General features: G+C 43.1%; 46 protein-coding genes and 1 riboswitch (1 of these 47 running past the window's edge). Of the genes, 22 read left to right on the forward strand and 24 right to left on the reverse strand.

The window, feature by feature from the left end:
- Positions 1-124 precede the first annotated feature (124 nt).
- The 4 genes from pflA to AACT19_RS18805 form a co-directional block, all read right to left on the reverse strand.
- Positions 125-865 carry a pyruvate formate lyase 1-activating protein gene (gene pflA, locus AACT19_RS18790; protein WP_004736528.1) on the reverse strand — a complete coding sequence of 247 codons (741 nt, stop codon included), beginning with the start codon at positions 863-865 and terminating at the stop codon, positions 125-127.
- 164 nt (positions 866-1029) lie between these two features.
- On the reverse strand, positions 1030-2031 hold the full coding sequence (locus AACT19_RS18795) for a lipid A deacylase LpxR family protein (RefSeq protein WP_076648107.1): 1002 nt from the start codon (positions 2029-2031) through the stop codon (positions 1030-1032).
- 200 nt (positions 2032-2231) lie between these two features.
- Positions 2232-4508 (reverse strand): formate C-acetyltransferase, encoded by a 2277-nt coding sequence (gene pflB / locus AACT19_RS18800; protein WP_004736530.1) that lies wholly within the window; start codon positions 4506-4508, stop codon positions 2232-2234.
- Positions 4509-4815: 307 nt separating this feature from the next.
- Positions 4816-6357 (reverse strand): DUF3360 family protein, encoded by a 1542-nt coding sequence (locus AACT19_RS18805; protein WP_004736531.1) that lies wholly within the window; start codon positions 6355-6357, stop codon positions 4816-4818.
- A 790-nt stretch (positions 6358-7147) separates the two neighbouring features.
- Between AACT19_RS18805 and AACT19_RS18810 the strand changes: the two genes are divergently transcribed.
- The 5 genes from AACT19_RS18810 to AACT19_RS18830 all read left to right on the forward strand — a co-directional run bounded on the left by AACT19_RS18810 (position 7148) and on the right by AACT19_RS18830 (position 13401).
- Positions 7148-7918: an ABC transporter ATP-binding protein gene (locus AACT19_RS18810; RefSeq protein ID WP_004736532.1), complete on the forward strand. Its 771-nt coding sequence runs from the start codon at positions 7148-7150 to the stop codon at positions 7916-7918.
- Between the two features lie 136 nt (positions 7919-8054).
- On the forward strand, positions 8055-8825 hold the full coding sequence (locus AACT19_RS18815) for an ABC transporter substrate-binding protein (RefSeq protein WP_076648110.1): 771 nt from the start codon (positions 8055-8057) through the stop codon (positions 8823-8825).
- 79 nt (positions 8826-8904) lie between these two features.
- Positions 8905-9645, forward strand: a complete 741-nt coding sequence (locus AACT19_RS18820) for an ABC transporter permease (protein ID WP_004736534.1) — start codon at positions 8905-8907, stop codon at positions 9643-9645.
- 2 nt (positions 9646-9647) lie between these two features.
- Positions 9648-10325: an ABC transporter permease gene (locus AACT19_RS18825; RefSeq protein WP_004736535.1), complete on the forward strand. Its 678-nt coding sequence runs from the start codon at positions 9648-9650 to the stop codon at positions 10323-10325.
- A gap of 223 nt (positions 10326-10548) precedes the next feature.
- Positions 10549-13401: an ImpA family metalloprotease gene (locus AACT19_RS18830; protein WP_076648113.1), complete on the forward strand. Its 2853-nt coding sequence runs from the start codon at positions 10549-10551 to the stop codon at positions 13399-13401.
- 123 nt (positions 13402-13524) lie between these two features.
- On the opposite strand, the gene xthA is transcribed toward AACT19_RS18830, so the two are convergent.
- The 3 genes from xthA to emrD all read right to left on the reverse strand — a co-directional run bounded on the left by xthA (position 13525) and on the right by emrD (position 18149).
- A complete protein-coding gene (gene xthA, locus AACT19_RS18835) occupies positions 13525-14331 on the reverse strand; it encodes an exodeoxyribonuclease III (protein WP_076648116.1) in 807 nt (268 codons plus the stop codon).
- A gap of 171 nt (positions 14332-14502) precedes the next feature.
- Positions 14503-16593, reverse strand: a complete 2091-nt coding sequence (locus tag AACT19_RS18840; protein WP_076648119.1) for a S9 family peptidase — start codon at positions 16591-16593, stop codon at positions 14503-14505.
- Between the two features lie 350 nt (positions 16594-16943).
- Positions 16944-18149, reverse strand: a complete 1206-nt coding sequence (gene emrD, locus AACT19_RS18845; RefSeq protein WP_076648122.1) for a multidrug efflux MFS transporter EmrD — start codon at positions 18147-18149, stop codon at positions 16944-16946.
- Between the two features lie 499 nt (positions 18150-18648).
- Between emrD and AACT19_RS18850 the strand changes: the two genes are divergently transcribed.
- Entirely contained in the window at positions 18649-20766 is a 2118-nt protein-coding gene (locus tag AACT19_RS18850) for a methyl-accepting chemotaxis protein (RefSeq protein WP_017078152.1), read from the forward strand.
- A gap of 159 nt (positions 20767-20925) precedes the next feature.
- Here AACT19_RS18850 and AACT19_RS18855 read toward each other — a convergent pair whose 3' ends face one another.
- The 5 genes from AACT19_RS18855 to dinG all read right to left on the reverse strand — a co-directional run bounded on the left by AACT19_RS18855 (position 20926) and on the right by dinG (position 25831).
- A complete protein-coding gene (locus AACT19_RS18855; protein WP_076648125.1) occupies positions 20926-22059 on the reverse strand; it encodes a ribosomal protein uL16 3-hydroxylase in 1134 nt (377 codons plus the stop codon).
- 57 nt (positions 22060-22116) lie between these two features.
- The gene (gene rsmS, locus AACT19_RS18860) at positions 22117-22287 is read right to left on the reverse strand and encodes a pleiotropic regulatory protein RsmS (protein ID WP_004736541.1); all 171 of its coding nucleotides are present in this window, start codon (positions 22285-22287) and stop codon (positions 22117-22119) included.
- Positions 22277-22825, reverse strand: coding sequence for a primosomal replication protein (locus AACT19_RS18865; RefSeq protein WP_029222036.1), 549 nt, complete (start codon positions 22823-22825; stop codon positions 22277-22279). The genes rsmS and AACT19_RS18865 overlap by 11 nt, the downstream gene beginning before the upstream one ends.
- 22 nt (positions 22826-22847) lie before the next feature.
- Entirely contained in the window at positions 22848-23627 is a 780-nt protein-coding gene (locus tag AACT19_RS18870) for a sulfite exporter TauE/SafE family protein (protein WP_004736543.1), read from the reverse strand.
- Between the two features lie 128 nt (positions 23628-23755).
- Positions 23756-25831 (reverse strand): ATP-dependent DNA helicase DinG, encoded by a 2076-nt coding sequence (dinG, locus tag AACT19_RS18875; RefSeq protein WP_076648128.1) that lies wholly within the window; start codon positions 25829-25831, stop codon positions 23756-23758.
- A 512-nt stretch (positions 25832-26343) separates the two neighbouring features.
- Between dinG and AACT19_RS18880 the strand changes: the two genes are divergently transcribed.
- Both AACT19_RS18880 and AACT19_RS18885 read left to right on the forward strand, forming a co-directional pair.
- Entirely contained in the window at positions 26344-27333 is a 990-nt protein-coding gene (locus AACT19_RS18880) for a porin (protein ID WP_076648130.1), read from the forward strand.
- A gap of 93 nt (positions 27334-27426) precedes the next feature.
- Positions 27427-28089 (forward strand): DUF2057 domain-containing protein, encoded by a 663-nt coding sequence (locus tag AACT19_RS18885; RefSeq protein ID WP_083717896.1) that lies wholly within the window; start codon positions 27427-27429, stop codon positions 28087-28089.
- A 63-nt stretch (positions 28090-28152) separates the two neighbouring features.
- Here the strand turns inward: AACT19_RS18885 and AACT19_RS18890 are convergent, their stop codons facing one another.
- Entirely contained in the window at positions 28153-28881 is a 729-nt protein-coding gene (locus tag AACT19_RS18890; RefSeq protein WP_076648136.1) for a pseudouridine synthase, read from the reverse strand.
- Positions 28882-29202: 321 nt separating this feature from the next.
- Here AACT19_RS18890 and AACT19_RS18895 point away from each other — a divergent pair, with 321 nt between their 5' ends.
- The gene (locus AACT19_RS18895; protein ID WP_076648139.1) at positions 29203-31428 is read left to right on the forward strand and encodes an NADP-dependent isocitrate dehydrogenase; all 2226 of its coding nucleotides are present in this window, start codon (positions 29203-29205) and stop codon (positions 31426-31428) included.
- 360 nt (positions 31429-31788) lie between these two features.
- Here the strand turns inward: AACT19_RS18895 and cspD are convergent, their stop codons facing one another.
- Complete coding sequence (cspD, locus tag AACT19_RS18900) at positions 31789-32010, reverse strand: cold shock domain-containing protein CspD (protein ID WP_004736548.1); 222 nt, start codon at positions 32008-32010, stop codon at positions 31789-31791.
- 586 nt (positions 32011-32596) lie between these two features.
- Here cspD and clpS point away from each other — a divergent pair.
- Together clpS and clpA are read left to right on the forward strand one after the other, a co-directional pair.
- Complete coding sequence (gene clpS / locus AACT19_RS18905; protein ID WP_004736549.1) at positions 32597-32917, forward strand: ATP-dependent Clp protease adapter ClpS; 321 nt, start codon at positions 32597-32599, stop codon at positions 32915-32917.
- A gap of 39 nt (positions 32918-32956) precedes the next feature.
- Complete coding sequence (gene clpA / locus AACT19_RS18910; protein ID WP_004736550.1) at positions 32957-35230, forward strand: ATP-dependent Clp protease ATP-binding subunit ClpA; 2274 nt, start codon at positions 32957-32959, stop codon at positions 35228-35230.
- Positions 35231-35618: 388 nt separating this feature from the next.
- Here clpA and infA read toward each other — a convergent pair whose 3' ends face one another.
- The 3 genes from infA to aat form a co-directional block, all read right to left on the reverse strand.
- Positions 35619-35837, reverse strand: a complete 219-nt coding sequence (gene infA, locus AACT19_RS18915) for a translation initiation factor IF-1 (RefSeq protein ID WP_001040192.1) — start codon at positions 35835-35837, stop codon at positions 35619-35621.
- Positions 35838-35918: 81 nt separating this feature from the next.
- Positions 35919-36617, reverse strand: coding sequence for an arginyltransferase (locus tag AACT19_RS18920; protein WP_004736551.1), 699 nt, complete (start codon positions 36615-36617; stop codon positions 35919-35921).
- On the reverse strand, positions 36614-37327 hold the full coding sequence (gene aat, locus AACT19_RS18925) for a leucyl/phenylalanyl-tRNA--protein transferase (RefSeq protein ID WP_017078161.1): 714 nt from the start codon (positions 37325-37327) through the stop codon (positions 36614-36616). Before aat ends, AACT19_RS18920 begins: the two co-directional genes overlap by 4 nt.
- A 53-nt stretch (positions 37328-37380) precedes the next feature.
- Between aat and AACT19_RS18930 the strand changes: the two genes are divergently transcribed.
- Entirely contained in the window at positions 37381-37836 is a 456-nt protein-coding gene (locus tag AACT19_RS18930) for an outer membrane lipoprotein (RefSeq protein ID WP_004736438.1), read from the forward strand.
- A gap of 162 nt (positions 37837-37998) precedes the next feature.
- A complete protein-coding gene (gene aroA, locus AACT19_RS18935) occupies positions 37999-39279 on the forward strand; it encodes a 3-phosphoshikimate 1-carboxyvinyltransferase (protein WP_017078162.1) in 1281 nt (426 codons plus the stop codon).
- A 62-nt stretch (positions 39280-39341) separates the two neighbouring features.
- On the opposite strand, the gene AACT19_RS18940 is transcribed toward aroA, so the two are convergent.
- Positions 39342-39587, reverse strand: coding sequence for a YciN family protein (locus tag AACT19_RS18940; protein WP_004736440.1), 246 nt, complete (start codon positions 39585-39587; stop codon positions 39342-39344).
- Between the two features lie 439 nt (positions 39588-40026).
- Here AACT19_RS18940 and topA point away from each other — a divergent pair, with 439 nt between their 5' ends.
- The 4 genes from topA (at position 40027) to AACT19_RS18960 (ending at position 46938) form a co-directional block, all read left to right on the forward strand.
- Positions 40027-42657 carry a type I DNA topoisomerase gene (gene topA / locus AACT19_RS18945; RefSeq protein WP_017089558.1) on the forward strand — a complete coding sequence of 877 codons (2631 nt, stop codon included), beginning with the start codon at positions 40027-40029 and terminating at the stop codon, positions 42655-42657.
- Between the two features lie 524 nt (positions 42658-43181).
- On the forward strand, positions 43182-44411 hold the full coding sequence (glgC, locus tag AACT19_RS18950; protein ID WP_076648142.1) for a glucose-1-phosphate adenylyltransferase: 1230 nt from the start codon (positions 43182-43184) through the stop codon (positions 44409-44411).
- Positions 44401-45855 (forward strand): glycogen synthase GlgA, encoded by a 1455-nt coding sequence (glgA, locus tag AACT19_RS18955; protein ID WP_076648145.1) that lies wholly within the window; start codon positions 44401-44403, stop codon positions 45853-45855. Before glgC ends, glgA begins: the two co-directional genes overlap by 11 nt.
- A 285-nt stretch (positions 45856-46140) precedes the next feature.
- Positions 46141-46938 (forward strand): alpha/beta fold hydrolase, encoded by a 798-nt coding sequence (locus tag AACT19_RS18960; RefSeq protein ID WP_076648148.1) that lies wholly within the window; start codon positions 46141-46143, stop codon positions 46936-46938.
- A gap of 148 nt (positions 46939-47086) precedes the next feature.
- Here AACT19_RS18960 and AACT19_RS18965 read toward each other — a convergent pair whose 3' ends face one another.
- The 5 genes from AACT19_RS18965 to torD form a co-directional block, all read right to left on the reverse strand.
- On the reverse strand, positions 47087-47404 hold the full coding sequence (locus AACT19_RS18965) for a putative signal transducing protein (protein WP_017078165.1): 318 nt from the start codon (positions 47402-47404) through the stop codon (positions 47087-47089).
- An 86-nt stretch (positions 47405-47490) separates the two neighbouring features.
- Positions 47491-48171, reverse strand: a complete 681-nt coding sequence (locus AACT19_RS18970; protein ID WP_004736447.1) for a TVP38/TMEM64 family protein — start codon at positions 48169-48171, stop codon at positions 47491-47493.
- A gap of 134 nt (positions 48172-48305) precedes the next feature.
- Complete coding sequence (locus AACT19_RS18975) at positions 48306-48896, reverse strand: TfoX/Sxy family DNA transformation protein (protein WP_004736448.1); 591 nt, start codon at positions 48894-48896, stop codon at positions 48306-48308.
- Between the two features lie 127 nt (positions 48897-49023).
- A riboswitch (cyclic di-GMP riboswitch) is annotated at positions 49024-49109 on the reverse strand.
- Between the two features lie 170 nt (positions 49110-49279).
- Positions 49280-50284: an HTH-type transcriptional repressor PurR gene (purR, locus tag AACT19_RS18980; RefSeq protein ID WP_017085858.1), complete on the reverse strand. Its 1005-nt coding sequence runs from the start codon at positions 50282-50284 to the stop codon at positions 49280-49282.
- A 316-nt stretch (positions 50285-50600) separates the two neighbouring features.
- Positions 50601-51248 carry a molecular chaperone TorD gene (gene torD / locus AACT19_RS18985; RefSeq protein ID WP_004736450.1) on the reverse strand — a complete coding sequence of 216 codons (648 nt, stop codon included), beginning with the start codon at positions 51246-51248 and terminating at the stop codon, positions 50601-50603.
- Between the two features lie 285 nt (positions 51249-51533).
- Between torD and torR the strand changes: the two genes are divergently transcribed.
- Complete coding sequence (gene torR, locus AACT19_RS18990) at positions 51534-52247, forward strand: two-component system response regulator TorR (RefSeq protein ID WP_004736453.1); 714 nt, start codon at positions 51534-51536, stop codon at positions 52245-52247.
- A gap of 226 nt (positions 52248-52473) precedes the next feature.
- Here torR and elyC read toward each other — a convergent pair whose 3' ends face one another.
- Entirely contained in the window at positions 52474-53328 is an 855-nt protein-coding gene (elyC, locus tag AACT19_RS18995; RefSeq protein ID WP_029222038.1) for an envelope biogenesis factor ElyC, read from the reverse strand.
- A 115-nt stretch (positions 53329-53443) separates the two neighbouring features.
- Between elyC and cmoM the strand changes: the two genes are divergently transcribed.
- The 4 genes from cmoM to mukB all read left to right on the forward strand — a co-directional run.
- Positions 53444-54229 (forward strand): tRNA uridine 5-oxyacetic acid(34) methyltransferase CmoM, encoded by a 786-nt coding sequence (gene cmoM / locus AACT19_RS19000; protein WP_017085860.1) that lies wholly within the window; start codon positions 53444-53446, stop codon positions 54227-54229.
- A 125-nt stretch (positions 54230-54354) separates the two neighbouring features.
- The gene (gene mukF / locus AACT19_RS19005; RefSeq protein ID WP_017078171.1) at positions 54355-55692 is read left to right on the forward strand and encodes a chromosome partition protein MukF; all 1338 of its coding nucleotides are present in this window, start codon (positions 54355-54357) and stop codon (positions 55690-55692) included.
- On the forward strand, positions 55673-56479 hold the full coding sequence (gene mukE / locus AACT19_RS19010; RefSeq protein WP_076648151.1) for a chromosome partition protein MukE: 807 nt from the start codon (positions 55673-55675) through the stop codon (positions 56477-56479). Before mukF ends, mukE begins: the two co-directional genes overlap by 20 nt.
- Positions 56476-57671, forward strand: the start of a protein-coding gene (gene mukB, locus AACT19_RS19015; RefSeq protein ID WP_076648154.1) for a chromosome partition protein MukB. Its footprint extends 3265 nt past the window's final position; the window shows 1196 of its 4461 coding nt (coding positions 1-1196); the start codon lies at positions 56476-56478; its stop codon lies off the right edge, out of view. Before mukE ends, mukB begins: the two co-directional genes overlap by 4 nt.

The raw sequence follows: 57671 nt of genomic DNA on the forward strand, positions 1-57671 counted from the left end.
ATTTAATGGAATTGGTATAAAGAAAAGTGAAAGGATTATTTTAGCCATAAAAGAAAACGCCCCAATCGAAATTGAGGCGTTTAAATAGAGGTTGAGCACCGTCTTTATTCGAACTTTAGCAGTATTAGTACTTTACGTTTGAATGGTACTGGCTTAGAACAGCAACAATCTCGTCCATTTTCTCTTTGCTTGGCGGATTTGTACCTTCAAGAGGGTAGTCATAACCAAGCGCTTCCCATTTATGAGCACCAAGCTTGTGGTATGGAAGCAGTTCTATTTTCTCGATGTTATCCATGTCTTTAATGAATTCACCAAGAAGATGAGCATCTTCAGGCGTATCCGTGTAGCCAGGAACTATCACGTAACGAATCCACGTCTTCTTACCGATTTTGTGCAGGTAGCGTGCAAAATCCAGAGTACGTCTGTTTGATACGCCAATGAAATCGTGGTGTATCTCATCTCGCATATGTTTAAGATCCAGCATCACTAGATCAGAGGCTTCTAGTACTTCATCGACCACTTCAGTGTGCTTACGAATGTAGCCATTAGTATCAAGACAAGTGTGAATTCCTTCAGCTTGCGCCGCTTGGAAAAAGTCACGAACAAACTCAGGTTGTAGCATCGCTTCACCACCAGAACAGGTGATACCACCGCCCGATGCTTTCATGAAATGACGGTATGATTTTGCTTCGTTGATGATCTCTTCGACCGTTACTTCCTTTCCGTCATGAAGATCCCATGTATCGCGGTTATGGCAGTACATACAACGCATTAAGCAGCCTTGAAGAAACACAATGAAGCGGATACCAGGGCCATCGACAGTACCACAAGATTCGAATGAGTGAATGCGACCAGTTGTAGACATGAGCTATTCTCGTAGAGGAATTTATACCGTTTATTTTATTACAAAAACGGTACATAAAATAGGGTCAAATGGTAACGAGACCTTTAAAAATAAAGGCAATCACCGGTGAAGATGATTGCCTTTATTAAACTTGAAAAGTAAAGGACAAAAGCCCTTACTGGTGGCTAGAAGAAAGCAAACATTGTGATACCACCAGTGGTATAAACCGACTCTTTTGCTTCTTCGTAATCAGGGGTTTTTGCGGTTAGCGCGAAAGAGGCACCAACGTATTGGTTATACCATGCCACACCCAGCACAGCAGTAGCTTGAATGTTTTCTAAAGTTACATCGTAGATAGCGGGATCTTCATTGTTTTTGTTAGCGTATTCATCAACACCAGAACGATCGCCTTCGATAGTCAGATCGTTGAATCGGTAACGACCTTCAAGGCCTGCATAGGTAAACCAACCTGTGTTTGATGCGCCGATCATGCCCGGTTTGAATGGGTTTTCTGTGGTGATGTTAGCTGCACCAAAGTTACCGCCTAAGTCCGTACCCCAACGAAACATAAAACCAGTCGAGATATCACTTCTAAAGTTACCGACGTTGATTTCAGAAACGTTAGAGATCTCGAAGTCTGTATTTGCTAGTGCTTGATTACGCATTAAGTTGAAATGGCTTAGGTAACCAACGCTTCCCGCCCACTCATCATCAACTTGATATTCCCAACCCATCGGCTCATCTGATTTTGTGATCGAGTGAACCAGCTTTTGAGCATCTTCAGACAGTGCACGTTCGCCCGTAGTACCAAACGTGATATTAAAACGTTGGGCTTGCTGTGGGTTCAAGCTGATGTAGTTGAATTCGGTGTGAAGGTAACCTGCGTATGGGCGGTCATTAGCCGATGGCGTTTCTAACTCAATGTCAGAAGGCGTATACATCTTATGGCCAATGGTGATTTCCCATTTGTCTAGAGAGCTTGCGCCCCAGTAGGAAAGACTCAATGGTTTTACCCAATTATATGGCGTAATACTTGATGATGTGTAACCCAGAAATAAGCCGTTGGTATAGTCTTGGTCGACACCAAAAATACCATCATTGTCTAAAGCAAAAGTCAGCGTAGAACGCTCAGAGGCTAAAGATGAGAAAGAGAGAAGAATCAGGGGTAAACAACGCAGGTATTTCATGGAGCAGTTACTCTTAAATTATGAACAGAGATATTACCGTAATTTAAGTGAATTTGTGGAAAAAAAGTGAATGATTGGGTGCTTTCTTGCTCAACCTAACATTTTGGGAGGTAGGTGAGTTCAGTGCGATTTACAGCAGATATAAAAAAGCCCCGCACATTAGCGAGGCTAATAATATTTACCGTCTATTTAGCGTGAGCTTATAGAGACTCAGTAAATGTACGTGCGATTACGTCAGCTTGCTGCTCTGTAGTTAGAGAGTTGAAGCGTACAGCGTAACCAGAAACACGAATCGTTAACTGAGGGTATTTCTCAGGGTGCTTAACTGCGTCTTCAAGAGTTTCGCGGTTAAGAACGTTAACGTTAAGGTGTTGACCACCTTCAATGCCAGCTTCGTGGTGGAAGTAACCATCCATTAGGCCTGCAAGGTTAGCACGTTGGCTGTCTTGTTCTTTACCTAGCGCGTTTGGCACGATAGAGAAAGTGTAAGAGATACCATCTTGAGCATCAGCAAACGGTAGTTTACCTACAGACGTTAGTGAAGCTACAGCGCCTTTCTCATCTCGACCGTGCATTGGGTTAGCACCAGGAGCGAAAGGAGCGCCAGCACGACGACCGTCTGGAGTGTTACCTGTCTTCTTACCGTATACCACGTTAGACGTGATAGTAAGAACTGACTGTGTAGGGATTGAATCACGGTAAGTCTTAAGCTTACGGATCTTGTTCATGAACGTAGAAACTAGTTCACAAGCAATGTCATCTACACGAGAGTCGTTGTTACCGTATTTAGGGTAATCGCCTTCGATTTCGAAGTCAGTTGCGATGCCATCTTCGTCGCGGATTGGTTTAACAGTCGCGAATTTGATTGCAGACAGTGAGTCAGCAGCAACAGACAGACCAGCAATACCACAAGCCATAGTACGACGAACGTCACGGTCATGAAGAGCCATTAGAGACGCTTCGTAGCTGTACTTGTCGTGCATGAAGTGAATGCTGTTTAGAGCTGTCACGTATTGCTTAGCTAACCAATCCATGAATGTGTCTAGGCGACCCATTACGTCATCGTAGTTAAGTACTTCGTCAGTGATCTTGTCGCCAACTGGGCCAACTTGCATCTTAAGCTTCTCATCAACGCCGCCGTTGATTGCGTAAAGCATAGTTTTTGCAAGGTTAGCACGAGCGCCGAAGAACTGCATTTGCTTACCAACGATCATTGGTGATACACAACAAGCGATTGCGTAATCATCAGAACCAAGATCAGGACGCATTAGGTCATCATTTTCGTACTGGATAGAAGAAGTATCGATAGATACCTTCGCACAGAAACGTTTGAAGCCGTCAGGCAGTTGCTCAGACCAAAGAACCGTGATGTTTGGCTCTGGAGAAGGACCCATAGTGTATAGAGAGTTAAGGAAACGGAAGTTCGAACGCGTTACTAGCGTACGACCATCGACACCCATACCACCCATAGACTCTGTAGCCCAGATTGGGTCGCCAGAGAATAGCTCATCGTACTCAGGAGTACGTAGGAAACGAACCATACGCAGCTTCATTACGAAGTGGTCGATCATCTCTTGTGCTTGGTCTTCTGTGATTTTGCCAGCAGCGATATCACGCTCGATGTAGATGTCTAGGAAAGTCGAAGTACGACCTAGAGACATTGCAGCACCGTTTTGAGACTTAACAGCAGCTAGGTAGCCGAAGTAAGTCCACTGGATAGCTTCTTGAGCAGTTTGAGCTGGCTCAGAGATATCGAAACCGTATTTCTCAGCCATTTGCTTGATTTGACCTAGAGCACGATGTTGCTCAGAGATCTCTTCACGCAATTGCATTGTTGCAGAAAGATCTTCGCCGTTCTCGAAACGCTCTTGTAGAGATGCGAATTGAGCCGCTTTGTCTTTCATTAGGAAGTTGATACCGTATAGTGCAACACGACGGTAGTCACCAATGATACGACCACGGCCGTAAGCATCAGGAAGACCAGTCAGAACACCAGACTTACGACATTTTAGGATATCAGGAGTGTAGATATCGAAAACACCAGCATTGTGTGTTTTGCGGTATTCTGAGTAGATTTTTGAAACCATTGGGTCAAGAGTTTCACCGTATGCTTTACAAGAACCTTCAACCATACGTACACCACCGTTAGGGATGATTGCACGTTTTAGTGGCTTCTCAGTTTGTAGACCAACGATAGTCTCAAGATCTTTCTCAATGTAACCTGCATCGTGAGCAGTAATGGTAGAGATAACAGAAGTATCGAAATCTACAGGTGCTTTAGTTGCGTTTTCCTGTTTGATACCTTCCATTACCGAAGACCAAAGCTTGTTAGTTGCTTCAGTACCCTCAGAAACTAGGAAAGACTCGTCGCCTTCATACGGCGTGTAGTTCTTTTGAATGAAATCACGAACGTTTACTTCGCTTTGCCACTCACCTGCAGCAAAATCTTCCCAAGCTTTAGCAAATTGCTCTGCCATGACATACCTACCTTTTTAGTAGAAAAAATACGTACATTAACACTGTTGAGCCAGCGCCCCTCGTAAGGGTAGTACACTCTTATTAATAACAATATATATGAGCATATTCGCATCATATGGTTATATATATTGTCACTACCTTTTATATGTTGTCTTTACTCTATGTATTCAAGACTACGCTAAAAAATTTCTGTAAACCTTAAACTAAATCAATAAATGCCAAAAAAAGTTGAAAAAAAATGGGTGGCAGGGGTTGCCACCCAAACTTTTTTTTAATCCCAATACTACTTTTGTGTAGTTAGAACCATTATAGCCAAGCTTTTAGGCCATATTGACTTTCTAGCATACCAACTGCAAGCATTGCTACTAAACAGATAACTAAAACGCCAACTGGGATAACAATCTTGTCTACAAATGATAGACGCTTCGCACGCTCTTTATCACCAATTAGACCGTTATTATCTAGAAGCATAGTCAGTGCCCATGCTAATACTGGGTTAACAACCGCTGAGCCGAAGATACAGATACCCGCTGCTTGAGAATCTTTTGAATCCTTAACCATTTGCATACCCGCTTCAAGTAGAGGCAGAGATACACCTACAAGCAGCGCAACACGCATCACTGGTGGCCATACAGCTACGTCCATTGGGAAACCAAGAATCGCAACAATAATACACAGAGAACCAAGCAAGATTGCGCCGCCAGGAATTGGACGTTTCGCGATTGCTGCTGGGATCATGTAAGTACCCCAAGAAGATGTGATGTTACCACCACCAACTGCAGTACCCACCATTTGACGAACTGAACACATAGTCATTGTGTCATCAACATCCATCAGAACTTTTTCAGAACGTTTAGGGTAGTTCAGTTCTTGGAAGATACGGTGACCTAGGAAATCTGGCGACCACATTGCTACAGCAAGAATTGCGAATGGTAGAGAAGCAATGAAGTGTTCAACGTTTGGCAAGCCAAGCATCCAACCTTCAGAAGTAGAACCCCACCAGTAAACTGGGTTTAGGTTTGGAATGCCCATTTCAGTTTCGAATACGATATCGAAACCAGCACCTAGTGCTAATGCAATAGCAAGGCCTGTGAATGCACAAACTGGGATAGCCAACCAACGCTTGTTCACTTTTGCTAAGAAAGCGTAGATAGCAATCGTAATAGCAAGAACGATCAAACCAACGTAACCCATGCTGCCCGCTTCAACAGTAGAAGATTGAAGACCAACCGCCCATTCTTGAATCGAGTTAATTTGGCTCATGGTGCCTGTTAGGCCTAAGAAAATGAGCAAGCCGCCAGCGGTACCTTCGGAAGTCAGGTTAACCAGCTTGGAGCCGCCTTTTAGGAAACTTAGGATTAGACCGAAGACACCGATAAGGATTGCCAATGCAAGAGGGTGAGCACCAGCGAGAGCGATGGTACCAATAAGAGGAATCATTGGGCCGTGGTTACCGGCAAGGTTTGCTTTAGGGTTGAAGAAACCAGAAGCAAGAATACAGAACAGCAGTGCAGGAATCAGCATTTCTACACGAGCAACTTCGATTGCGAAGTCTTTACCTAGGTTTACGTGATCCCAAGCTTGAGTTAGGCCATCAGCCCAAGACATCATTACTGCTGAGTACATCGCGATGATACCGATGGTACCAGCAAGTGCAGGAACAAGGTCTTCAAGTTCAAAACGGAAATCACGGCCTGGAAGATTTAAACCGAAGCGGCGAGGCTTCATGATTTGAAGTTCGTGATCTAGATAATCTGAGCGGCTCTCAAATTCCGAAGAAGGGCGGTGTAGCTCTTTATAGCTTTTCTCTTCTACTTCAGAGTTCGCATTATTCACAACGTCTGACATAGATTCCTCATATTTTTATGTTAGTAATTCTAAAATTGAATTAAATAAGTTCGCGTAATTGCGTTATTTCTTAGTTATAACTTATTAACATTATGTTGCACGGTTTTGATGTGCTTTATGCAGCTAAGTTAAAAGAAATGTTTGGCATTTTTAATGCCTTATTTTGTATTGAGGAGTCTAACAAGCTTACCCTTTAGGGTGATTGATCTTGATCACTTTATGAGTGTATGTGAAAGAAAGCTACAAAACGCAGCTATTCATTAACGTACCGTTGATAAAAAGTGTAATTTGTTTTCACAAACTGACGTTTTCCAATCTTCTTTGAGCCTCTCCCGTTATGGCATTAGCTGAATTCTCAACGCCAACTGAGTTATTTCACTATTATTCGATTGTCATCCATTCCTCTTGAAATACTTACCATGTAATGACTTCAAACAGAACAGTGATTGATGGAGGGGATGTGCTGAATGCTCTGGTTGCATGTTTTCGACAGCGATGTTTCTAAGTTCACAAAACGTGTTTTTCTTGTGAGCTATCAGGCTACGAGAATCTCATATTGATTAACTTTATTTAAACAATGTAAGAGTGGTAATTACGACTTATTGATAGAACTCATTCATTAAATTGAGGTGAAAACGCTACCTTTTGCATAATAAGTCAGAGTGAATCGCTATTTATTCCAAATTATTAGGTTAATAATTTGTTGCATGTTATTCCGTGTGGTGCTAGTTTGTATCGCATGAAAAGGTCGGAGTACCTTGCATTTTCACAAACTTGGGAGAGAAAGCGCATGAAAGATGTACCAGCGCTGGACATAAAGGATCTACACAAAACGTTTGGTCAAAATGAAGTTTTAAAGGGAATTTCACTTTCTGCGCATAAAGGCGATGTAGTCTCGATTATTGGATCTTCTGGGTCTGGTAAAAGTACTTTCCTTAGATGTATCAACCTTTTAGAGACACCTACCGCCGGCGAGATTTGGGTTAATGGCGAATTAATTCAAATGAAAAACAACCGCCAAGGTGTTTCAGTTCCTGCCAATGAAAAACAAGTACAGCGAATCCGTTCTCGCCTAGCGATGGTTTTTCAGGGTTTCAATCTGTGGTCTCACCTGACCGTTCTCGAAAATGTTATCGAAGCGCCTGTTCACGTCCTAGGTGTACCTAAAGCACAAGCGATTGAAAATGCAGAGTTACTACTGAAGAAAGTCGGTCTGTATGAGCGTAAAGATTACTACCCAGGTCATTTGTCTGGCGGACAACAACAGCGTGCTGCTATTGCGCGAGCGCTAGCGGTTGATCCTGAAGTTATGCTGTTTGATGAACCAACATCGGCATTAGACCCTGAGTTAGTAGGCGAAGTGCTTGGTGTAATGCGCGATCTAGCAGAAGAGGGCAGAACCATGCTTGTGGTAACACACGAAATGGCTTTCGCCCGCGACGTATCAAATCATGTGATGTTCTTGCATCAAGGTCTAGTGGAAGAACAGGGCGATCCAGCTAAACTGTTTACGGAACCTGAATCTGAGCGTTTACAACAATTTATCTCATCGATTTACTAATCAGAATTGAAATACCGCCGCTAAGGAAAATGGCGACGGTATGAACAATAAAACACAACAAGTAAGTTAATAAGCAACAACAAACAAAATATTAAAATTAGCAAAACATAAAAACCTAAATCACAGGAGTAGGGATATGAAAAAGTGGTTATTAGTCGCGGCACTTGCTGCAACTGCTGCAACGGGCGTAGCTCAAGCAAAAGAATGGAAAACAGTACGTTTCGGTATTGAAGGTGCTTATCCTCCATTTAGCTGGACAGAAGCTGACGGTTCACTAAAAGGCTTCGATGTTGATATGGCTAACGCGCTTTGTACCGAAATGCAGGTGCAGTGTAAGATCGTTGCACAAGATTGGGATGGTATTATTCCTTCTCTACTTGCTCGTAAATATGATGCAATCATCGCGGCAATGTCTATCACGGAAGAGCGTAAGAAAAAGATCGACTTCACTGGTAAATACGCACTTATCCCAAACAATTTCATCGCTAAGAAAGGTGCCGACCTTAATTTTGATGATCTAAGTGGTAAAAAGATCGCCGTTCAACGTGCAACAACGCACGATAAGTACCTAACAGACAACTACGGCGACACAGTAGAAATCGTTCGTTACGGTTCATTCGATGAAGCTTACCTTGATCTAGCTAACGGTCGTGTTGCTGCTGTACTGGGTGATGCATCGGCTCTAGAAGAAGGCGTACTAAACAAAGCGGGTGGTGAAGACTACGAGTTTGTTGGTCCATCATTAACCGATCCTAAATGGTTCGGCGATGGTTTTGGTATTGCTCTACGTAAGCAAGACAAAGATCTGACTAAGCAATTAGATGCGGCAATCCTTTCACTACGTGAAAAAGGCATCTACCAAGATATCGCGGCTAAATACTTCAACTACGACGTATACGGTCAGTAATATCTAGCGTCAATTCTTAAGGGAGAGGTTCTCCTCTCCCTGTCTTACCAACTTTTTCGCAGTTCTGTTGGAATTCATTATGTTTGATTTACAAGGATATGAAGCTTCGATCCTGAAAGGGGCGGTGCTTACAATCGAAGTTGCCTTGCTGTCGCTAATTTTAGCTATGGTTCTTGGTATGCTAGGTGCCTTAGCAAAACTTGCGCCTTATCGCTGGGCTCGTGCAATTGCAACCCTCTACACAACCGTCATTCGAGGCATCCCCGATCTCGTATTGATGATGCTGATTTTCTTTGGTGGACAAATCCTTTTAAATAACAGTTTGTATTCCATCAATGAGTGGCTCAATGAGTGGTTCACATCAAGTGATCCTAACCACGAGTGGACCGCTTACTTACCAGATTATATTGATGTCAGCCCATTTATTGCTGGTGTCTTAACCATTGGCTTCATCTTTGGCGCTTACATGGCTGAAACTTTCCGTGGTGCAATCATGGCTGTCGACAGCGGTGAGATGGAAGCGGCAAAGGCCTACGGCATGGGGCCCGTTTTAGCGTTCCGCCGTATTTTATTACCTCAAATGATTCGTCACGCACTGCCGGGTTTTGGTAACAACTGGTTGGTTCTACTAAAGACCACCGCGTTGGTTTCGATTATCGGCCTAGAAGACATGGTACGTGTTAGCGCGTTGGCTGCAGGCTCAACCAAAATGCCATTTACCTTTTATATGACAGTGGCACTTATTTTCCTATTCTTCACCAGTGTTTCGACGGGCTTGCTTAAGTTGGTTGAACGTAAATTCAGTATCCACGCGAGGTAGTTATGGACTTTTCATTGATAATTGAAAGCCTGCCGATTTACCTTAGTGGTTTATGGACAACGGCTTGGATGGTTTGCGTCGCTTTGATCATTGGCTTATGTGTAGCAATACCATTAGCTATCGCTCGTAACAGCCCAAATATGCTGATTAACGCTCCTGCTTGGTCGTTCATCTATTTCTTCCGTGGTACGCCATTATTGGTGCAGTTGTACCTGATTTACTATGGAATGGATCAGTTCTTCCCGGTAAAAGATACACTATGGGAGAATGCATGGTTTTGTGCTTTGGTGGCATTCATTCTTAACACATCGGCATACACAGCAGAAATCATTCGTGGTGCTATCAACGGCTTGCCTAAAGGTGAGGTTGAAGCAGCAAAAGCTTATGGTATGAGCACACCCAAGACATACCGCCGCATCATTCTTCCAAGTGCTTTACGTCGAGCATTACCGGCTTACAGTAATGAGGTTATCTTTATGCTTCATGGCTCAGCGGTAGCAGGTATCGTAACCATTATGGATCTAACGGGTGCTGCCCGTTTGGTTAACTCACGTTACTACGCACCATTTGAATCGTTCCTAACAGCAGGCCTGTTCTACATGGGGTTAACGTTTATCATCATTGCGATTTTCAAATTCGCAGAGAAACGTTTCTTAGCTTACTTAAGACCACTTAGCTAATCACACGTTACAAATCATAGTTAAAAAAACGGCGCTTCTATAGCGCCGTTTTTAATAGCATTAAACAAGTCGTGTGATTTTGAATTCCACGAACTTTCGAGAAGCTACATCCCAACGAAATAGTTACCTTGCTTCAAATTAAACTCACGCATTCATGAGATTGATTGCTTTAGGTTTGGCGATAGATAGACTCATCGAAATTTTGTTGTTGTATGGAATGATGATGAAAAAGAGTAACTTACTGTCGAATTTGGTTGTTTGTGTTATCGCGTTATCACTTTTAGGATGTGGAGGTGGTAGTGGCGGTGAAAGTGCCCAAACTGGTTCTGGAGGTTCTGGAGGTTCTGGAGGTTCTGGAGGTTCTGGAGGTTCTGGAGGTTCTGGAGGAGGTAATGAAGGCGGCGGAAGTGGCGAGCCTGGTATCACTCCGGTTCCACAAACTGCTGTTCAAAAGGCGTTGTCCACAGGTGACGCTTCTTATGTAGCAGACTCCAATGAATTCATTGATGCAAGCCAAGCGTTAGTTACTGAATACAACTCGAACTACAACCACATTAAGCAAGCTCTATCACAAAACTCTGATGGTGAGCCTTTACGCAATCTTCATTGGGATCCAACACATGATGCGGCAATTATCTTACCAACTTATGGTTTTAACGATGTCATCTTGCAAACCAATAAAGCGATGCAAGATGGGTATTCCGACCAAGAGCTTGTCATTGGTATCGCGGGTTATACGTCAGATAACAGTCGCTATGCAGCATTGGCAAGTAACCCGTTTCGAACTAAGCAACGCTTTCCAGATTCTGTCAACGAAGAGATGGATATTTGGCTAGAAAACTTGGTTAAGTGGGCTGCTGATAATGATTCACCACACAATGTCGTATTAGCTCAGCTCGATCAATCTCATTATTTTCCTGACGACCAAGCTACACGCAACTGGTTGACTAGCAATATCAATCCTTCAATGGTTATTAATGCCGACAATACTTGTGATGGCGGTAAGTTGAGTCAATGCATTGAAAACAATAACCCTGATTTACTGGTTTTGTCTCAAAAGCTGAATGATGGTGATGACATTGAAGATGTGATTACGGGTTTACGCTTGGCGTTTAATAAAAATATACCAGTGTTATATCTACACCTTGATGGCGGCATGACGGACTTAGGTAACGCGCTATTTTCAGAAATGCACATGACTTACGTTGGCGACAACTATTGGCGTAAGCTCGGTTTATCGAACTGGGATTCTACACAGCTGATAGATCGAATGCCGGATAATATTGTTCAACAACAAGCGCTTTTACAGCGATTGAAAGACAACAGCTTCACCGTCGATCTGAATTCGTGTGATGACAAATCTTGTCCTGACGATTCCAACATGAATGAAGAGTTCTATGCCGCTGCGAACAGTATTCGTTCACACCTAACGACTCTTGATAGCAAAAAAATTGATCTGTTTGCAACCGATGATTACGAATATGAAAAGTTGTTGCTGTTACTCGCTGATCGTTATCGCCAAGATGTTCAATACCCGATGGGTAAAGGCGTAACTGAGAGAATCGAGTTTCTCCATTCTTACTATAGTGATTACGCCACATACAACAGCCGTTTGTATAATGCAGCGCAACCAAGCTTAGGTAATTTCAGCTCTAAGAGTTTTGATAATGTACCGTTGGTCACCAAGCTTATTTCCTTAGAGTCTAAGAGAAACTTTCGTGCGGCTGGTGTTTATGCTTTGCCGGGTAAGACAATCAAAGTGACTCGTTTGGACAGTAATGAGGTGGCGACATCGATAGCATTTAATACCCTACGTAGTGGCGCGACTCACGAATTTTCGGGCGATGACGGCTATGCTAGGCCGAAGTTTTTGACCTCAGTAACCTATCCCGTGAAAACAGGAGAGACGATTTATCTGACTTCTGCCTATGGCGGAACATTACAGGTTCATTTTGATACCAATGATATTGATGTTGAACTGCGTTTTGATAATGTTGCTCAACACCCTGTTTGGCGAAGTGAAGCCGACAACGACAGTTTTGTCGCCCAGCTTGAAGAAGGAAAGTTTGATTGGGCCGAGTTGGTTACACCTGGGTTCGAAGTCCATTCTAAACTAGACAAGATGAAAGAGTCTATCGGTGCCTCAGATTGGGCGCAGCCGCATGATATGGCACTCGCCACTGAGCGTTATGTACATAACTTTCCTCATGCGCTTGCAGGTTTTAGAGGTCCTGGGATTGATGAAATTACTGAAGTACATCAATACGGTGAGGCAAAGGGCTGGGAAATCGCGAACATTGATATCGTGAAGCACATGAATGCCGATCAAGCGAACTGTGGTTACGGCTGTTCAGGAAATCCTTACGATGCTTACTGGTCTTTTCACCCGTTAGGGCATGGTGATCTTCATGAGTTAGGGCATGGCTTAGAGAGAGGTCGTTTCAGATTTTCTGGATGGGATGGTCATTCAACAACCAACTACTATTCGTATTTTAGCAAATCAAAATACTACAAAGACACCGGAAAGGTATCTTCTTGCCAAGGCTTAGATTTTAAAGGGCAGTATCGGCTTTTACAGCAGAGCCGGACTCAACCTGATCCAAATGCTTTTATGGCGGCTCAAAATCAAACTGGTTGGAGTTGGGGAGCTCGTATCTACATTCAAATGATGATGCTTGCAGAGCAGCAGGGTGTATTGAATTCGGGTTGGCATTTATTAGGGCGCTTGCACTTGATTGAGAGAGAGTTTAATCGCTTGAAAGGCGGTGATGAACTTTGGAACGATCGAAAAGGCTCGATTGGTTTTTCAGATTATACGAGACAAGAAGCGGTAGATATTACAAACAATGATTGGTTGCTTATCGCATTGAGTTACGTTGCAGAACGGAATATGACGCAATACTTAGACATGTGGGGGTTCAGTTTCAGTGATAAAGCGAAGCAACAAGTCACGGCTCTTAGTCTAAGTAACATGCCTTTGACATATTTTGCATCATCTAATCAAGGGTATTGTTTAGACGAGTTTGCCAAGGCAGCGCTGGATGTTGATGGCACGACTGCTTGGCCGCTGAACTAGACCATACGATATAAAAAAGAGAGGGGATATTATCTCCTCTCTTTCCTTATTAGCTTCTGATCAGCGTTGTGAGCACTATTTGTTTGCTGCTTGATCTGGCTAAGTTTTGTTACCTAAAAATAACTATTTAAACGTCGACCAAATCGGAGCGTGATCTGACGGTTTTTCGATGCCACGCAGTTCGTAGTCGATACCGGCTTCAGTACATTTGTCAGCAAGCTTTTGAGTTGCGAGGACCACATCAATACGCAGACCACGGTTGTCTACGAAGCCTTTTGAGCGGTAATCAAACCACGAGTATTGATCGCTCACTTCAGGGTGTAGTAAACGGAAGCTGTCCACAAAACCCCAGTCCATCAGTATTTTCAACCATTCGCGCTCTTCTGGTTGGAAAGAACACTTACCTGTTTTCAACCAACGTTTCGCATTAGGTTCACCAATACCGATATCAATATCGGTAGGGCTGATATTAATGTCGCCCATTACGATCACTTGTTCATCTTTGTTGTGGTAATTGTTCAGGTACGTCATTAAGTCTTTGTAGAACTCACGCTTATACGGGTATTTGGTTTCATGCTTAATGTTATCCCCTTGAGGGAAGTAACCATTTAGTACAGTAACCTTTTCACCATTTTCATCTTCAAACGTCGCCATGATCATGCGCTTTTGATGGTCTTCATTGTCTGTAGGAAAGCCTTTCTGTACAGAAATTGGTTCTTGCTTACAAAGCATAGCCACACCGTAGTGCGCCTTTTGACCATGGAAGTAGACTTTGTAACCCATTGCTTCAACATCGGCTAATGGGAAGGCTTCATCGTGCACTTTTATCTCTTGAAGACCAATCACGTCGGGTTGGTGCTTATCGATAATAGCTTGCAGTTGGTGAAGACGGGCTCTAAGGCCATTTATGTTGAAGCTAATGACTTTCATTTTTTTTTATACCTCTCGTAAACCCTTGTGCTTGCTTGTTTATCAAGGGTTTGTTGATTTGGTGGATTTCATGGTTCATCGTATTTAACCATGCTTAATAATTTCTGTCGCCACTTTATAAAGACTAAATGGCGACGTTAAATGGTGTGAATACCTACAGTTACGCTGAGCCTACTGAGTTTTTAGCAAGTCTAAAAAGAACGCGTATTCAAGTGCGTCTTCTTTTAATCGTTTAAATCGACCGGAAGCCCCGCCATGACCAGCTTCCATGTCGGTTTTGAACAACAACACATTATTGTCTGTTTTCATTTCACGCAGTTTTGCCACCCACTTCATTGGTTCAAAGTACTGTACTTGTGAGTCATGCAGGCCTGTTGTTACTAACATGTTCGGGTAGCTTTGAACTTTCACATTGTCATATGGCGAGTAACCTAGCATGTAATCGTAGTAGGTTTTATCGTTGGGGTTGCCCCATTCGTCATACTCGTTGGTGGTGAGAGGAATCGATTCATCAAGCATAGTCGTCACCACGTCTACAAACGGAACATGTGCACCAATACCACGGTACAGTTCTGGTGCTTGGTTGATGATTGCGCCCATCAATAGACCGCCCGCTGAGCCGCCTACCGCAAATACTTTATCTTTAGCACCATAACCTTCTTCAACAAGCCCTTTAGTGACATCAATAAAGTCGTTGAACGTGTTTTGTTTGGTCAGTTTCTTGCCATCTTCATACCAAGGGCGACCAAGCATTTCTGAACCACGGATATGTGCGATAGCATAAACGAATCCGCGATCAAGTAAGCTGAGGCGAGCCGATCCAAAGGTTGGTTCGATTGTGTGGCCGTAAGAGCCATAGCCATATTGGTAGATAGGGTTGGTGCCGTCTTTCTTGAATAAATCTTTACGATAAACCAAAGAGACAGGAACTTGCTTACCATCGCTAGCCGTTACCATGATTCGCTCTGATTGGTAGTTATCCGCTTCGAAATCACCTAATACGGGTGTCTGCTTCATTAGCTCAGATTCACCTGTATTTAGATCGAAATCATAGTAAGTACCTGGCGTAGTTAAGCTGCTGTAATAGACACGAACTTTTGAGTTATCTAATTCATAGTTACTCGTTAGGTAAGCGGCAAATGCGGTGTCGTTAAATTCAAGTGGGAACTCGTTGCCTGTTGAGAGTTGACGAACTTTCACGGTAGACAAGCCATTCGCACGTTGTTCGTAAACAAGATGGTCATCAAACAGTTCGAAATCGACAAGTTGAGTGTCGTCGTCTGCTGGGATGACATCGACCCATTTTGAACGGTCATGCATGTCTGCTGTGTTTACTTTCATTAAACGGAAGTTGATGGCTTGGTAGTTGGTGTCGATGTAATACCAATCATCTAGCTTAGCGATGCTGTACTCGATGCCAGCTTCTCGTGGGTAGAAAGGTTCTGCTTTCGCGTTTGGGTTGTTGGCATCAATGATCGAAACACCACTGGTTTCAGTGCTCGAGTGCCAAATGTAGACCTGTTCACCATCTTTGCTTTTACTCAAAGAGGTGTAGTAAGCGCTGTCGGTTTCTTCGTAGATTAGCTCATCGTTTGTCTGAGATGTGCCCAATACATGTCGTAAAACTTGGTAACCCAGCAATGTTTGTGGATCTTTCTTGATGTAGTAGAAGGCTTGGTTGTCGTTTTGCCATGCAATTGCACTCGAGGCACCTTCAATTTCATCTTTCAGATATTCACCTGTCGTGAGGTCTTTAATCTTGATGGTGTAGATTCGGCGGCTAAGCGTATCTTCGCCATAGGCCAACAAGTTTTCGTTTGGACTGATCGTCAAGCCACCAACACTGAAGAATTCATGTTCTTTTGCCAGTGCGTTAACGTCTAAAATGATTTGCTTGTCTGCGCCTGCAAAGTCTTTTGCACGTAAGTGAACGGGGTATTCGTTGTCACCTGTGACTTCATTCGAATAGAAGTAGCTGCCTTTGCGAACCGGTACTGAATTGTCGTCTTTTTCGATTCGCCCTTTGATCTCTTCAAATAATTGTTTTTGTGCCGCTTCTGTATGTTTAAGCACCGTATCTGCGTACTGATTCTCTTGCTCAAGTTGTTTCAAAATCTCTGGGTCTTGGCGTTCATCATCGCGCATCCAGTAGTAATCGTCGATTCGGGTATCACCATGAATCGTCATTGCATGAGGGACTTTCTTAGCAACAGGAGCTTGTGTTTGCTGGGCGACAAGTTGCGATGGAGAGTAGTGGTTCATGGTTGTTATTCCTTGATTGCTGCATCCGGCGACAAGCGCGACCGATACGGCTAATGTGGTTAAAGCGATACGCATCTGTATATCCTTAGTGTGCACCTTACTCGTTTTAATGCCAGCATCCTTTGTTGTGAGAGTCTAGGTACGTTGGTGTTCTTCCAGTGATGTTATTTATAATTGGATTCTGGATATGCACTTTCAGCGTAAGTGTCTGTTATTGTTTTCAAAAAATCAAAGTAATGTTAAATGAAATTGCTGATACGTGAGAGTGGAAGGAATAAATGCGAAACAAAAAAGGGACACACTTTTCAGTATGTCCCTCTTCGTTGTTTGGGCTGGGTTCGAGTTTTACTTTAGATAGTTAATGGCATTTCGTTTGAATGGTCAGGTTTACGATTAACCCAACGTAAACCAAGCATGGCGATGAATGACATTGCAATCATCAAGCAACCGAGTGGCAGTTGGTCTTGAGCAGGGAAGAACGATGCCAATAGTGTTGCGATGCCAGCACCTAGATTTTGCATACCACCGAGGATCGCGCCCCCTGTACCTGCGTGGAATGGGAATGGCGAAAGCGCTCCCGTTGTTGCTGCTGGAAATAAGATACCAGCGCCTAAGAAGTAAATCGTTGCACCGCCAATCAAAGTTAATGCTGTTGTTTGACCGAATAGACCCGGTATCAATACCACTGTTGAGCCTACCAAGATAGCAACTAGACCAACATTCAGTACACGGCGCTCACTGCGACGTTGTGCGATGTAACTAGATAGGCCTGCACCGATTAAGTAACCTGGAATGGGTAAGACAAACAACAAGCTTACTGTGGTTGCAGGTAAGCCAAGTACGCCGCCAAGCAACACACCTGCCGCTGCTTCAAATACGGCTACACCAGCAAAGGTTGCGACTAATACCAATAAGAAACCTTGGAAACGTTTGTCAGACAGAACGAATTTGTAGCTGTTGGCAACTGATTCATGCTTGCGTCGTTCTTTCGGTAGTGTTTCCATCATGCTCGTCATCATGGTAATCACAACGGCGATACCAAACAGCGCAAGGAACAAGTAGCTAGAACGCCAGCCGAAAGCTTCTGTTAGGTAACCACCCAATACAGGAGCCATCAATGGTGAGAAAATCACACACATGCTAATTAAGCTGTTTGCACGGTGCAGTTCTGCGCCTTCAAAACAGTCGCGAGTCAATGTACGAGACATCGCACCGCCACAACCGATACCCAAACCTTGGATAAAGCTACCCGCTAAGAACCATTCATACTCGTGAGCGAACAATGCCACCAGAGTGCCGATGATGTAGATGATCAAACCAATCACGATGATCGGTTTACGACCTAGGCGATCAGAAAGTGGACCGTAGACAAATTGCGACAGACCATAAGGGATCAAGTAACACGCCATCACTGCTTGGAGTGAAGACGCCGAAACCAAGAACTCACCTGACATATGACCGATAGAAGGCACGTACATCGTTTGAGTCATTTGACCTACGGCAGTCAGAATAGCGATTAAAAAGGTAAGTTTCGCTAATGGAAACGAGGCGGACATTTGCGTATCTCTCCAAAAAATAAAGACGTAAAAAGCCTTAGCGCTCCTTTGAGGAGAGCCAAATGAATAAAGTGTTCAGGGAATCTAGGCGCGAGATATTAGATCTTGAATGCCGAGTTAGCAATCAAAAAATGTGAAGTTGATCAAGATAAAAATCTATAGTTTGGATTATTAAAACTAATCCGAAGTTACTGTGTTCTCAAAGATCAAAAGGGGGAATGTTTTTCCTAGAAATTTCGATGCTATGGTTATGCCTAAAGTGTTAGTTCAATAGTTACATGGCCCATGATGGCGTGAATACATTTAGTTGAAATCACAGAAAAAAGGCAAAAGACACGGCCTATTAACATTTATGTAAACTTTCGTTTTATATGTAAGCAATTTGTGCTGTAATTATCCGCTAAGCTATTCGTCAAACTTATTTACATTGTGCTCTTCAATTCATCTCAATGTGGTAGTTACGGTTATGGAAGTCTTTTGGCTTAAATAAGGATATTAAATGCGCTCACTATCGGTACAGTGGAAAATCACCCTGCTTGCAGGCTGCTGTCTAATCATTACTTCACTGTCTCTTATTGGTTTTTCAATCTATAACGCGACCAGTAACCAACAAGTCATCAAATCTCAAAGCTCAGAATCAGTTATCAATAAAACTCAGCAGTTGCTGGCGTCTGTTTCTCAGCTTAATGCTCAAGAAACCCAACGCTATGTAGACGAAGCGGTTTACCGCGCAGAAATGTTAGCAGCCAGTGCTCAGTTTCTAAAGAACAATGCGGATGAAAACTTTACCCCAAGTGAAGAGCTTCGTACTGCGTTAGATGAAATGGTTCGTCGCTCAGTTTTGAACTTTGATTCTATTCAAGGTGCATATTTAGTTTTCCAACCTGATTTACTTGATGGTGAAGATGCGAATTATGTCGATGCGGACTATGTTGGATCTAATGAAAAAGGTCGTTTTGCTCCTTATTGGAAGGTGGCGGATAACGGCGAAAATGTTCTAGCGAACGTTCTGTCAGAACCTATCTTGAGCGATGATAGCAATAGCGAACGCTTTTATTGTCCTTTGTCTTCAGGGCAAACGTGTATAAGTACTCCACGAGTCGTGAACAGCGGTGGTACTGCATTACTTACCTCTTCAATTTCAGTACCTATCTTAGTTGATGATGTTGCTATTGGCTTCTTGGGTATTGACCTAAGGTTAGATGGCTTGACCAGTGTGGTCACGCAATCAGATCAAAGCTTATTTGATGGCGCTGGTGCCGTTTATGTTGTCAGCCTAGACGGTTCGGTTATTGCTTCAGATGACTCAAGTATTGCAGTCGGCTCGGTCTTTCAAAGTGACAATACCAACAGTGATTTAATGACTGACTTTATTTTCGGTGGTGAAGTGACGACTCAATGGAGTGAGAATGGTGAGTGGTTACTCGCATTTGCTCCTGTTACCGCGGCAAACCAAACTTGGGGCGTGCTGTTTGAGATCCCGCGAGAGAGTGTGGTTGCCGATGCTAACCGATTGGATTCAATCATTAGTACTAAAGTAAGCGAAGGCATCCAAACGGAAGTGATTGCAGGCGTCATCTTTATTCTTTTTGGTTTAGCTATTATCGCGTTTTCTTCATTGTCTATTGTTAAGCCTATCCGACAGGTAGTCGAAAGGCTCAATGATATCGCTTCTGGTGAAGGTGATTTGACTCAGCGTTTGGAAGTGAAATCTCAAGACGAAATTGGTCAGCTATCACAAGGGTTTAACCTGTTCTTAGATAAGCTTCAGCACACGATTAAAGAAGTGATTCAAACCACTGAGCAAGTAGCGAGTACGACAAGCCAAGCTAAGGCATCAGCATCAAGTACACGTGAAAGCAGTGAATCTCAATTTAAAGAAGTCGATCTAGTGGCAACAGCCGCAGAAGAGATGACTCAGACTGCTGGCTTAGTGGTACAAAATGCAGAAGTTGCAGTTGATGCTGCTTGTGAAGCGAACCGTTCTGCTCGACAAGGGCAACAAGTCATCGAACTCTCAGCTGGAGAAATGAGAAAGCTGGTGGAGCGTATGTCGAGCGCTGTTCCTATTGTTGAAGAGTTAGCTAAAAATAACGGTAACATCACCGAAATCTTAAGTGTTATTGAAGGGATCTCTGAGCAAACCAACTTACTAGCATTGAATGCGGCGATTGAAGCGGCGAGGGCGGGTGAGCAAGGACGAGGTTTTGCTGTTGTAGCTGATGAGGTAAGAAACTTAGCAAGTCGTACGCAATCATCGGTTGGTGAAATCAGAGCGGTGATCGACAAGGTTCATGCGGGAACTCAAGATGTTGTCGAAGCGATACAAGAAGGTAATATCTTAGCCAACGATACTGCGTTACATGTTCAAAATGCAGTTGAAGATCTTGGTTCGATTTTCACTTCAATTGAAGAGATCAGCGATATGAATAGCCAGATCGTGAGAGCAGCAGAAGAGCAGCAATCGGTTTCCGGTGAAGTGAATCAAAGTGTGGTTAACATTCGCGACTTAAGTGCGAAGATTTTGGAACAAGCTGCAGCTTCTGAACAAGTGGGTAGCGAAATCGAGCAACTATCTCAACAGCAACAGAAATTGGTGAATCAATTCAAGGTCTAGTAGTTGAAAGTCTAGTTGTTCACGGTTTGGCTATTTAAGTTTAGCTAACGGTTGAATCGAAAAAGGGACAAATGAAGATTTCATTTGTCCCTTTTCTGTTTTTCTAAGGCTATCAGGTTCTAGGGCTCGGTGATATTCATCGAAACCGATTAACCAAGGTTAGTCTTCGATAAACCAGTAACCTTTGTTTACCAATTCAGTCACGACAGTGACGCCTGAAGGAGTCAAAGTGGTTGCTGAGTTAATCACCGAGTCATCACACAGTACATTTAGTAGCGATGAATCCGCTTCTTCAACCTTGACCACTTCACCATTGATGTAAGCCGTGTTGCTTTCATTCTCATGGTAGAGCGCTTTTAAGCCCGATACTCGACAAATCTCGCCTTCTGACTCCAAGTGCTGAGCGATCTCTTCTTCTGTCCATAATGGCTCAGGAGCGACGATATCAAGCTGGTGGCGTGATTGGCTTAGCAAACATCCCATGAATTCGCTGATGGTTTCAGGTTGCTCTAGTGCAGATTTCAACATGTCAGTGAGATTGCTTAAATCCGATGAACGAATTTTGCCGTAGCCTTCTTGCGTTTTGAATTCTGGATCGTGAAGATGAACGTCACCCATATCATGAGCAAGTACAAAATCGGCGAAGTTGCTGATTAGCTCTTGTTCTTTAGGGGAGCGATAGCCAATAGAGTAGCTCATTGACGGCTCTAACGTGTTCCCTTCATGCGGGAAACCCGGTGGGATATAAAGGATATCGCCCGGCTCTAAAGTTTCATCAATGATTGGCTCAAAGCCTTCTATTTGACGAAGTGCAGAAGCTTGGACTGTCTCTTTGTATTGGCCAACATCTTTCGCGCCGACTTTCCACTGGCGTTTACCTTGACCTTGAATGATGAATACATCGTATTGATCAATATGGGGGCCAACGCCACCTTCTGGTGCTGAGTAGCAGATCATTAGGTCGTCGAATAACCAGTTTGGTAACGCTTGGAACGCTTCTGTCAGCTGATTTGCACCTTGGTGCCAGTGGTTCGCTGCTTGAACGATCAATTGCCAATGTGTTTCAGTTAGCTCGCCAAATTTCTCTTCGGAGAATGGACCATGTTCTGCAGTCCATTGGTTGTCGAGGTTAGAGACAAAGCGAGAATCCACTTCTTCTTCCATCGATAAACCAGCAAGTTCTTCCGGCGAAATTGGGTCGACGAAGTTTTGGAAGCCACCTTTTAAGATGGTTGGTTTTTTATGCCAGTAGTTTTCAAGAAATTCGGGCATAGAAAAGCTAAGTTGGTACATGTGAATCCTGTATGTTTTTATGCTAGATGCTAGATGCTAGATGCTAGATGCTAGATGCTAGATGCTAGATGCTAGTTTGGCTTGTAAATCTTGTTGGACAATCTTAATTGCTTCTAACGCCACTTTTGGGTCGATTTCGTTGCTTTCGAGCAGATAGATCAGGTCGACAGCTAACTTAACTTCTTCTGGCGCATTATCCAGTGGTGATGATGTGTTATCAGTGTTCATTTCGCTTAGGGTTCTCTAAGTTAATCAGTCTCTCAATATTTTTCATTGAGTCTTCACAGCGTTCTAATCGTTCTTTTGCTAATTGCCAAGCCTCGTCCGCTTTTTTCTTACTGTGGCGAGGCGCAGAATCAAACGCTAACTTTCGTACTCGTACTAAATCGACCAGTCGTTTTTGCCAATCTTGGTGCTGAGCGAGTTCGTTGTATAGGTCGTTGAGATTCTTGCCTGACTTACTTTTTCTGTCTAAGCGTAAATCATGGTTAGCGAGCTCCCTTTGGATTGCAGCTATCTGGTTAGTCAGCTTTTCCGTCAGGTAGTTGGCCCGAGATGCGGTCAGTTGATTTGTATTTTGTTCACGAATAATGGTGTTGTACGTTGCTTGAGTTTCAAGTGCGTAGGGCATTAAAATAGAAGAGCTGCACTTAAATAAGGTTCGGTCAAACAAGGCTTGATGATAAGCACCACGGGCTTTGTCGACCTGAGAACTGTGCCCAATTAAGGTATCCAGTACACTTTTAAGATTTGAAAAATGGTTCATTTCGCTTCCCATTGGCTGGTGGCTATAAGTTTACAAACCACGCTTCGTAAGCCAGTTTAATCGCAAGGACACTCACAACAGTCACAAAGACAGGTCGTATAAATGTAGCACCAAAGCGAATAGCAGAATGTGCTCCAACAAATGCACCAGCCATCAAACAAAGCCCCATGGTTAAACCTAGAACCCAATCAATATGACCGAGAATCGCAAAGGTCACCAAAGAGGTGAAGTTGCTAGTGAAGTTCATCGCTTTAGACAAACCAGAAGCCAGTAAGATATTTAAGCGATAAAGCGCCATAGAACTCACCGTCCAAAACGCGCCAGTACCTGGGCCTGCAACACCATCATAAAAGCCAAGAATGAATCCTTGGTACTTTTGTTTTCTTTTAAGTACCGGACACGGTTTAGGAGATACATTATGGCTCACATCCGGAGTCTTATGAAAAATGGTATAGACAGCAGCGGCAAGAATAACTAATGGCAATACCTTCTCTAACCACTCTGTACTAATGGCATCAACAGTCAGGGTGCCGATTGTTGCACCTATTAATGTCGATATGAATGCATTGGTCCAACATTCAGGTTTGAACAGTTTCTTTCGATAGTAAGTAAAAGCGGCAGTTGATGAGGCAAACGTTGCGGCCAGCTTATTAGTTCCAAGTGCAATGTGTGGCGGTAAACCAAGCGATAGCAAAGCTGGGACGGTTAACATCCCTCCGCCACCGGCGACAGCATCGATAAAGCCTGCTGCAAATGCAACCAAGGCAAGTATGACCAACATGGTTGGCTCAATCATTTCCATAAATAGCTAGTGTTCTCGTTATCGGCTGTTAGGGCAGCCACATGAATAATCAATGGATTAGTCATGTTGGGTTGTGAATGCAAGGGCCTAGCGATGACAGGCCCATAACTACCTTGAGGGCAGTAAAATTAGTATTTTATTGTTCTTTTAAAAGGCGGTAGCGAATCGAGTAGGGATTTCCCGTATCGCTTCGTGACTATGCGTCTATCAAGGATCGTGACTCTACCAGAATCTCGTTCTTTGCGCAGCAATCTACCCACAGATTGAATAAGCTTTTTACTCGCTTCTGGAACAGTAATCTGCATAAAAGGATTACCGCCGCGTGATTCAATATATTCTGAATGTGCTCGCTCTACAGGAGAGGTAGGAACACCAAAAGGAATCTTGGTAATCACGAGGTTTTCAAGTAGCTCACCCGGTAGATCAAGACCTTCAGAAAAGCTACCCGTTCCAAAAAGGACGCTGGTTTTACCTTGGTCTATCAGCTTTTTATGTTTTTTTAGGATTTCGGTTCGTGAAGTATCACCTTGAACCTGCAATGCCCACGACTTTTTAACGAAATCTGTTGCCAAAGCTTCTGCAACTTTATTCATTTGCCAGTAAGAAGAGAATAAAACGAGATTGGCTTTGTTGTCTTCTATTACCTTAGGCAATATTTCAATAAGATATTCAGTAAACTGAGGTGCTTGTGGTTCGTACTTCATTGCAGGAACAACCAGCTCAGCTTGGTTCTGATAATCAAACGGCGATGCCAAAGCAAGAAATTGTACACCGTCTTCGGCTTTTTGACTGATACCAGCTTGATGGCAGAAAAAGTTGAAGGAGTTGAGTGCTCTCATTGTCGCAGAGACGAGTACTGCACCAACACAACGACTCCAGATCTGTTGGTCCAGTTGCCAACCCACCTCTAGTGGCGAAACATTCACAACGAAATCGCCTTCACTTTCTTTATTCAGTTCAAGCCAACGCGCTAAAGGCGCTCCTTTCTCTCTCTTAGGTTCAGCCATTAAGCGCCAAACCTGAGCAAGGTTTTCTGTTCTTTGTATATAGAAGCCAATTTCTGCAAGTGCAGGCTCTGCAAGCTTTGCTGAAAGCTCTCCGTCTTTAACTCGTTCTGCAATCAGGTCTGCAATCTTCGCAACGGCTTGGCTCGCCTTTTGTGTGAGTTGCTTGAGATCTTTAGATTCATTCTCTAGCCAATCAGGTAAGTCGCCATGCTCGAAGCGATACAAGCCGTCTTCAAAGTGGCTAGCATCAAACTGTTTGCTCATTTGAGTCAGGGTAGGGATTAGCTGTTGCACTGAGTCTTGCAGTTCATTTCTAAATCGATGAACACGCTTTTCGTCGGCGAGGCCTGAAAGCTTAGTGATGGATTGATTCAAACGCTCCAACCACGATGCAGCTCCTTTTAAACTTGCGGCCGCAGAGGAGTGATCTCTCGCTACGTGTGGTAAGTGGTGAGCCTCGTCAAATATATAGATGCTATTTTCTGGCTCGGGCAGTATCACGCCGCCACCAAGGTCGGCATCAGCCATCACTAGACTGTGATTGGCGATAATCACGTCTGCTTTATCCAGCTCTGATCGAGCTTTTTGGAAAGGGCAGTCTCTATGTGTAGGCATACTGTTGTTACAGCTATGCTTATCACTGACAATCATCAGCCAAATCATATTGTCGATTGGCTTTGGCCACGAATCACGGTCACCATCCCATTTACCTTGGGTTAGGCTTCGATACATGGTTTGAAGTTGGTCGATATCTTTCTTCTTTGGCTTAGATTCGAACATTGCCATTTGTCCACCATCAAGCCCACAAGCTGCGGCTAACTTCTCGGAGCAACAATAACGCTGTCTTCCTTTCGCTAATATAAAAGAAAACTCTCTATCAGTAAGTCTTCTATATAGAGGGAGATCTTTATTGACGAGTTGTTCTTGTAGGGCAACCGTAGCTGTCGAAATGATGATTTTTCGATTATTTAGCACAGCGACAGGAATCGTTGCCATGAGATAGGCGAGTGATTTCCCGATTCCTGTTCCCGCTTCAGCCACAATCATGCGATTACTTTTGTGGTATTGACCACAAAGTGTCTTAGCTATTTCTGCAACTAGGTAATTTTGAGCACGTCGAGGTACAAAGTTGTCCAACTGATCTTGGAGGTTTTGATAACTGGTGCGAATGGATTTTTGAATTTTAGTGGTTAGCATACTGTGACCTACATAACGGAGCGAGGATAGTAGCACATATCACTAGTCGGTACATTTGCGGCGAAATAGCTTGCTTTTAAATCAAAGGTAGATCTTGTTCACAAAAAAAAACTGAACCATCAGGAACTTAACGATTTTATTTATGTTGTGAAATATAAATATTAAAAAAGACTGACTTGTAGGTGTTAAGTTCTGATTTGTTGTTTTTTTATTGGTTTTTCTGGTTTTAAATGCTGTTATGTTCTTTTTTTATATTATTATATTTCCTGATAAAACTAAGGATAAGTTACTCGTAAAACAATGAAAAAAAATGTAAGTCTTTGATTGTTATTGGTTTGTGTTTTTTTTAGATGTGTTTTTAGTTTATTTGACACGCAGGATAATCTTTTGCAATCTAGACCTCGAAATTTAGTGACGGTGATTAACCAACAAAGAGTGGTAATGACCAGTCATAAAAATAAAAGGGAACCGGGCAAGGATCTCCCATTCTTAGAAAAGGCAGTGGATTTATTATGAAAAAGACTCTATTAGCGCTAGCAGTAATGACTGCAGCAGGTTCAGCAAACGCAGCTATCGAAATTTACAACCAAGACGGCGTATCTGTTGATCTTAAAGGTGACATCGAAGTTGTTTACAGCAATGAATTTGAGAAAGGTTCTTCGATGGAACAAAAAATCGAAGATGCTGATTTCGGTTTTGATGTAAAATACATGGTAAATGAAGACTGGAAAGTTGGTGCTTACTGGGAGTTCAATGGCTCTCACAACGCAAACGCTGAAAATACTAAAAACGGCGATACATACGTAGCGGCATACCACAATACTTTTGGTTCTATCAAATTTGGTCGCCTATGTACTGCTGTTGATGATCTAGGTATCGGCGGTGATGAAGCGTTTGGTATCTCTACTCTTCTAGACAATGAAACTAAAGAATGTGCTGACGAAGCTGTTCGTTACGATTTCGATAATGGTGATCTCTACGCTACGTTAGGTTACGTTCAAGATAAAGTTGACGGTTCTAAAAACGCAGAAGCTGAAGGTTCTAACGTAGAATACTTTGATGCTCGTATGGGTTACCGTTTCGCTGATTTCGACGTTTCTGCATTTGTTGCTAACCTTAACGCAGAGAGCGCAGGCGATGATCACCAAGGTTACGGTGCTGAGTTAGTATACTCTGGTATTGAAAACGTATACCTATCTACAGCATATTATGGCGTAGCTTCTGACGCTGATAATGATGACAACTCAGTAATCGCATTTGCTGCTGGTTACACCATGGGTCTTTGGGGCTTTAACGCTGGTTACTCAATCGGTGACCACGACCTAGATGTTAGAGACGAAGATCGTTGGTTTGTAAACTCAACTTACGCAATCGCACCAAACACGAAAATGTACGCGGAAGTGGGTGGCATCGATTACGATTCAGCGCGTCTCAACGACAAAGGTGAGAAGTACTACAAAACAGATACTGGTCTAGCTATTGGTGTTGAAGCATCATTCTAATTGACTTCTTAATTGAGTCTTAAAAAAAGCCACCTTAGGGTGGCTTTTTTGTTAGGATAAAGAGTAGTTTATTCGATTTGAAAGAGAGATATGATGAAGAAAGTATGGTTAGCTTTGGGCTTGCTTACAAGCGTTATTGGCAGTGTAAGTGCGGCAACCCTAACGCCTCAGAAAGGCGTATCAATTTTGTTCATTAATGGACAACAAGCTGAAAACAAAATTAGTGAGAATCACATCAATGAAGGCTTTAACCAAGTTCTAGTTCGCTTTGATAAAAAATTTGGTAATAGTGGAGTATACTCTTCAGCGCCTTATATATTGAGCTTTAATGTTACCGGTGATGAAGTAAAAATTAAGTCCCCAAAAGCGCGTAGTTATATTGAAGCAGAGAAGGTCTTCGAAAGCGAAAGTCCTTCATGGAATGTTGTACAAGATGAAGTGGCAATCAAATATCAACAGAATGTCATTGAGCGTAAACCTGGTTTTGCACCTTTTGGCGGGTTAGACTCTCGGTTGGTTGAGTATAATGAAAGTAATGCGATCTACTTAAAGGATGGTGTGTTGCTTGATAAACCGGCTGACGCCGTGGTTTTAGTTCCTGTGGCAACAGGAATGGTTGTAGAAAATGAAACTAAAACTCAAACGAAAACTGCGTCAACAGAAGCTCAAAGTGTCGAGCAATTGAAAGCTTGGTATCTAAAAGCTTCTAAAAAAGAGCGCAAAGAATTCCGTAAATGGATGATTGATCAAGAGTAACCAATCTTCATGTACAAAAAAAGCGAGACACTTATTAGTCTCGCTTTTTTGTATTGCTATGACTTAAATCTCTTTCCACTCACCAGGCTGAAGTTGCCCCACGTTCATGTTGCCCATTGAATAGCGAATAAGTCGCAGGGTAGGGAAGCCGATATTTGCTGTCATTCGTCTTACCTGACGGTTACGCCCTTCAATGATAGTAATCGCTAACCATGTTGTCGGTATTGCGGCTCTGAAACGCACTGGAGGGGTTCTTTCCCACACAACAGGTTCAGACATCACCTCAACCTGAGCAGGCAGTGTCATGCCGTCTTTTAGTTCCACGCCTTTTCTCAATTTATCTAAATCTTCCTCAGAAGGTGCGCCTTCAACCTGCGCCCAGTAAGTCTTTGGTGATTTTGAGTTTGGTTGAGTTAACTTAGCTTGGAAGATGCCATCATTGGTCAAGACCATTAATCCTTCACTGTCGCGATCTAGTCGACCCGCCGCGTAAACATCTTTAACCGGAATAAAGTCGGCGAGTGTTTTTCTCCCTTCGCCATCAGTGAACTGGCTGAGAGTATCGAAAGGCTTGTTGAATAAAATGACTTTGCGATCTTCGATTGCCACCTTAGGTTTCACGTTGGTAGGTTTGCTTTTATATCGGTGCTTACTCGAGTGCGATTTTTTATGCGAACTACCCGTGTTATTTTTATCACTGCTTCGGTTTTGTCTATTACCACTTTGTTTTAATGTTGCACCAGCACGAGCTGGTTTGTCTGAACGAGATACGCTGTGTGAGCGAGTAGACATGTTAACTACCTTGCAAAAATGTAAACGAAGTGTGCTGAAAAGTTTTCACTGAAACGGAATTGAGCTATCATTTGCGCGCCTAAAAGACACAAAATAGAACAAGTTGATGGACTCTTAAGCCTGATTTGTTTAATTATACCTTCGTGTTTTATTATAACAACGCACTCACGGATTTGGTTCATGCTGTCATCAAGATTGCATGAAAAATAAGATAGAGTACGACTATCGAGTAAGCAGTTTTCACTCTTTGAGTGGCTTACTGGTCAATTTATAACATGCTCACTATTTTAAATGAGCTTGTAAGAACTATAGGGAAATTTCATGCCTACTGAAAAAACAACGATCATCTATACCATTACAGATGAAGCTCCGGCGCTAGCAACTTATTCTCTACTGCCAATCATTCAATCTTTTACAGCTTCTTCTGGTATTAACGTTGATACTCGCGATATTTCACTTGCAGGGCGCATTATTGCCAACTTCCCTGACTATTTGAACGAAGAGCAACGTATTGGTGATGCATTAGCAGAACTAGGTGAATTGGCTAAGACACCAGAAGCGAACATTATCAAGCTTCCAAACATCTCGGCATCTGTACCTCAGCTTCAAGCAACGATCAAAGAGCTACAGTCAAAAGGTTACGCACTTCCTAATTACCCAGAAGAAGCAAACACTGACGAAGAGAAAGCCGTTAAAGCGACTTACGATAAAATCAAAGGTAGTGCAGTAAACCCTGTGCTACGTGAAGGTAACTCGGATCGCCGTGCACCACTTTCTGTTAAGAACTATGCGAAGAAGAACCCACACTCAATGGGTGCATGGTCTGCAGATTCTAAGTCGCACGTTTCAAGTATGGATGACAAAGACTTCTTCGGTAGTGAAAAGTCAGTAACGATTGACGGTGCCACAGAAGTGAGCATCGAATTTGTTGGCAAAGATGGCGCGAAGAAAACACTGAAGCCAGCTTTTGCACTACAAGATAAAGAGATCATTGATGCGTCAGTGATGAACAAAGCTGCTTTGGTTGCGTTCTTTGAGAAAGAAATCGCATCGGCTAAAGAGCAAGGCGTACTGCTTTCTCTTCACATGAAAGCGACGATGATGAAAGTGTCTGACCCTGTGATTTTTGGTCATGCGGTTAAGGTTTACTACAAAGACGTATTCGCTAAGCACGGTCAACTGTTCAATGAGTTAGGTGTTGACGTAAATAACGGCATCGGCGATGTATACGCAAAAATCGCTGTACTTCCTCAAGATCAGAAACAGGCAATCGAAGCTGACCTACAAGCAGTATACGAAACTCAGCCTCCACTAGCGATGGTTGACTCAGACCGTGGCATTACTAACCTACACGTTCCAAGTGACATCATTGTTGATGCATCGATGCCTGCAATGTTACGTTCTTCAGGTCAAATGTGGGACCCAGAAGGTAAGCAAAAAGACACGAAAGCAATGATTCCAGATCGTAGCTACGCGAGCATCTACCAAGCGGTTATTGATTTCTGTAAAGAGAATGGTGCTTTCGATCCAACAACTATGGGCAGTGTACCAAACGTTGGCCTAATGGCTCAAAAAGCGGAAGAGTACGGTTCTCACGATAAGACTTTCATCCTTGAAGCTGCTGGTCAGGTTCAAGTTGTAGACGCTTCAGGTTCAGTGCTTCTTGAGCAAGACGTAGAGGAAGGTGATATCTTCCGTATGTGTCAGGTTAAAGATGCACCAATTCAAGATTGGGTTAAGCTAGCGGTTACTCGTGCTCGTGCATCGGGTGTTCCAGCGGTCTTTTGGCTAGACGCGTCTCGCGCACATGACGCTCAGCTTATTGAGAAAATAGAAGCTTACCTTCCTGAATACGATACTGATGGTCTTGAAATCAAGATCCTTGCTCCACTTGAAGCAACTCAATATTCATTGGTTCGTATCAAAGAAGGTCTAGATACTATTTCTGTTACAGGTAACGTATTACGTGACTACCTAACGGATTTGTTCCCAATTCTAGAGCTTGGTACGTCAGCTAAAATGCTATCGATTGTTCCACTAATGAACGGTGGCGGTCTGTTTGAAACAGGTGCTGGCGGTTCTGCTCCTAAGCACGTGCAACAAGTAGAGAAAGAAAACCACCTGCGTTGGGATTCTTTAGGTGAATTCTTGGCATTAGCGGCATCTCTAGAGCACCTAAGCGTAGTCACTGGCAATGCTAAGGCACAAGTTCTAGCTGACGCGCTTGATAAAGCGACGGGCGAGTTCCTAGATAAAAACAAATCTCCTTCACGTCGAGTAGGTGAGCTTGATAACCGTGGTAGCCATTACTACCTAGCAGCATACTGGGCTAAAGCGCTTGCTGAGCAAACGGTTGACGCTGACCTTGCTGCTGAGTTTGTAGGTGTGGCAAGTCAATTGGCTGAAAGTGAAGAAGCTATCGTTGCTGAGCTAAACAACGCTCAAGGTCCAGCAGGTGATTTAGGTGGTTATTACCTACTTGATGATGCATTGGTTTCATCACTCATGCGTCCAAGTTCAACACTGAACGCATTCATTGACGCATAGTGATTAGACTCACCGTTAGCAAATTATGGTCATGATTTACTAACGAGTTGCTTGGTATGACAGTTAAGTCATAGACCAATACAAAACGAAAGACGCTTTAACGATAACGTTAAAGCGTCTTTTTTGTTTATTCATAATGCTTTCCTAAACCTAAACCTAGACCTAGACCTAGACCTAGACCTAGACCTAGGGGCAAACATCGCTCGAGCGAATTGTACTGTGAGCAACGTTATAGCTTCTAGATCGAAAAACCGCTCATTTAATCCTGTATTAGAGGTATCAAATGAGCGGTTTCAATATTCTGCTTACCTGTCAGCCGTTAATTAGGACTGATGGAGGTCAACATGATTTGGCCATCGCCTATTTAGCGGCGCTGCCTTCTACAGGAACAACAGAGCTAGCGTGCGAGCCTTTAGGTCCACTTTCTACTTCATAGTCGACCTGCTGACCTGCCTTTAAGGTTCGATAACCTTCCATCTGTATTGTGGAGTAGTGCGCGAAAATATCGCCGTCTTCACCTTCTGGACAAATAAAGCCAAACCCTTTGGCATTGTTAAACCATTTTACTGTACCTGTAGCCATGCTATACATCCCTCATGCATTTTGTTACTAACGTTGTTATATCAATTGTTGTAAGTGCGATTGATATCATTCCTACCAACTAAAGAATTTCAGCTGATAGCTTGAATCTCATACATTGCTTACGGAAATTAACGCTACCCTGCGTAATTATTCCTTATTGTTCATTCTTAACGCGTATTACTCGATTTTGAATCTTGTTATAAAGTTGTATCAGAAAAACCTTTTAGCTCCAATGTAGCTAATGATTGAGCGCAGTCAATAGTAAATTGGTATAAAAGTGATCAATTTTAATAACAAATCACATTCGAGATTAACTGCAAACTATTAACTAAATAGTAACTTAGGGGTAATCTTATCGTTAGCATCAATAGTTATGGTGTCTTTTTAATCAATCACATATGTTAATCCTGTTAATAGAGATCTTTTATTTGCAGCGATGGAAATGGTGGATTAGGCTCAGTATAGAGGAATATTTTTTGGTACTGTTTCTCGGTGCAGTTTCTTAGTACACCGTAATGCGTGAATGTGGTAAATTTGAATGACGTAACACTCACGACTTCCGAAAAATAACTCTTAGCAAAGCGATATGAGCAGAAACTTTGAATGGGCATCTCCAGGCTCAGATTTACTGGAGAAAGAAGAGACAAAAGTAAAGCCACCGGCGATGTATAACGTTGTATTGAATAACGATGACTACACGCCTATGGACTTTGTAATCGAGATCCTAGAGCGATTCTTCTCACTAGATATCGAACAAGCAACGGAAGTGATGCTCAAGGTTCATTATGAAGGTAAAGCTATATGCGGCACATACAGTGCTGAAATAGCGGAAACAAAGGTAGCGCAAGTAAAGATGTACTCAAAGGAAAATGAGCATCCGCTACTATGTACAATGGAGCAAGTATAAATTGCTCGAACAACACTGTTGTTCCCTTAGGAGGTACTTATGCTAAATAAAGAATTAGAGACGAGTTTAAATGGTGCATTTGCTCGTGCGCGAGACAAGCGACATGAATTCATGACTGTCGAACACCTCCTACTAGCATTATTAGAAAATGATGCGGCCAAGGAAGCGCTCCAAGCTTGTCAGGCTGATCTCGATGCTCTTCGCAATGAGCTCGATATTTTTATCGATCAAACAACCCCACTTATCCCAGAAAGTGACGAGACTCGTGAGACTCAGCCTACACTGAGCTTCCAACGAGTACTTCAACGCGCTGTTTTTCATGTTCAGTCTTCAGGTCGTAGCGAAGTTACAGGTGCAAATGTACTTGTGGCTATTTTCAGTGAGCAAGAATCTCATGCGGCATATTTACTTAAGAAAAACGACATTAGTCGCTTAGATATTGTTAACTTTATTTCTCATGGCATTACCAAAGCCAGTAACGAAGGTGATAGTTCATCACCGTCTGATTCATTTGGTGGTGCAGAGAATGCAGAAGAAGCTAACTCTGAAGATCGTCTAGAAAACTTTGCAACTAACCTTAACGAAGTGGCGAAACAAGGTAATATCGACCCGCTTATCGGGCGTGATAAAGAGCTTGAGCGTACGGTTCAAGTTCTATGTCGTCGTCGTAAAAACAACCCTTTGTTAGTGGGTGAAGCGGGGGTAGGTAAGACCGCAATCGCTGAAGGTCTTGCATGGCGTATTGTTGAAGGTCAAGTACCTGAAATCATTCAGAGTAGTGTGATTTATTCTTTAGATATTGGTTCACTTCTAGCTGGGACCAAATACCGTGGTGACTTTGAGAAACGTTTTAAAGCGATTCTTAAGCAACTAGAGAAAGAAGAAGACGCAATCCTATTCATTGATGAGATCCACACCATTATTGGTGCAGGTGCAGCATCGGGTGGTCAGGTTGATGCGGCAAACTTAATTAAGCCACTACTAAGCAGCGGTAAATTACGTTGCATCGGCTCAACGACATACCAAGAGTACAGCAGCATTTTTGAGAAGGAGCGTGCTTTAGCTCGTCGCTTCCAGAAAATTGATATTATTGAACCATCGTTAGATGACACAACTAAGATTCTGATCGGTTTGAAGCCAAAATACGAAGCTCACCACGAAGTGCGTTACACCAACAAAGCGTTGCGTGCCGCTGTGGAGTTGTCAGCCAAATACATTAATGAACGTCACCTTCCAGATAAGGCAATTGACGTGATTGATGAAGCCGGCGCTCGTAGTCGTTTGGCACCAGCAAGCCGTCGTAAGAAAACGGTAAGCGTGGCTGATATTGAGTCAATGGTCGCGAAAATGGCTCGTATTCCTGAGAAGTCAGTATCATCTTCAGACAAAGATACGTTACAGAAACTGGATGACCGCATGAAAATGTTGGTATTCGGACAAGACCCTGCAATCGATGTATTGAGTGAAGCGATTAAGCTAACCCGTGCTGGATTGGGTGCAGACAATAAACCTGTTGGTTCATTCTTGTTTGCTGGTCCTACTGGTGTCGGTAAAACAGAGGTGACTGTTCAGCTGTCTAAGTTGATGGGTATTGAGCTTCTGCGCTTTGATATGTCTGAGTACGGTGAGCGTCACTCTGTGAGCCGCTTGATCGGTGCGCCTCCTGGTTATGTTGGTTACGATCAAGGTGGCTTACTAACTGATGCCGTAATCAAGAACCCGCACTCTGTTGTGTTACTGGATGAAATCGAGAAAGCTCACCCAGATATCTTTAACTTGCTACTGCAGGTAATGGATAACGGCACGCTAACTGACAACAATGGTCGCAAAGCGGACTTCCGCAACGTGATTCTAGTGATGACGACCAACGCAGGTGTGGCTGAAACCGAGAAGAAATCGATCGGCCTGATCCAACAAGATCATGCGCCAGATGCGATGGGCGAAATCAAGAAGGTATTTACTCCTGAGTTCCGTAACCGTCTTGATAATGTCATTTGGTTCAACAGCCTTGATCCAAGTGTGATTAACCAAGTTGTCGACAAGTTCATTGTTGAGCTTCAGGTTCAACTGGACGCTCGAGGCGTGTCTTTAGAAGTTTCTGAGGATGCTCGTCATTGGTTAGCTGAAAGAGGTTATGACAAGACTATGGGTGCGCGTCCTATGGGACGAGTGATTCAAGAGAAGCTTAAAAAGCCTCTTGCTAATGAGTTGCTGTTTGGTAGTTTGGTTGACGGCGGTACGGTTAAAGTATCCCTGATTAAAGACGATCTAGATTTCATCTATGTTGGTGCTAAAGAAGAGGTTATGCATTAAGCCTATTTCTTAACTGCTTAAGCTGTTGCTGACTGCTTATTGAGAGCGCGGTACAGCTAATCACGATAATAAACGCATGACTTCGGTTGTGCGTTTTTTCAGTTATAGAGTAGCTGAAACAAAGAGAAAGCTGTGGATTGGGGCTGAGGCACTGTTTGACCATAAACCGTTTATGCTGGCTTAACCTACGCATATACAAACAGCGATTGGTGACACTGTTATTGGTGGCACAATTATTAGGTAAAGTGTATTGCAGGGGAATGTTACGAGAGACTGAAGGTATTGTTGGGGCTCTTGGAGAGCTAACCGGGTGTTTCTTTAGTGTTTGTTTGGTCGATAAAAAACGGAGCATCAAGCTCCGCTTCTTATCGTATTCGGTAATTAAAAATTAACGAGCACGGAAGACGATGCGGCCTTTAGAAAGGTCGTATGGAGTCATCTCAACAGTTACTTTATCACCAGTAAGAATACGGATGTAGTTTTTACGCATTTTACCAGAGATGTGTGCTGTCACTACGTGACCGTTTTCAAGCTCAACACGGAACATCGTGTTTGGTAGAGTATCAAGGACCGTGCCTTGCATCTCGATTACGTCTTCTTTAGCCATCTAATCCTCTTTCGAAATTTGGCGGTTTTCAACGGCTTGATTGTGCCGTTAAAATCAAAATATGTAAAGTTGTCGCGTATTCTACCCTTGCCACCGCTGATTTACTAGCCTTTGATGACGTTGAAATCGTACTTTATAGTTCATCGCAGGACATTCATCGATTTGATAACCCAAATATAACCACTGCTTCTGTTCTTTCTGGGCGTGCTGGATTTGAAACAGAACACCTAGTGTTCCCATAGAGATGTCGATATCAGGATCGAAGAAGGTATAAAATGCGCTTGTGCAGTGAGACATCACATCAGTGACGGCGATGCCGACTAACTGGCTATCATCATAGATGTGCATGAACTTTGTGGCAAGCCATTCATTTTTAGAGAATTGTAGAAACTCTTCTTTTTTGGGGGGATACATGGTTCCGGAACGGTGACGAGCGGTTATATAGCGACTATATAAGTCAAACCAGTTGTCATCCATCTCGTCTTTCAATTCCCAACGTAGTGATTTGGCTTTGTTGAGGATTCGTCGTTGGCTTTTGGAAAACTTGACCTCGGGAATCGAGAGGCGAATCGCTTGGCACGCGGAGCAATTATCGCAATGTGGCTTATAAATGGTCGCTCCACTGCGGCGAAATCCGTTGGCGAGCAGAACTTCATAATTATCTGAAGTATGCATGTGTTCATCAAGCGTGACCGCCACTCTTTCTTGAAGATGTGGCAGGTAGCTGCAAGCATGGTTATCGGTCAATCCAATTCTGATTTGTTGTAAATCTGAACTCATGAAGGCGTTCCCTCTAGCCATTGTGATTTAAAACATCCATCGCTAAGTTGATTTTCTTTAAGTATTTTCAAAGCACTAAGGAACTCATCTCTTTCTACTTCGATAGCGCCCAAGGATTCCAAATGAGGGTTCATGACTTGGCAATCGATGAGCTTTCCTCCGAATCGTGTAAAGTGTTCACAAAAGTACCAAAGTGCAATTTTAGAGGCATTGGTCTTCAGACTAAACATCGATTCACCACAAAAGACTTGGCCTCTTTGTAAACCGTAAAGTCCGCCGATAAGCTCGTCTCCTTGCCAAACCTCAACGGAGTGGCAGAAGCCTAATGAAGAAAGTTCGCGGTACGCTGACTGCATGTCACCGTTTAGCCAAGTTTCTTCTTCGGGTCTTAGCGAGGAGCAGTAGCCAATCACTTTGTCTGTCGCTTGGTTGATGCTGACACGGTAATTATGCTTTCTTTGAAACTTTTTAAGACTTTTTGACGGTTCGAATGTCTTAGGATTAAATACCGCTCGTGGTGCTGGGCTCCACCAAAGTATAGGCTCCCCTGGGCCGTACCATGGAAATATACCTTGGCTATAAGCGTTTAAAATTCGCATGGGTGACAAATCACCACCGAAGGCGAGCAGGCCGTTAGGTTCATCAAGCGCGTCGAAAGGCGAAGGAAACTCTATACTAGTAGTATCAAGTTCGGTTAGGTATATAGTCATAAGTACCGCGTTACAGATTAATCACTGACCAAGAGGTCTTTAGGAGTTTTACCATGAAAAAGTTGCTTTGGATTTTACTTGTTTTGCCCATGTTGGCAAATGCAGCTTACAACAGAAACCAAGCTCGACCAGTCAATGAGGTCGTTTATGGTGAGATTGACACAGTCAGATACATTACCCAACAAGAGATCGTAGAGTCGAAAGCGAATGGTTGGGAAACCTTGTTAGGTGCGGCTATTGGTGGCTTGATAGGTAATCAATTTGGTGGCGGTACCGGCAAAGAAGTCGCAACGGCCGTCGGTGCTGTGGCGGGCGCCGGGATTGCTCGCAATCGAGGTAACACACAATACAAAGTGGAATATAAGCTCGTCGAGTTATTGGTTAAAACTAAAGATGATAAGTTGGTTAACATCATTCAAGACGTCGATAACTCGATGTTGTTTAACCGAGGTGATGATGTGCGAATTCTCTATTTTTCAGATGGCGTTCGAGTTGATCTAGTGTACTAGTATGCAAATGTGTTTGGTTGGCTAATTAATCGCCTTTATCGAGGGGATTAGCTCTGGAGTTCATTGGAAAAGTTCGTTAGTCTGCAAGTACGAAGAATTATTCATCACCCGAAAATAAATACGCGCCAGTGACTTCGGGTGGTACAAGGACTATAAGATTTAATGGAAAGCCTTACGTTACAACCAATTCAAAAAGTGAGCGGGGAAGTTAATCTACCTGGCTCAAAAAGTGTTTCCAACCGTGCACTTCTTTTGGCTGCACTTTCAACGGGAACCACGCGCCTAACAAACTTACTAGACAGTGATGATATTCGCCATATGCTGAATGCTTTGACGCAATTAGGTGTTGATTATCAGCTGTCTGCAGACAAAACCGTCTGTGAAGTGACGGGTGTGGGTGGTGCATTCTCAAGTGACAAAGCCCTAGAGCTTTTCTTAGGCAATGCGGGTACGGCGATGCGCCCGCTGGCTGCTGCACTTTGTTTGGGGCGTGGTGAATATGTTCTGACTGGCGAGCCTCGCATGAAAGAGCGACCAATCGGTCACTTAGTGACTGCACTGCAAGAAGCCGGCGCCGACGTTGAATACCTAGAAAACGAAAATTACCCACCATTGAAGATCACGGGTACTGGCCTTAAAAGCGGTACGGTTTCAATCGATGGTTCTATCTCTAGCCAATTCTTGACGGCATTTTTGATGGCTGCGCCTTTAGCTGAAGGTGAGGTAACAATCAAAATTGAGGGTGAATTGGTCTCTAAACCTTACATCGATATCACGCTACACATTATGAAACAATTTGGTGTGGATGTGATCAACAACGATTACCAAGAGTTCGTAATTCCGACTGGGCAATCTTACTCAGCACCGGGTGATTTCTTGGTTGAGGGTGATGCATCATCTGCGTCATACTTCCTTGCAGCCGCAGCGATTAAAGGCGGTGAGATTAAAGTAACGGGTATTGGTAAAAACAGTATCCAAGGTGATATCCAATTCGCTGATGCGCTTGAAAAAATGGGTGCTGAAATTGAATGGGGTGACGATTACGTTATCTCTCGTTGTGGTGAGCTGAAAGGCATTGATATGGACTATAACCATATCCCAGATGCAGCGATGACTATCGCAACGACAGCTTTGTTTGCTAAAGGTACAACTGCAATTCGTAATGTTTATAACTGGCGTGTGAAAGAGACAGATCGCTTAGCGGCGATGGCGACAGAGCTTCGTAAAGTTGGCGCAGAGGTCGAAGAGGGTGAAGATTACATCATCGTTAACCCTGTTGCTCAACTGACACATGCGGCGATCGATACCTATGATGATCACCGTATGGCGATGTGTTTCTCGTTGGTGGCGTTGAGTGATACACCTGTGACAATTAATGATCCAGGTTGTACTTCAAAGACTTTCCCTGACTACTTCGACAAGCTGAAAATGCTGAGTCAATAAAAATGCTAAGCATATAACGGTCCAGGAAGTAAAAAAGCTTGCCTAAATGGCAAGCTTTTTCGTTATTGCTGAAGCGTAAATTCTTTTGAAAGATGGTGCGCTAAGTATTTAAACATGTTAAATACTGCGGTTGTATTCTCTGTCGGCATTCCATTGCTGTCTAAGAAGTATTCACCTTTGAAGATGAGGACATCGTCTTTTTCTACTACGCTGTTTGCGCGCATGCCTTCAATGTAGTCATCATGTGATTGGATAATTTGGTTTGCGATAAGCAGTAAATCAAATTCTGCTATTACTTTCTTTGTCATGAGTTTATCTCTGATAACTGAATATAACGTTGAGTTTATGGTGTCGAACTAGAAATTCAATGATTTCACAACCGATTAAGAGAGTCTTTTCAAACATCCACAATTTATTTTGTGATTTACGGCAAAAATAATTGAATGGGGCTCGCGTTAGATTCGCGGACAAGCTTAGTATGAGCCCGTTTAGACGTAATGCCTGATGAATAGGCTCTTGCAAGTATTCTTAGTGAGTACTTTATAGCTTCTTTATATTGTGCCCCTTTTCTCTATGAGTCGTCGAATTGTCGAGCGATCAGATCCAATTTTGAAAAAAGCGGTTGATCTTCTAGTAATCTCGCACAATAGTAAAAAAAGAAGCAATGAATTTAGAATATCATGCGTAAAAGCCCACAAGCTAAATTGTTGGTGCTGAAGCATCGTGATTAAGGACGTTAGAGTCAATATGGGTAAATCGCTCGTTATAGTGGAGTCGCCAGCCAAGGCTAAAACTATCAATAAATATCTTGGCAAAGACTTTGTCGTTAAGTCGAGTGTAGGTCACGTACGTGATTTACCAACGGCGGGTCAAAGTACTGGTCAAAAGGCTGCTGCAGTTTCAACCAAGGGTATGAGCCCAGAAGATAAAGCTCGTATCAAGAAAGAAAAAGATCGCAAAGCTCTCATTAAAAAGATGGGTATCAACCCATATCAAGAGTGGGAAGCGAACTACCAAATTTTACCTGGTAAAGAAAAAGTTGTTGCTGAATTGCAAAAACTGGCTGAGAACGCAGACCATGTTTATCTCGCAACCGATTTGGACCGCGAAGGAGAAGCTATCGCATGGCACCTTCGTGAGATCATCGGTGGTGATGAAACGCGATACAAGCGAGTGGTTTTTAACGAAATCACTAAAAATGCTATTCAACAAGCTTTTGAAACTCCAGGTGAGCTGAACATTGATGGTGTAAACGCACAACAAGCACGACGTTTTATGGACCGTGTTGTTGGCTTTATGGTGTCACCACTGCTTTGGAAGAAAGTAGCACGAGGCCTATCCGCTGGCCGTGTTCAATCAGTCGCTGTAAAACTACTGGTTGAGCGCGAGCGCGAGATCAACGCTTTTATCCCCGAAGAGTTCTGGGATGTGCATGCTGATACCAAAACAGCAGACAAAACAGATTTCAGACTGCAAGTCGCTCAGAAAGACGGTGTTGCGTTTAAACCTGATAATGAAGCGCAAACACAAGCTGCAGTTAGCGTTTTAGAAAAAGCTCAATACGAAGTATGTAAACGTGAAGACCGCCCAACTAAGAGTAAGCCGTCTGCCCCTTACATCACGTCTACGCTGCAACAAGCGGCGAGTACGCGTCTTGGTTACGGCGTGAAGAAAACCATGATGTTGGCTCAACGTTTGTATGAAGCGGGTTACATCACTTATATGCGTACTGACTCAACCAACTTGAGTTCAGAAGCTGTAGAAGCCGCTCGTGAATACATTGGTTCTGAGTACGGCGCGCAATATCTTCCACCTAAAGCACTTGTATACGGCAGCAAAGAGGGCGCTCAAGAGGCCCACGAAGCGATTCGTCCTTCAAGTGTAGATGTTAAGTCGGAAGACCTAAACGGCGTAGACGCAGACGCACACAAGCTATATTCACTGATTTGGAATCAATTCGTTGCTTGTCAAATGACACCTGCGCAATACGATTCAACGACAGTAAGCGTTAAAGCGGATGAGTACACGTTAAAAGCGAAAGGCCGTATTCTTAAGTTTGACGGTTGGACTCGCGTTCAACGTCCAATGGGCAAAAATGAAGATACTATTCTTCCTGCTGTACAGGTTGGTGAAAAGCTAGACTTAATCGCACTCGACCCTAAACAGCACTTCACTAAGCCACCAGCACGTTTCACTGAAGCTGCGCTGGTTAAAGAGCTTGAGAAGCGCGGTATTGGTCGTCCTTCAACTTACGCATCAATCATCTCGACGATTCAAGATCGCGGCTATGTAAAAGTTGAACAGCGCCGTTTCTATGCTGAGAAGATGGGTGAAATTGTTACTGACCGTCTAGATGGCAGTTTCAATGATCTAATGAACTATGACTTTACTGCTCGTATGGAGCAGAAGTTAGACCAAATTGCAGAAGGCGAAGCAAGCTGGAAAGGCGTGCTAGATAACTTCTTCGAAGACTTTACTGGCGATTTGGAAAAAGCGGATTTAGACGAAGACGCTGGTGGCATGAAGCCAAATCATATCGTAGAAACCGATATTGAGTGTCCAACTTGTAGCCGTAAAATGGGTATTCGTACAGCTTCGACAGGCGTATTCCTAGGTTGTTCTGGTTATGCACTTCCACCAAAAGAGCGTTGTAAGACAACAATCAACCTTGGTGATGAAGAAGGTATTATCAACGTTCTTGAAGAAGACGTTGAAACAGCAGCACTTCGAGCGAAAAAGCGTTGTCCTATTTGTGAAACGGCAATGGATGCTTATCTGATTGATGATAAGCGTAAGATGCACGTGTGTGGTAACAACCCTAACTGTGAAGGTTATGTGGTTGAACATGGCGAATTCAAAGTCAAAGGCTACGATGGTCCACTTGTTGAGTGTGACAAATGTGGTTCTGACATGGTTCTGAAGAACGGTCGTTTCGGTAAATACATGGACTGTACGAGTGAAGATTGTAAGAACACTCGTAAGATTCTGAGAAATGGCGAAGTAGCGCCACCTAAAGAAGACCCAGTGCATTTTCCTGAACTTCCATGTGAAAACTCAGATGCGTACTTCGTACTTCGTGACGGTGCTTCTGGTCTATTTATGGCAGCGAGCAACTTTCCTAAATCACGTGAAACACGTGCGCCATTAGTGGAAGAGCTGGTACGTTTTAAAGACCGTATTTCACCTAAATTCCAATACCTGACATCAGCACCAGTTGCTGATCCTGATGGCAAGCCGACAGTCGTTCGTTTTAGTCGTAAGACCAAAGAGAACTACGTTCGTACTGAAGCGGATGGTAAACCATCTGGTTGGACTGCGTTGTACATCGATGGTAAGTGGGAAATTACGGATAAACGTAAAAAGCCTAAAGAGAAGTAACTGAACGTTATTTGAAAAAAAACAGCCATTAGGCTGTTTTTTTTTGACCAAAATACGACTAATTATGCAACTGGTTGATTTGGTGTATTGATTGCGAGAATTTATTAAATTCACAGGGTAAAATAAATGGAGATGATTAATTATATCTTCTTATGCAACTTTAACGAGAATGTAACTTAATTCAAATATTGTAACTCAAAGATCAGTGTTTAGTTGTATACCTGATGTGTGACGGGTGTTAATGTAATGTTTCGCCCGCACGGTGTAGTGTGAGCTGCTTTAAGTCTTAGGAAAGCAATCAGCTTACATAGCACAGAATGGCGTATTAAAAATTGAAATCGACCGAAAAGTCGATAACGTATATAAAACCAAGTGCAAAGAATAGTGCACGCATAACAACGTTTGGCTTAGGATATTGTCACTGTATGTGAATGAATATTCGTTAAGTACCGAAATAAGTGTTAGTGCTCATCCCCCAGAGGAAGACACCTCTACGAGTACTGACATCGACAAGCTATAGATATATGGAGAATAAAATGGCTGGTGTATTGGGAATGATTCTTGCTGGTGGTGAAGGCTCTCGCTTAAGACCTTTGACTGAATCTCGCAGCAAACCCTCGGTTCCTTTCGGTGGTAGTTACCGCTTAATTGATTTCGCTTTGAACAACTTCGTTAATGCTGATCTTATGAAGATCTACGTATTAACACAATTTAAGTCACAATCTCTGTTCCACCACATGAAAAAAGGTTGGAATATCAGTGGCATCACAGATCGTTTTATCGACCCAATTCCTGCGCAAATGCGTAAAGGAAAGCGTTGGTATGAAGGCACAGCAGATGCTATCTACCAAAATATGGGTTTTATGGAGCTGGAAGAGCCAGATCAAGTCTGTATTTTTGGTTCTGACCATATCTATAAAATGGACATCAAACAAATGCTTGATTTCCATAAAGAAAAGAAAGCAGCGTTAACCGTCTCTGCACTGCGTATGCCGCTTGCTGAAGCATCAGAATTCGGTGTTATCGAGGTGGATGCTGAAGGCCGCATGATTGGCTTTGAAGAGAAGCCTGCAAATCCGAAGTCGATTCCAGGAGACCCAGAGTCAGCGCTCGTTTCAATGGGCAACTACGTGTTTGAAGCGAAAGAACTTTTTGCTGAACTAACGGAAGATGCAGATAAACCTGAATCTTCACATGACTTTGGGAAAGACATTATTCCAAACATGTTCCCACGCGGTGATGTGTTTGTTTATGATTTCAGCACCAACCGCATTACTGGTGAGAAAGAAGAAGTTTACTGGCGCGATGTAGGTACGATTGATGCGTACTGGCAAGCACATATGGACCTTCTTAAGAAAGATGCACCATTCTCGCTATACAACCGTAAATGGCCTCTACACACTTACTATCCGCCACTACCACCAGCTACATTTACTGACTCGGCTAATGGTCGAATTCAGATCATTGATAGCCTTGTGTGTAGCGGTAGTTACGTACGTGGTTCGCGTATTGAAAAGAGTGTATTAGGCTTCCGAAGCAATATCGCATCAGCGTGTGATATTAGTGAGAGTATTTTATTAGGTGATGTGAAGGTGGGCGAGGGTTGTATACTTCGTCGCGTTATCATTGATAAAGATGCAGACATCGCACCAGGCACTCAAATTGGTGTAAACCTGACAGAAGATAAAAAGCATTACCACGTATCTGACGATGGTGTAGTTGTTATTTCTAAAGGAGCACGAGTTGGTTACTAAAACTCTCTCGGTACTTTTTGTAGCGTCTGAAGTTGAAGGCTTGATTAAAAGTGGTGGCTTGGCTGATGTAGCCAAGGCACTGCCGAAAGCGTTACAAACACTCGAACAGGACGTTCGAGTGACTATCCCCGCGTATAGAAACATTCCAAACATTGATGAAGCCGAAGTCATTTTATCGACCGAGCTCGATCATTGGCCTCATACCGCTTACCAAGTCAAAAAACTGAGTGTAGAAGGTGTTCAAGTTTTTGGTATCGAATGTGCCAAATATTTCGACCGTCCAGAAATGTACGCAGAAAATAATCAAGCTTACTCAGATAACGGAGAGCGTTTCTCGTTCTTCAGTGCAGCCTGCCTTGATATGCTTCCTAAGCTTGGCTTCCAACCTGATATCATTCATGCAAATGACTGGCATACAGGCTTTGTTCCTTTTTTGCTTAAATCACGTTATCAACAACATGATTTCTTTGAAAATACGCGCAGTGTTATCTCAATTCACAACGCAGTTTTCAAAGGTGTGTTCGCATACGATGAACTGCAATTTCTACCAGAAATGCATAGCTACAATGTGCCTGAAGCTTCAGTGAGTGACACGCATGTCACAATGCTGAGAGCCGGCGTGATGTGTGCTGATAAGGTGAACGCAGTAAGTCCAACGTATGCCGAGGAGTTGAAAACGGAATTAGGCAGTCATGGTATGGCAGCAGAATTCCAGTACAGATCCGCGGATCTTTTTGGCATTTTGAATGGTTGTGATTACGGAGCTTGGAACCCGGAAACGGACGCTTTCCTTCCTCGTAAATTCAAAGCGACAAAGCACAGCATGGTTCGTGGGAAGTCAGCTTGTAAGCAAAAACTGCAGCAAGATGTTGGCCTCCCCGTCACCGATTGTGCGGTTTATGGCATGGTTTGTCGTTTGACTAATCAGAAAGGTGTTCATTACTTACTGCCTATCATCGAACAGTTTTTGAAAAACGATCTTCAGATCGTGATTGTCGGTACTGGTGATCCAGTTTTAGCGAGTCAGTTGAAAGAGCTGTCGGCACTTCACTCAGATAAGTTCTCGTTTGTAGAAGCGTATAATAATGAGCTTGCGCACTTAGTTGAAGCGGGTTCTGATTTCTTCTTGATGCCTTCGGAGTTCGAACCTTGTGGCTTAAACCAAATCTACAGCATGGCTTACGGTACGTTACCGATTGTTCGCTCTGTGGGCGGTTTAAAAGACAGTGTGAATGATTACGATCAGGATCCCGAGATAGCGACCGGCTTTGCTTTTGAAGAGCCAACACCGCAAGCGTTACTGGCAGTATTGCATCGTTCATTACTACTTTATGCACAAAACCCCGCTGAAATTAAGCGTGTTCAACTTTACGCGATGCAACAAGATTTTAGTTGGGAAGATGCGGCAAAAGAATATCTTACGATGTACCATTCTGCATTTTAAAGTGCTGAATTAGCTGTAAAATAAGCTGATGTATAACAACTGAACTTAATAGTAGAAGGCGCTCTGATAGTAGAGTGCCTTTTTGTTTTCTGGTCAGATCACATCACGTTTAGGAAGAGAAAACTTGCAAACTCATTTTAGTCAGGTAGAAAAGGTGGGGTAGGTATTCACATGACTAATGTTAGGTTTGACACTATTATCACTTAAATTTCTTGATTGCGTGATATCCTTAGCCATCGCCTTGTGATGAGGCAGAGCACCATTCCAATAATTAAAGCGATAGGTATGTCTGAGAGTTTACTATTTCATAAAACATTTACTCACCCTACGAGCGATGAGTGGGTTGTATTTGTGCATGGCGCAGGAGGCAGTTCCTCCATTTGGTTTAAGCAGATCAAAGCGTATAAACAGCACTTCAACTTACTTCTCATTGATCTGAGAGGGCACGGTAAATCAGACAATATACTTAAAGGGCTGATTTCGAATCGTTATACGTTCAAATCGGTGACGCTTGATATTCTTAAAGTGTTAGACCATCTTAAGATCCGTTCTGCACATTTCGTTGGCATGTCTTTGGGCACGATTATTGTGCGTAACGTTGCCGAGTTAGCGGCTGGCCGTGTACGTTCAATGGTACTGGGTGGCGCTGTCACTAAGCTAAATATTCGCTCTCAAGTGTTAATCAAGTTGGGTAACCTCAGCAAGCACATCATTCCTTACATGTGGTTATACAGCCTTTTTGCTTATGTTGTGATGCCACAAAAAAGCCAAAAAGAGTCTCGTCATCTTTTTATCCGCGAAGCCAAAAAATTGTGCCAAAAAGAGTTTAAGCGCTGGTTTATCTTAACGGCTGATGTAAACCCCTTGATGAAATATTTTAAAGATAGAGAGCTACCAATACCGACTTTGTATTTGATGGGCGAACGCGACTACATGTTTATTAAGCCTGTAAAAGAAATGGTCGCAGCGCATGAGTCGAGCGAGCTAGTAGAGATTCCGAATTGTGGGCACGTATGTAACGTGGAAAACCCTGAAGAGTTTAACCAGCGTTCGATTGCGTTTATTCAAAAACAAATTCAGTGATTTTCTAGGCGTGAAATCAAAGATGATGATTTAATCGAATTGAAATAAAAACGGGAAGCTAACTTTAGCTTCCCGTTTTTATTTGGAGGAGGTATCTGACCGAGTTGTTATATAAGGTCGTTGGAGCCACTTTACCTTTCAAAACCTGCTATTCAGGTGAAGCAGCACCGCACTGCCAACAAGAACCGAATTGTGCTTCGTTGACTTCATGACATTCTCCGCAACGCCACTCTTCATAAATGATCGAATCTTGCTGTTTCTGGTAGTCATTAACAACTGCCCGGGCTTTGCTCGCCAATTCTGGCTCATATAACCATACGTAAGGGTCAGTTTCTTCGGTAAATGGGATTTCCCCTTTCAAACCGAATAACCCTTCACCACGAACTTCACACGCAATATTCACACTTTCTAGTAATCCACAGATGATGTGGGCTTCTGTCGGATTCGATGCACTGAAGATTTTCATTGAGATAGAACCTTATCTGGCTATATGCGTTATTTAGCTATTATAAGTATACGTTATTCAGTTATTCAGTTATTCAGTTATATACGTTATTCAGCCACAGGTGCTGAGCGAAATTTATTCATCAGCCATTTAGCAATGATTGGGAATACACCCAGTAAGGCAAATGACAAAAGTACTGAAGGAGACACGATACCCGAAAGTGAATCAATTTCCGCGAGTTGAGTACCAGCATTCAAGAAAACAGCAGTACCCGGTAACATCCCTATTTGACTCGTAATGTAGTAACGACTCACGGACATCGGTGTTAGACCCATCAACAGATTGATAAGGAAAAATGGGAATACAGGAATCAGACGCAGAGAAAACAAGTAAAATGCTCCGTCTTTTTCAACGCCCTTGTTAATCGTTGCTAATTTGTCACCAAATTTGGTTTGGATCCAGTCACGTAAAAGGTAGCGGCTACTTAAAAATGCGAGAGTTGCACCAATGGCACTGGCGAAAGAGACCAGCAGCAAACTATTCCAGAAACCAAATAGCGCAGCTCCTAACAAGGTCACAACAGCAGCACCAGGAATTGAGAAAGCAGTAATCATTACATATGCGACAAAATAGATAGCAGCGGCAGCAATGAAGTTGCTATCAATGTAGTCATTTAAAACGGCTTGTTGGGCCTTGGCATTTTCAAGCGTTAGGTATTGGCCGAAATTGACGCCTAACAAGACGATGGTTACGACCAACACAATACCCAATATCATTTTCTTACTCATTGATACTTCCTCTAAATTTTCAATGTATACCATTAGTATAGATAGACAGGCAAAGCATAGATTAACTTTCAGCAGATATAAAAAAAGCCGCAGTAAATGCGGCTTAGTTATATAGATAATTTGCACTGACAATGTTAATTGACGCGATTGATAAGCTCTTCACGACGCTGCTGCGGTATAACAGACCAATGTGTGCCATTGATCGCGCCTTCTAACGCCCAAAGTAGTTCAATACTGACAGAAGACGCATGTGATTCTTTGATGGCGTTAAATGCGTTTACAGAGCCAGATTCATATAAACGTTCTACGGAATCGATCCCTGCTTTTTTCAACATACGCTCAGTGGCGAGTCGAAGGTTGGGCAGATCTTTGAGTCGAGTAGGCTTAGCTGAAGATTGCTCAGCTTTTTCTTCTTTAGCAAAACCCAGAGACGTCGTTGCAAGCTGCAAGATTTTCTCTTGGTCTTGCCACAGGCCTTCAGGTAAAGCGAAATATTTAGTAACGACAGGGAAACCACGTTTTTTGTAGACGTACGGTTGAAACCCTTGTTGTTCGAACTGTTTCGTTGTGCATTTGTCTGCTCGTATGTGCAACTGGTCATTTACAACCAGAGCAAACATAGTGTCATCAGCAAAAAGACCGAAGCCACCAAACATCGAGCGTGATTTTATTTTTCCTAGGGATTCAAATAATTTCATTGAATCCTTTAGTATCGGTTTATCCATGTTATTTATCTCGGTGTATTTGAACTACGCCACCAAATAAGCAGGTCCGAGAGATTAGCAAAATGTTGCAATTAAATTGTCAATTAGCCGTAAATTACTAAATTATTAGTAATTACTGCATTTTGCCATCGGTAACCCCGCTACCATACCAACGAGTGGTTTAGGCCGGAAGCTTTGCGTCTCACTCTTTCAAGTGATTTGCCCTGTGCGTGACTGATTGAATAGAATAAAGTTTTTGTTGAATGAGGCTCACACTTGTTATTTCAAAATGTGATATTGCTTCAATTAATGATCTTTCCAGTATGATACCAGGTTCATTTATGTTGTTGATAAAAAAAGCGCACCTAAAGGTGCGCTTAATTATATTAAACTGAATTTATCAATTAATTTAACGTTTTAACTGTGCTTCGCTCAACAATTTCAGGGTGCATTTCGAACACACGCTTTTCATGGTCTTTATCTTTAATGCGTTCTAACAAAATTTCGAAAGCGTTCTTACCAACACGACGTTTGGGTTGGTGAACCGTTGTTAACGGCGGAGAGAAGTATTCAGCCAACTCGATGTTGTCATAGCCGATCACTGAAATATCTTCAGGGATACGAATTCCTTTCTCTTGCAACCTGCTCATTAGGCCAAGTGCCATCGTGTCGTTAAAACAGAAAACTGCCGTTGGGCGATCTACCATCTTAATGATTTTCTCTGCAGCAAGAACCGCAGTATCACACTCGAAGTTACCTTCAATGATCATGTTATCATCGGTGGCAATCTTAGCTTCGTTGAGTGCGCGTTTGTAACCCGCGATGCGTTCAACACATGCCGCTTTGTCTAAGTGGCCACTTAAACAAGCAATCTTGGAGTGACCGTGATCAATGAGGTATTTGGTCGCTAGGTAACCACCTTCCTCAGAGTTGTCGATGATCTTATCTGCTTGAGAACTCTCAGGACCCCAATCCATAATTACTTTAGGGATGTCAGCGTGACGGTCTAACATGCCTCTCAGTTCTTCAGTTAGGTCAGAACACATAACTAAGATGCCATCTACACGTTTCTCAGCAAGCATTCGAATGTAGTCACGTTGCTTCTCATAGATACCGCCCGTATTACACAGGATCAAAGTGTAACCTTGACGGTAGCAGTAGCTTTCAACACCATCGATAACTTCAGAGAAGAATAGGTTAGTTGATTGAGTAACTAGCATGCCGATAGTGCGGGTTGTATTGCACTTCAAACTACGAGCAACGGCACTTGGTGCATAGTTCAGTTCGTCTACGGCTTTATTTACTTTTTCTTGCGTCGCTTCTGCAACAAAGCGAGTTTTGTTGATTACGTGAGAAACGGTTGTTGTTGATACGCCTGCTAAGCGAGCGACATCTTTTATAGTGGCCATGGTTTTATCCTATTAGAAGCTACTTTCCCAAAGTACGGAATGAAGTAGCCGTTAAGCTACCTAACTAAGAGCTTAAATTTGTAGGGCTCTTTGGGTACTAAAGTGCTAAAAAACAAAAAACCGCTATTGAGCGGCTTGTCTTAACACCGAAATGCTCAAAACTATAATAAGCATAGCATTTCGTGAATGTTTCATATTTTATCGTTTGCGGTCACAATTTTAGACTGACTAGAAATTACTCGCAATAAAATTCACCCGGAAATCCGGGTGAATTGTCACATTCTTCTGAATTTATTTAACGAGTCATCCAATAAGCTTATTCACCAGCGAGGTATTGGGTGTCCAATTTGCAGAATGCAAGTAGCAGAGATGAGACTGAAGCGTAGAAACCGAATTCGTCAACGTCATGACATTTAACGTTGAACTTTGGTACCCAAGTAAGAAGTTGTTGCTCGATAAATTGCTGTTGAACAATGAACGATTTTTCTAGCTCTTCTTCAAGCTCAGTTTCATTAGAACGGATGATCAAGTTGCCAAGGAAGTCGAGTTCGATAGCGATGTGGTCAGCTGGTTCTTTTAGATCTTGGTTCACCACTAAGTTGTGCTTAGCCATGATCTCTTCCATATCTTTTGCTGGCTTATCATTCAAAAGGCCAGTCTCACCGATATACATAGAAGCGTAAGGAAGTGCGCCATGCTTATCTGTTTTTAAGAATAAGTCACAGAAGTCAGCAGACAATTCTAGTTGAGCATCTTCACGCGTTTGTAGGCGGTTTAGCGCATCCACTAGGCTATCGATCGCCGGCTTTAGTGTTTCATTTTCGCCTAAACCAGTTAGGAAAGAACGAATTTCAACAGAGTGGTAGTGATCGAGTTCTTCTTGAGTGATCTCTTTAGCGAATAAGCTTGATAGCCACCAGTATATTTCTGCTCTTTGCTCGTTGAACGCTTTCGTATCTTTCATTTCTTAGATCCTGATTTAGTCTTGTGGTGTTACTTATATGCATCTTGAAGTCACTAGTGCATAAGCACACCAAGGCTGAATAACAAGGTTATTTGCGAAACGCAAAGTTACTCGTTAGTAGTAATGCCTATATTGAATTGCGATGGACGATAAATAGCAAGGTTTAAGATTGTCTTGTATCAAAAAAGATCCATGTTTCTGGCTTTTATCTTGTGTACCACTAGAATTGTTACGAGTTATGAATAGAATAGTCACTGAAACTATTAAATAAGAAAAGTGGTGTAGATGAGCTATCACGTATTAGTCGTAGAAGATGATGTGGTAACCCGCAGTAAACTGGTCGGATACTTCCAGAACGAAGGTTACACAGTAAGCGAAGCAGAAAGCGGCGCTCAAATGAGAAACGTGTTAGAAGAAAACAACGTTGACCTCATTATGCTGGACATCAACTTACCAGGCGAAGATGGATTGATGCTAACTCGCGAATTACGCAGTCAATCAGACATTGGAATTATTTTAGTTACTGGACGCACGGATAGCATCGACAAAATCGTTGGCCTTGAAATGGGCGCTGACGATTACGTTACTAAACCCTTCGAACTTCGCGAGTTATTGGTTCGAGTTAAAAACCTACTTTGGCGCATTTCTGCCGCTCGTAAAACAGCAGCAGGTAAGGTTGAAGAGACTGAAGACGAATCTGTGGTTCGTTTTGGTGAGTGGACGTTTGATATCCCTCGTCGTGCGCTAAGCAAAAACGGCGAACCGGTAAAACTGACTAAAGCTGAATATGAACTGTTGGTTGCGCTCTCTTCTTATCCTAACCAGGTATTAAGTCGTGAACGCATTCTGAATATGATCAGTCACCGAGTGGATGCTCCAAACGATCGAACTATCGATGTGTTAATCCGTCGTATGCGTGCGAAGATGGAGTTTGACCCTAAGAATCCACAAATTTTTGTAACGGTTCACGGTGAAGGTTACATGTTCGCTGGTGATTGATTTCCTTTAGGAATGACTAATCAACAACGATATTTAAACGTAAAAAGCCGAGACATCATTGATGTCTCGGCTTTTTTATTGCTTAGCTTTTATTGTCTACGAACTGGAAACCTGCAAACTACTTGGTTAATCAGTCTTGCCTATCTGGCCGAGTCTACAGATAAGACTATTTCTACAGGTAAGACTATGTCTACTGATAAAATTCAGTTTACTGATTCGGTTGAGTTTATTGAGGCTGAGCCGCAGAAATACCACCGTCATCTTCAACTAAGCGAGATGTTTCAGGAACAACAATGGGTTCTTCAACGGTGTCATTGCTTGTATCAAGCCAATCACGCAGGCTTTGCCACATCAACCCCATTGTTTCGTGCCAGTAACGCTCAGTTTGCTCAAGGTAAAGAGCTTTAGGCATGTACTTATTCCAAGGTTCAACAATCCCTTCTTGTGCAAGGTAATTGGTTGGGGCTGGTAATGGCTTCATGCCAGCTGCATGGAATTCATTCAATGCGCGAGTCATATGGCTAGCGGAAGTTACCAGTACCATTCTTTTATTTTTAACGAACGCAGCGGCTTGTCGGGCTTCTTCCCATGTGTCTTTCGCTGTTTCAAGCAGAATGATATCGGGCTTTGCGACACCTAGAGCCAACGCAACTTTGGCCATCATTCTAGCATTGCTCACCTCAGTGCCTGCGCCATAGCCAGACAAAATGAGTTTTGCACCAGGGTAAAGGCGTAGAATACGAATCCCTTCACTTAAACGCATTAGACCGGTGCGACTAAGCTCTGATGTTGGTGGGATTTGGTCGTCTACGACGTGACCACTTCCGAGAACCATCACGTAATCGACGGTTTCATCGACAGGTAAAAAAGCGGTGTGTTGCCTTTCCATTGGCATTAAAAGTTGACTAGAAACTGGCTGGAAAGCGATTAGGAAAATACCACATAGGGCTGAAAGGGTGATTAGGCAACCCGTCTTCCTTTTGGTAGTAAACATCACTAGGGCTAAACCCAGAAAAGCGAGAATTAACATTGCTGGCAGTGGCATCAATAGCGAGGACACTACTTTTTTCAGCTCAAACATATCCGAATAGTCCGAAAAAACATCACTTAGTAGTAAAAAGAGACATCGCCTCTTTATTCCTGAAATTCCTGTGACAGAATAGCAGGCACGATAGGACATAATAACTCAAGTAGCCGTGACTGAAGACCGTAATTTCGACGATATTGCCCACAAATTTGCAAAAAATATTTACGGCTCTGACAAAGGAGAAATCCGTCAGATCATCGTATGGGAAGATTTAGAACAAGCTTTGAGCAAATTTGAGCAATCAGCTTCGCCGCTGCATGTGCTTGATGCTGGAGGCGGCCTTGCGCAGATGTCGCAAAAAATTGCGTCGCTTGGGCATAACGTTTCTCTTTGTGACCTCTCTTCTGAAATGCTGAAGCTAGCAGAAGAAAGTATCAGTGAAGCGGGTTTGCTAGAGCAGTATCGGTTTATTCATTCTCCGGTCCAAAAAGTAGCAGAGCACCTTGAAGGCCAAGTTGATTTTGTGATGTTTCATGCCGTAATGGAATGGCTCGCAGATCCTAAAGAGGCGCTTGATTTATTACTGGAACAAGTAAAACCCGGTGGTGTTGCCTCGATAATGTTTTACAACCACCACGGATTAGTCCTGAAAAATGTGATTTGTGGCAACATTCCTCATGTATTGAATGGGATGCCACATCGAAAACGGTTTAAGCTGCAACCACAAAAAGGCTTGAAGCCAGAAGAGGTTTATCAATGGATAGAAGACGCCGGTCTAGAAATCTGTGGTAAATCAGGCATTCGTTCCTTCAGTGACTACATAGGTAATATGGAGTACATGGGCGATTACCAATTTGAAGATGTATTGGAACTAGAAAAACAGCTATGTCGCCAAGAGCCATATCTGTCGCTAGGCCGTTATATTCACGTTTGGGCTCAAAAACCTGCGCAATAACAGCGGTGAATGTGGTAAAAGAAGCCACAACATGCGCTATGCAATCGTAATAAGCCCGCGTCATAAAGAAATAGGCGTCATATCTAATACGTTCGATATGACGAAGAACAGTAACAGGAACCACAATGAGTGAAATGACTCAAACTGCCGAAGAGCAGCCAATTGATGAGTTGGTGGGCTGGGTCAAGCAGCATGATTTTTCATTAAACTTGCCACCAGAGCGCTTAGCATTTTTGATTGCTATCGCAGTACTAAGCAATGAAAGGTTCGATGAAGAGTTGGGCGAAGGTGAACTGCACGATGCATTTACCATTGTCACTCGACTGTTTGAAGATACTGGCGAAGCGTCTGCGTTTCGTGCCAACAATGCCATCAATGAGCTAGTTAAACAGAAGTTGATCAGCCGCTTTACCAGTGAAATCACCGATGGTGCGAGCATATACCGCTTATCACCGTTGGCCGTTGGTATCTCTGATTATTACTTACGTCACCGTCAGTTCTCTAAATTAAAACTGTCTATTCAGCTTTCTATGGTTGCCGATGAGATGGCAAAAGCCATTGAAGCTGCGCAGAAGGGCGGAACTCCGGGGCATTGGAAAAAGAACGTTTACGGCGTGCTCAAATATTCAGTTGGTGAAATTTTCGATCAGATTGATCTTAACCAACGTGTTATGGATGAGCAGCAACAAACCGTTAAGCAGCAAATTGCCGACCTTTTAAATAAGGACTGGCGAGAAGCGATCAATAACTGTGAAGCTTTGCTATCAGAAACTTCTGCGACGCTAAAAGAATTGCAAGATACCTTGCAAGCGGCGGGTGATGAACTGCAAACACAGATCCTCGATATTCAAGAAATTGTTTACGGTGATGATGAACTCGAGTTCGTTGGCGAAACCCTGTTCGGTTTGCAAATGAAGCTTGACCGAATCACCAGTTGGGGTCAGCAAGCAATCGACTTGTGGATCGGCTACGACCGCCACGTTCACAAATTTATCCGTACCGCTATCGATATGGATAAAAACCGTGCCTTTAGCCAGCGCTTGCGTCAGTCAGTCACAGACTACTTTGATGCGCCTTGGTTATTGACTTACGCCGATGCTGAGAAGCTGACCGATCTTCGTGATGAAGCGCTCGTGCTTCGTGATGATGAAGTGATGGGACAAGCGCCAATCGACGTTGAGTACGAAGAATTTGAGCAAGTGAATGATCTGCTTTCAGAACGAATTGCAGAGATGTTAAAAGCTCACAAACAGCAAGGCGCGCCAATTGACCTTGGCCTTGTGCTACGCGATTACCTCGCAGCACACCCTCGCACACACCATTTTGATTTAGCCAGAATTGTTGTCGACCAAGCCGTGCGCTTAGGTTACTCAGAGTCTGACTATCAGGCTATTCAGCCGGATTGGCAGGCAATCAACGATTTCGGTGCAAAGGTACAAGCAAATGTCATTAACAAGTACTGATGATTACATGCCAGAGAAACTGGTAAAAGCGATAGCGAACCCGTTGTTCCCTGCGCTAGATAGCATGCTGCGTTCAGGTAAGCATGTTTCAACAGAAGACCTAGACAACCACGCGTTGCTTGCTGATTTCGAAGTGGAACTTCAGCATTTTTACCAACGTTATAATACGGAACTGGTAAAAGCGCCGGAGGGTTTCTTCTACCTGCGTCCGCGTTCTACATCTCTGATTGGCCGTAGTGTGTTGTCTGAATTAGACATGCTGGTTGGTAAGGTGTTGTGTTTCTTATACCTAAGCCCAGAACGTCTTGCTCATGAAGGTATCTTCACCAATCAAGAACTGTTTGATGAATTGATGTCGTTAGCGGATGAGAAAAAGCTCATGAAGCTAGCAACGAACCGCGCATCTGGTTCTGACTTAGACAAAGAAAAGCTCTTTGAAAAAGTACGTACTTCTTTGCGTCGTTTACGCCGTATCGGCATGCTGATTGCGATTGGTGAAACCGGCAAGTTCCGTATCAGCGAAGCGGTATTCCGCTTTGGCGCTGACGTTCGTGTTGGCGACGATATGAAAGAAGCGCAATTACGTCTTATCCGTGATGGTGAAGCTGTGGTTCATACCCAAGAGCCTAACCAGGGTAGCTTGTTGAATGAAGAACAAGCGGAAGCTGTATCAGAACTAGAACTAGACGTAGATGAAAACGGTCAACAAGACATTTTTAATGATCAAGCCGGCTTTGACCTTGAGTCAAACGATGGCGAACAAACAAAAGTAGAAGGTGAAGCATGATTGAAAGAGGTAAGTATCAATCATTAACCATGATCAACTGGAACGGCTTCTTTGCGCGTACTTTTGATATTGATGGATTGGTTACAACGCTTTCTGGCGGTAACGGTGCGGGTAAGTCGACCACAATGGCGGCATTCATCACTGCACTGATCCCTGACCAAAGCCTTCTGCATTTCCGTAACACAACGGAAGCGGGCAGTTCACAGTCATCACGTGATAAAGGCCTTTACGGTAAACTTCAGCCGGGCGCATGTTATGCCGCGCTAGATGTGGTGAACTCTCGTAATCAGCGTCTACTGTTTGCAGTAAAACTGCAGCAAGTAGCGGGTCGTGATAAGAAAGTAGACATCAAACCGTTCGTAATCCAAGGCCTTCCAAGCCATGTGAAACCAACGGATGTATTGATTCAGAATGTTTCAGACAGCCATGCTCGCGTATGCCAGCTGAACGATGTTAAAGCGGCGGTTGCACAATACGAAGGTGCGCATTTTAAAGCGTTTTCTTCGATTGTTGATTACCACTCACAGATGTTTGAATACGGTGTGGTACCGAAGAAACTGCGTAACAGCAGCGACCGTTCTAAGTTCTACCGCTTAATTGAAGCATCACTTTACGGCGGTATTTCTAGTGCGATTACGCGTTCTCTGCGTGATTACCTTCTACCGCAAAATGGTGGCGTGAAGAAAGCATTCCAAGATATGGAATCAGCACTGCGTGAAAACCGCATGACGCTAGAAGCGATCAAAACGACTCAGTCGGATCGTGACTTGTTCAAGCACTTGATCACTGAATCTACGAACTACGTGGCAGCAGATTACATGCGCCATGCCAACGATCGTCGCAACAAGCTTGATCAAACTATGAAATTCCGTGGTGAACTGTTTGGTTCTCGCGAAACCTTGCTTGATCAAAACAACTTGTTGAACCGCGTTCAAGAAGAGCTTGAGCTGTTGGTCGATCAAGAATCGGCACTAGAGCAAGATTATCAAGCGGCTTCGGATCATCTTCAATTGGTTCAAACTGCACTTCGTCAGCAAGAGAAAATTGCTCGCTACAGTGAAGATCTAGAAGAGCTGAATGAGCGTCTAGAAGAACAGATGATGGTAGTTGAAGAAGCTCAAGAGCGAGTACTTCTTGCTGAAGAGCAGGCAACCATTACTGAAGAAGAAGTGGATAGCCTGAAAACTCAGCT

The sequence above is a fragment of the Vibrio sp. 10N.222.47.A9 genome, assembly GCF_963872585.1.
Taxonomy (GTDB): Bacteria; Pseudomonadota; Gammaproteobacteria; order Enterobacterales; family Vibrionaceae; genus Vibrio; species Vibrio splendidus.

Bases quoted from the DNA above. Each gene is read 5' to 3' on its own strand.
- pflA (WP_004736528.1), bottom strand. From the start codon at position 865: ATGTCTACAACTGGTCGCATTCACTCATTCGAATCTTGTGGTACTGTC.
- AACT19_RS18795 (WP_076648107.1), bottom strand. From the start codon at position 2,031: ATGAAATACCTGCGTTGTTTACCCCTGATTCTTCTCTCTTTCTCATCT.
- pflB (WP_004736530.1), bottom strand. From the start codon at position 4,508: ATGGCAGAGCAATTTGCTAAAGCTTGGGAAGATTTTGCTGCAGGTGAG.
- AACT19_RS18805 (WP_004736531.1), bottom strand. From the start codon at position 6,357: ATGTCAGACGTTGTGAATAATGCGAACTCTGAAGTAGAAGAGAAAAGC.
- AACT19_RS18810 (WP_004736532.1), top strand. From the start codon at position 7,148: ATGAAAGATGTACCAGCGCTGGACATAAAGGATCTACACAAAACGTTT.
- AACT19_RS18815 (WP_076648110.1), top strand. From the start codon at position 8,055: ATGAAAAAGTGGTTATTAGTCGCGGCACTTGCTGCAACTGCTGCAACG.
- AACT19_RS18820 (WP_004736534.1), top strand. From the start codon at position 8,905: ATGTTTGATTTACAAGGATATGAAGCTTCGATCCTGAAAGGGGCGGTG.
- AACT19_RS18825 (WP_004736535.1), top strand. From the start codon at position 9,648: ATGGACTTTTCATTGATAATTGAAAGCCTGCCGATTTACCTTAGTGGT.
- AACT19_RS18830 (WP_076648113.1), top strand. From the start codon at position 10,549: ATGAAAAAGAGTAACTTACTGTCGAATTTGGTTGTTTGTGTTATCGCG.
- xthA (WP_076648116.1), bottom strand. From the start codon at position 14,331: ATGAAAGTCATTAGCTTCAACATAAATGGCCTTAGAGCCCGTCTTCAC.
- AACT19_RS18840 (WP_076648119.1), bottom strand. From the start codon at position 16,593: ATGAACCACTACTCTCCATCGCAACTTGTCGCCCAGCAAACACAAGCT.
- emrD (WP_076648122.1), bottom strand. From the start codon at position 18,149: ATGTCCGCCTCGTTTCCATTAGCGAAACTTACCTTTTTAATCGCTATT.
- AACT19_RS18850 (WP_017078152.1), top strand. From the start codon at position 18,649: ATGCGCTCACTATCGGTACAGTGGAAAATCACCCTGCTTGCAGGCTGC.
- AACT19_RS18855 (WP_076648125.1), bottom strand. From the start codon at position 22,059: ATGTACCAACTTAGCTTTTCTATGCCCGAATTTCTTGAAAACTACTGG.
- rsmS (WP_004736541.1), bottom strand. From the start codon at position 22,287: ATGAACACTGATAACACATCATCACCACTGGATAATGCGCCAGAAGAA.
- AACT19_RS18865 (WP_029222036.1), bottom strand. From the start codon at position 22,825: ATGAACCATTTTTCAAATCTTAAAAGTGTACTGGATACCTTAATTGGG.
- AACT19_RS18870 (WP_004736543.1), bottom strand. From the start codon at position 23,627: ATGGAAATGATTGAGCCAACCATGTTGGTCATACTTGCCTTGGTTGCA.
- dinG (WP_076648128.1), bottom strand. From the start codon at position 25,831: ATGCTAACCACTAAAATTCAAAAATCCATTCGCACCAGTTATCAAAAC.
- AACT19_RS18880 (WP_076648130.1), top strand. From the start codon at position 26,344: ATGAAAAAGACTCTATTAGCGCTAGCAGTAATGACTGCAGCAGGTTCA.
- AACT19_RS18885 (WP_083717896.1), top strand. From the start codon at position 27,427: ATGAAGAAAGTATGGTTAGCTTTGGGCTTGCTTACAAGCGTTATTGGC.
- AACT19_RS18890 (WP_076648136.1), bottom strand. From the start codon at position 28,881: ATGTCTACTCGCTCACACAGCGTATCTCGTTCAGACAAACCAGCTCGT.
- AACT19_RS18895 (WP_076648139.1), top strand. From the start codon at position 29,203: ATGCCTACTGAAAAAACAACGATCATCTATACCATTACAGATGAAGCT.
- cspD (WP_004736548.1), bottom strand. From the start codon at position 32,010: ATGGCTACAGGTACAGTAAAATGGTTTAACAATGCCAAAGGGTTTGGC.
- clpS (WP_004736549.1), top strand. From the start codon at position 32,597: ATGAGCAGAAACTTTGAATGGGCATCTCCAGGCTCAGATTTACTGGAG.
- clpA (WP_004736550.1), top strand. From the start codon at position 32,957: ATGCTAAATAAAGAATTAGAGACGAGTTTAAATGGTGCATTTGCTCGT.
- infA (WP_001040192.1), bottom strand. From the start codon at position 35,837: ATGGCTAAAGAAGACGTAATCGAGATGCAAGGCACGGTCCTTGATACT.
- AACT19_RS18920 (WP_004736551.1), bottom strand. From the start codon at position 36,617: ATGAGTTCAGATTTACAACAAATCAGAATTGGATTGACCGATAACCAT.
- aat (WP_017078161.1), bottom strand. From the start codon at position 37,327: ATGACTATATACCTAACCGAACTTGATACTACTAGTATAGAGTTTCCT.
- AACT19_RS18930 (WP_004736438.1), top strand. From the start codon at position 37,381: ATGAAAAAGTTGCTTTGGATTTTACTTGTTTTGCCCATGTTGGCAAAT.
- aroA (WP_017078162.1), top strand. From the start codon at position 37,999: ATGGAAAGCCTTACGTTACAACCAATTCAAAAAGTGAGCGGGGAAGTT.
- AACT19_RS18940 (WP_004736440.1), bottom strand. From the start codon at position 39,587: ATGACAAAGAAAGTAATAGCAGAATTTGATTTACTGCTTATCGCAAAC.
- topA (WP_017089558.1), top strand. From the start codon at position 40,027: ATGGGTAAATCGCTCGTTATAGTGGAGTCGCCAGCCAAGGCTAAAACT.
- glgC (WP_076648142.1), top strand. From the start codon at position 43,182: ATGGAGAATAAAATGGCTGGTGTATTGGGAATGATTCTTGCTGGTGGT.
- AACT19_RS18960 (WP_076648148.1), top strand. From the start codon at position 46,141: ATGTCTGAGAGTTTACTATTTCATAAAACATTTACTCACCCTACGAGC.
- AACT19_RS18965 (WP_017078165.1), bottom strand. From the start codon at position 47,404: ATGAAAATCTTCAGTGCATCGAATCCGACAGAAGCCCACATCATCTGT.
- AACT19_RS18970 (WP_004736447.1), bottom strand. From the start codon at position 48,171: ATGAGTAAGAAAATGATATTGGGTATTGTGTTGGTCGTAACCATCGTC.
- AACT19_RS18975 (WP_004736448.1), bottom strand. From the start codon at position 48,896: ATGGATAAACCGATACTAAAGGATTCAATGAAATTATTTGAATCCCTA.
- purR (WP_017085858.1), bottom strand. From the start codon at position 50,284: ATGGCCACTATAAAAGATGTCGCTCGCTTAGCAGGCGTATCAACAACA.
- torD (WP_004736450.1), bottom strand. From the start codon at position 51,248: ATGAAAGATACGAAAGCGTTCAACGAGCAAAGAGCAGAAATATACTGG.
- torR (WP_004736453.1), top strand. From the start codon at position 51,534: ATGAGCTATCACGTATTAGTCGTAGAAGATGATGTGGTAACCCGCAGT.
- elyC (WP_029222038.1), bottom strand. From the start codon at position 53,328: ATGTTTGAGCTGAAAAAAGTAGTGTCCTCGCTATTGATGCCACTGCCA.
- mukF (WP_017078171.1), top strand. From the start codon at position 54,355: ATGAGTGAAATGACTCAAACTGCCGAAGAGCAGCCAATTGATGAGTTG.
- mukE (WP_076648151.1), top strand. From the start codon at position 55,673: ATGTCATTAACAAGTACTGATGATTACATGCCAGAGAAACTGGTAAAA.